Genomic DNA, 55,043 nt, shown 5'->3' with positions numbered 1-55,043 from the left:
CACCGCCGGCGAGCGCAGTCGCGCCGAGGCCACCTGGGAGGGGCGCCTGCTCGGGCATCTGCAGAAGCACCGGCGCTATCCACGCCAGGCCGAGCGGCTGCGTCAGCAGGGCGTGGTCTACGTGCGTTTTGCCGTGGCCCGCGACGGTGTGGTTTCGGCGGTGGTGCTGGGCCGCAGCAGCGGCTTCGCGTTGCTCGACCAGGAGACGCTGGACACCGTGCAGCGGGCCAGCCCGGTCCCGGCGCCGCCGGCCGAGGTGCCTGGCGGCCCGGTGCAGGTGATGGTGCCGGTGTCATTCTTCCTGCGCGGGCGCTGACCGCCATCGGGGTCGGATCCCTTTCCGCAGGACAGGGCTCTGACCCGAGCCGGAGTTCAAGGCAGCGCGCAGGCGTTATGCTCGCGCACGACCGTCAATGGACGCGCGGAGGTTGGCATGACGACACGGACGTTACGGGTGCTGGCCTGGTGCAGCGTGTTGCTGGCTGCATGCCTGGCCGTGCTTTCGCTGGCACCGTTCACGCCGGCGATCATCTTCGCCTGGCCCTTGCTGGTGTTCGCCGCCTTCTGCATCTGGCGTGGCGCGTGGCTGCCCGGCGCACTGTGTGCGTGGCTGGCTTCGCTCGCTTTCATCGGCAGCCCGCTCAGCCTCTTCGATGGCTGGGACCGGCCGATCCACGCCTGCTGGATGATCGTCGTGGTGCTGCTTGTCATCCGATGGATGAGGCGGTCGCGGCCGTAGCGTCGAGCCTGCTCGACGCTACGGGTTCATGCATGGCGTGGATCTACAACAGAGGCACCAGCAGCAGCGCCACGATGTTGATGATCTTGATCAGCGGATTGATCGCCGGGCCAGCGGTGTCCTTGTACGGGTCACCGACGGTGTCGCCGGTCACGGCCGCCTTGTGTGCCTCGCTACCCTTGCCGCCGAAGTGGCCGTCCTCGATGTACTTCTTGGCGTTGTCCCAGGCGCCGCCGCCGGTGGTCATCGAGATGGCCACGAACAGGCCGGTTACGATCGTGCCGATGAGTAGACCGCCGAGTGCGCGCGGCCCCAGCAGCAGGCCGACCACCACCGGCACCACCACCGGCAGCAGCGAGGGCACGATCATTTCGCGGATCGCCGAGCGGGTCAGCATGTCCACCGCCTTGTCGTACTGCGGCTTGCCGGTGCCCTGCATGATGCCGGGGATCTCGCGGAACTGGCGCCGCACCTCTTCCACCACTGCCCCCGCCGCACGACCGACCGCTTCCATCGCCATCGCACCGAACAGGTAGGGAATCAGGCCCCCGATCAGCAGGCCGATGATCACCGTGTGGTCGCTGAGGTCGAAGCGGAATTCCTGGCCGGGGTTGGCGGCCTGCAGGTTGTGGGTGTAGTCGGCGAACAGCACCAGTGCGGCCAGTGCAGCCGAGCCGATCGCATAGCCCTTGGTCACTGCCTTGGTGGTATTGCCCACCGCATCCAGCGGATCGGTGATGTCGCGGATCTCCGAGGGCAGCTCGGCCATTTCGGCGATGCCGCCGGCGTTGTCGGTGATCGGTCCGTAGGCATCGAGCGCGACGATCATGCCAGCCATCGACAGCATCGCGGTGGCGGCGATGGCGATGCCATACAGGCCACCCAGCGCGAACGCACCCCAGATCGCAGCACACACCGCCACCACCGGCAGTGCAGTGGACTTCATCGAGATGCCGAGGCCGGCGATGATGTTGGTGCCGTGCCCGGTGGTCGAGGCCTGCGCCACGTGTTGCACCGGCTTGTACTGAGTGCCGGTGTAGTACTCGGTGATCCACACGATCAGCCCGGTCAGGACCAGGCCGATCAACGCGCAGCCGTACAGTGGCATCGGTCCATGTACGTTGTCACTCATCAGCCCGGTGGTGATCGGGTAGAACGCGATCGCGGCCAGCACGCCGGAGACGATCACGCCCTTGTACAGCGCGCCCATGATCGAGCCGCCAGGCTTCACCTTGACGAACAGCGCACCGATGATCGAGGCGATGATCGACACACCGCCCAGCACCAGCGGATACAGCACGGCATTGGCGCCCGCCTCGGCCAGCATCAGGCTGCCCAGCAGCATCGTTGCGATGACGGTGACCGCATAGGTCTCGAACAGGTCGGCGGCCATGCCGGCGCAGTCGCCGACGTTGTCACCGACGTTGTCGGCGATCACCGCCGGGTTGCGCGGGTCATCCTCGGGAATGCCGGCTTCCACCTTGCCGACCAGATCGGCGCCGACGTCGGCGCCCTTGGTGAAGATGCCACCGCCCAGACGCGCGAAGATCGAGATCAGCGACGAACCGAACGCCAGACCGACCAGCGCGTGCAGCGCCTGTTCCATCGGCAGGCCCATCCGCAGCAGCAGTGCGTAATAGCCGGCCACACCCAGCAGGCCCAGGCCGACCACCAGCATGCCGGTGATCGCACCGCCGCGGAAGGCGACGTCCATCGCCGCACTGATGCCATGGCGCGCAGCCTCCGCGGTGCGCACGTTGGCGCGCACCGACACGTTCATGCCGATGTAGCCGGCGGCGCCGGACAGCACCGCGCCGACCGCGAATCCAATCGCGGTATACCAGCTGAGGAACACGCCGACCAGCACGAACAGCACCACGCCGGCGATGCCGATGGTCAGGTACTGGCGGTTGAGGTAGGCACGCGCACCTTCCTGGATCGCGGTGGCGATCGCGACCATGCGCTCATTGCCGGTGGGTTGGCGCAGGATCCAGCGCGCCGAGACGATTCCGAACAGGATCGCGAGAATGGCGCAGCCCAGCGCCAATGAAAGCCCGTGACGTTCCAGCATTAGACCCCTCCGCAGAATGGATGTAGGCATCCAGTGGCGATGAACGGCACCACGAGGGGGACGACGGGCTGCAGCCTGGAACCAACCCGTACCGACCTTGGCGGTCGTCCGACGTATGGCGGTGTTCAGCATTCCCTGGTGCCCGCAGTATGCGTGCCGCCACTTGTAGAGTCGAGCCATGCTCGACTGGCCTCTACGAGCCGCACCTCGTGATCCTGTGGGCGCCCTCAAGACGGAACGCATCGCCATGCGCGCGGGCCCTGCCGCCGGGCCATGGGCACGATTCGAGAGCCATCAGGCCTTTGCGCCCCGTTAAGCCAGTCTCTGCAAGCCTGCGCACAGTCCCGTAGGAGATCCCACATGCGCCTGTCCCTGTTGATGCTTGCCGCCCTGGTCCCGGCCGTGCCGGCATTCGCCGCGGAAACCCCGGAGCTGCAGCGCGCCGTGGGCGCTCCCCAGGCAGTGGGCGCAGTGCACACCCTGCGGCAGATCCCCGAGGCCTGCGCGCGCCTGGAAGGTGCCTTCACCGGCCAGGCGGCCGAGCCGTATCGCTTTGCGCCGGTGCGGACCAGCGAACAGTGCCAGCCACGCGCGCGCTTCGTCGATTACACCAAGGCGCAGCCAAGTGCGGACAAGGGCTGGAAACTCAACGATGTGATCCGCGTGCCGAGCGCGGCGTGCCCGGCCCAACAGGCAGTGGTGCGGGTGTGGCGCCTGCCGTCGAGCAACAAGGTCGAGCTGGACGGCCAGGGCCAGTCGCGCATCTATCTGGAAGAGGCGAAGAAGCAGGCGGCTACCGGCCAGATTCCGCAGGTGACGATGTTTGCCGCGCAGTTGCAGATGGAAGGCAAGGCCTGTAATTGATACAGGTGGGTGCCGACCGTTGGTCGGCACCGATGCCGCATCCACGCATGGCGTGGATCTACTGCGGCGCGCCATCATTCTCCGGCCAGCTTCGCTCCCCGCGCTACCAGCAACTCGCGCAATGCCTTGCGGTGGCAGTGCGCCTCATCCTCGCAGTAGCACCCCACGCTGAGGTCGCTGTGCTGCGACATCGCAGCCAGCAGGTCCAGCGCGTGGGCCGCATCCGGGGACTTCATCTCAGCCTTGTAGTGGCGGAAGAACGCGTTCCAGTCGGCGGCCGTTTTCGCCTCGTGCGCCTGCTTCACCAGTGCCGCGCTGGGTGACAGGGTCGGGAACCAGACGTCGTACCAGTCCTGCCGGGCGAACTCGCTGCGCGGCACGCCGCGCGGCGGGCGCCGCACGGTACCGATACGCAGCCCCTCGCCGGGTTGGCGTGGCGTTCCCAGTCGAACAACACGCAAGGCCATGATGATCTCCAGGCGGGGCGTCCATCATCCTGCGATGCTCGTGCGCCAGGCGTGAACCGCTGTGGAAAGGAAAATGCCCGGGCGCCTGCGCACCCGGGCATTTTCCCCATGCCTGCAGCAATCAGTTGCCGCGGCAGTCCTTCAACCACAACACACGTCCCACCTGGTCATAGCTGTCGACCACGCCGGTCAGCGTCACTTTCTCGCGCGGGCGCAGGGCCAGCGCATACGCGGCCTGGTTGGCTGCGAACGAGCAGGAAATGGCCACGCGCTCAAAGTCGATGCTGCCATCGCTGGGCAGGTCGAAGCTGGTGTTGTAGGTGCCGCCACTGCGCAGCACGGTGGTGATGCGACCGGTGATGGCGTAGGTCTTGCCCTTGTAGCGCGGCTCGATCGCGGCCGGGTTGTCCTTGTTCTGGTTGCGCAGCTGGAAGCCAAAGCGGTCGGCGGCGATCGTTACCACCGACGCCTGCGGAGTGGCCTTGGCCGCCTGTTCGCCAGCCTTGCCCGGCTTGACCTGGTTGAGCAGCTTGCACATTTCTTCGCGCACGCCATCGGCCGAGGCAATGGCGCCCTTGTTGACCTTCACCACCATGCCGACGGTACCCTGGCCGCCTTCGGAGGTGGCACTGATGATCATCGGGATCGGCTTGTGGGCCAACGATTCCGGCTCTTCGATCAGCATCGAGCCGCCTTCCACGTCCTCGCTGAGGACGTCCATGTTGGCGTTCTTGGCGATCACCCGCATCTGGCCGATGGCACTGGCCACGGTCAGGTCCGGATGGGTGACCGATGAAGTGAAGGTCGTGCCGACGAAGGGGTTGCCCTTCTTCTGGAAGTTGCTTTCGCAGGTCGCAGCGAAGGCGGGTGCGGCGGCACCGCACAGCAGCGCGGCGATCAGGATCGGGTGCTTCATGGTTACAGTCCTTGTGAAATGGCAGCACAGGCCCGGGCCACGTGGCCGGGCAGCGTCGAATCTGGCTTGCGGCGGCCCCTTTGCCCCGGGCCGGAGCCCGATTGTGGGGCGCTTCGGTGGTCTCCGCAATGCGCCCTGTGCTCCGCACAGGGCGCAGGTGCACCTCAGCCTTCGAAGGCCGGCAGCTTCTGCTTCACCGCCACGTTCTTCAGGGTGACGTACTTCGGCAGGCCATCGGTGCCATACGGAAGCGGCGCTTCGCCCTTGATCAGCGGCGACAGGTAGGCGCGCGCCTTGGCGGTGATGCCGAAGCCGTCGCGGCGGATGAAGCCGGCGGGCATCTTCTTTTCATGGTTGGCAATCTTCGACAGCGGCGCCGCTTCGATCTTCCAGCGGTAGGGCGCGTCGCCGCTGCGCACGATCACCGGCATCACGCCGTTCTGGCCCTTGAGCGCCAGCTGCACCGCAGCCTTGCCAACCGCCTGCGCCTGCTCCCAGTCGGTCCTGCTGGCCAGATGGCGGGCCGAGCGCTGCAGGTAATCGGGCAGGGCCCAATGCACCTTCATGCCCAGCTGGTCCTTGACCCGGCCGGCCAGGTGCGCGGCCACGCCGCCCAGCTGCGCGTGCCCGAATGAATCCTTGCCGCCGCCGGCGTCGGCAACAAAGCGGCCATCGGCGGTGGCGATGCCTTCCGACGCCACCACCACGCAGTAGCCGACGCGCTCGACCACGGCCTTGACCTTGGCCAGGAACGCCGCCTCGTCATAGGCGCGTTCGGGCAGCAGGATGATGTGCGGCGCCTCGTCATCGCCGTTGCCGGCCAAGCCGGCGGCCGCGGCCAGCCAGCCGGCGTGGCGGCCCATGGCCTCGTAGATGAAAACGCGGGTGGAGGTCTCGGCCATCGCCGCCACGTCCAGCGCCGCTTCGCGCACCGAGACGGCGGTGTACTTGGCCGCCGAGCCGAAACCGGGGCAGGTGTCGGTCACTGCCAGGTCGTTGTCGATGGTCTTGGGCACGCCGATGCAGGTCAGGTCGTAGCCGGAGGCCTTGGCCAGCTGCGAAACCTTCAGCGCGGTGTCGGCCGAGTCGTTGCCACCGTTGTAGAGGAACCAGCGCACGTCATGCGCGCGCAGCACCTCCAGCAGCCGGTCGTAGCGGGCGCGGTCGGCGTCCAGCGATTTCAGCTTGACCCGGCACGAGCCGAAGGCGCCGCCCGGGGTATGGGCCAGCGAGCGGATCGCGGCCGCGCTCTCCCTGCTGGTGTCGATCAGTTCTTCGCGCAGGGCACCGAGGATGCCGTTGCGGGCGGCCAGGACCTTGATGCCCTTGGCCCGCGCCTGCTCGATCACCGCAGCCGCCGTGGCGTTGATGACCGCAGTAACACCGCCGGACTGGGCGTAGAGGAGGGTACCGTTGCGCATGCGTCTACCTGCTCGGGGGAAAGGACATTGCAGGGACATTACCCGGATGCGGTAAAGTGGCGCTATTGCGGTGCAGCGATACCGGCCCGTCCGGGACGCGAACCTTCTTTGTTTTCAACACGTTGGAGTCAGGTCAATGCGATTGGTTCTGTTGGGACCGCCCGGTTCGGGCAAGGGGACACAGGCGACGCGCCTGAAGGAAAAGCTGGGGATCGCCCACATTTCGACCGGTGACATGCTGCGCGCGGAAATCGCCGCGGGCACGGAACTGGGCAAGCAGGCCAAGACGGTGATGGATGCCGGCAACCTGGTGTCGGACGACATCCTGCTGGGCATGCTGGAGTCGCGCCTGACCCAGGCTGATGTCGCCAAGGGCTTCATCCTCGATGGCTACCCGCGCAACGTGGCCCAGGCCAATGCGATGGACGGCCTGCTGGCCAAGATCGGCCAGCCGCTGGACGCGGTGGTGCAGCTGGACGTGCCCACCGAACTGCTGGTGGACCGCATCGCCGGCCGCGCCAAGGAGCAGGGCCGCGCCGATGACAACCCGGAAGCGGTGCGCCAGCGCCTGCAGGTCTACAACGAGCAGACCGCCCCGGTGGTGGACTTCTACGCTGGCCGCGGCACCCTGGCCCGGGTTGACGGCGTCGGTGAGCTGGACGAGATCGAAGCCCGCATCCTGGCGGCGATCAACGCCTGACCCGGCGGGGCCGGCGTGCTGCCGGCCGCACGGGCGCAGAAAAAAACACAGGCCTGGTCCGTGAGGATCAGGCCTGTGTCGTTTGATAGGCGCCAGCAGAGGGCTTGCTCAGGGCCCCGCAGCATGAGCTCCCTTGGGGATGGCCTCTTGGGGAGTAGGACCGGTTCGGGTACTGCGGCTGGCAGTTCGAATTGTGTCCGGGTTCACAGAACATCGCTATCGGGATTTCCCTGACAGATGATTGGAGTTTCCTCACATCCTGTGTAGGACTTGTCTTACCCCGGATCGGACATTGGCCCTATACAGCCGTCATCGGTCACAATCCTCGGTCATGAGCAGCGTACATATCCTTGCAATCGCCGGCACCTTCATGGGCGGCGTGGCCGCCCTGGCGCGGGAACTGGGCCATACGGTCAGTGGCAGCGACCAGGCCATCTATCCGCCGATGTCGACCCAGCTCGAGCAGCTGGGTATCACCCTGGACCAGGGCTACCGCGCCGACAGCGTGCCACCGGGCACCGACGAGGTGGTGATCGGCAACGCACTCTCGCGCGGCAATGCCGCCGTTGAGGCCGTGCTCGACGCCGGCCAGCGCTACATTTCCGGTGCCCAGTGGCTGTCCGAACAGGTGCTGCCGGGCCGCGACACGCTGGCCGTGGCCGGTACCCATGGCAAGACCACCACCACCACCATCCTCACCTGGCTGCTGGAAAGCGCCGGTCGTTCTCCCGGTTTCCTGATCGGCGGCGTCGCCGAGGATTTCGGCGTCTCCGCCCGCCTGGGCCAGGGCCGCGAGTTCGTGGTCGAGGCCGACGAGTACGACACCGCCTTCTTCGACAAGCGCAGCAAGTTCGTGCACTACCGGCCGCTGGTGGCCATCCTCAACAACCTCGAATACGACCACGCCGACATCTTCCCGGACGTGGCCGCGATCCAGCGCCAGTTCCATCACCTGGTGCGCACGGTGCCGGCGCGTGGCCGGCTGATCGTCAACGGCGAGGACCCGCATCTGGCCGAAGTGCTGGCGATGGGCTGCTGGACCCCGGTTGAGCGCTTCGGCTTCGATCCATCGCTGGAGTGGCATGCGGAACTGCTGGCTGCCGATGGCAGCGCGTTCCGCGTGCACCACCGCGGGCAGGCACTGGGTGATGTGCAGTGGTCGTTGCTGGGCCGCCACAACGTGCTCAACGGCCTGGCGGCGCTGGCAGCCGCACATGCGGTGGGTGTTGCGCCGGCCGAGGTGATCCCGGCGCTGGCGCGCTTCCGCAGCGTCAAGCGCCGCATGGAAGTGATCGGCAGCCATGAGGGCATCACCGTCTACGACGATTTCGCCCACCACCCGACCGCAATCGCCACCACGCTGGAAGGGCTGCGCGCCAAGGTGGGCGATGCGCGCATCGTGGTCGCGATGGAGCCGCGCAGCAATTCGATGCGGCTGGGCGCACACGCGCAGGCGCTGGCCCCGTCGCTGGCGTTGGCTGACGAGGTGGTGTTCCTGCATCGCCCGGAACTGGCCTGGGATGCGGCCGCGGTGATCGCCGCGGTGCGCGGCGAAGCGCACGCGGTGCCCGATACCGACGCGCTGCTGGCGCAGCTGCAGGCCAGCGCGCGTAGCGGCGACCACGTGGTGTTCATGTCCAATGGGGGCTTCGACGGCGCACCGCGCCGCTTCCTTGCCGCGCTGCAGGCCCGATGAGCGTCGACGGTTCACTGCCGCTGTTTCCGCTGCACACCACGCTGGTACCGGGTGCGACGGTGGGCCTGCGCGTGTTCGAACGCCGTTACCTGGACCTGGTCCGCGACAGCGGCCGCAGTGGTGAGGGCTTCGGTGTCTGCCTGATCCTGGATGGCCAGGAAGTGGGAGCCCCGGCAACGCCGGCCGCCTACGGCGTGCAGGTGCGCATCGAAGACTTCGATGTTGGCGCCGACGGCGTGCTGCAGTTGCGCCTGCGCGGCACCCGCCGTTTCCATGTCGAGCGCACGCGCGTGCGTGACAACGGGCTGGTGGTAGCCGACGTGCGCTGGTGCGATGAAGACCCAGACGACGAACTGCGGCCGCAGCATGCCCTGCTGGCCACGGTGCTGGGGCACATCATCGAACAGGCCGGCGAGGCCTATGCACCGGCCAACCCGGCGTTGCTGGACCAGGCCAGCTGGGTCGGCTGGCGGCTGGCCGAGCTGCTGCCGCTGAGCGAGCAGCAGCGGTTGCAGCTGCTGCAGTTGGACGACCCGCACCAGCGTTTGCAGCAGTTGCTGGGCTGGATGCCGTAACAGCCTGCCCCGGGTGGTGTGCGCCCTGGTGCACACGCTGGGGTATGCGGGGAATGCCATCCACGCATGGCGTGGATCTACTGTAGAGCCGAGCCTATGCTCGGCTTGATGGTTCCCGCGAAGGCAGCCGAGCATGGGCTCGGCTCTACAGTGGGTGGCTGCGTGCCGGTGCCGGTCAGCGCGTGGTGGTCTTCAACCGCAGCACCGGCAACCCGGTTTCGCTGTGCACATCCTCGCGCTGCGGCAGGTCCTGCACGGCGTCCTTCACCGCGTTCAATGCCGGGTCGACGCCGCGCAGTGGATGCCACATGCCGATCCATTCGAAATGGCGCTGGTAGCGCAGGGTCTGCGCACTGCCCAGCCACAGTGGCGTATTGCCCGGCTGCAACTGTGCAGGGGCTGGCCACAGGCGCAGTACGTAGCGCTCATCGCGATGTGCACCCTGGCGCACCATCAACAGCGCTTCCACGCGGGTGTCCAGCGTCGCCGGCAGCACCGGCAGGTCATCGGCGCCGGTGTTCTTGTCCAGCATCAGCAGCGCCTGCTGCCAGCCAGCCTGCTCCTGTCGCTTCCAGCCGCGCGCTTCCAGTTGCGCCTGCAGCGGTGCCAACGGACCGGCCACCTGCACGTCCAGCGGCCAGCGCTGGTCGTCGTCGAACTCGTTGCGGCGCGCCGGCAGCGTGGCCCAGTCGTGCTGCCACCAGGCCTGCGTGTCCATTGCCTGCGGGGCCGGCAGGGTCGGCTCGAAGCGTTCCAGCTTCACCGGGATGTGGCGCGGCGCGTACCACATCGCCGCCACGGCGAACACGCCATAGAACAGCCATGCCACCGGTTTCACCCAGAACGAGCGGTTGAAGCGGCGGCGGTAGGCGATGCCCAGCACCAGCAGCCAGAACGTGCCGAACAGCATGCCGCCGATCACGTCGCTCAGCCAATGCGCACCCAGGTACAGGCGCGAGAAGCCGATCAGGCTGACCACGATGCCCGACACCAGGTACGGCCAGACGCGGGTACGGCCGGGCATCTCGCGGGCGATCAGCACCGCGAAGAAGCCGAAGGTGATAGTGGCCATCGTCACCGACACCGACGGGAAGCCGAAGCCGCTGCTGGCGTCGACCGGGCGCACCACATCGACGGTAGCGCCGAGCAGCATGGTCAGCGCCAGGCCGAACGCCAGCGCGGCCAGCCAGTGCGCGGCCGCCATCCAGCGCCGGCGCCAGACCAGGTAGCCCATCGCTGCAGCGGTGGCCGGCAGCAGAACCTGCCAGGCGCCCAGCGACGCCAGCGCGGCCATCGGGTAATCGGCCAGCGGGTTACGCAGCGCCAGCATGGCCTGGTGCACCAGCAGGTCGATCGCCAGCGGCTCGCCGTGCGCGACCACCACGGTCAACAATGCGAACCAGCCCCAGCCCAGTACCAGCAGCATCAACGCCAGCATCGCCAGCGGCACCGATTCACGGCGCTTGGGATCAAGCACGCCGACGGTATAGCGGCCCAGCGTGGGGTGGCGGTTGGACCAGTTCAGCAGGCGTGCCAACCAGTTGTCCATGCGCGCGGCCGACCAGCGGTAGCCGTACAGCACGATGGCCCAGACCAGGCCGAGGATCACCGCCAGCAGGCCGACCACCACCACCAGCCGACCGGCCACCGCGGCCACCGCGTCATAGGCCTCGCCAAGAATCCAGCCGGGGGCCAGGAACAGGACCGCCCATGAAATGCTGGCGATACCACTGGCCTGTACATAGCGGCTGGCTGGCATCTTCATCATGCCTGCGATGGCGGGCACGAATGGCCGGATCGCGCCGACGTAGCGTGCCACCAGAATGCTCTTGAACGCGTTGCGGCGGAACAGGTTTTCGCCGCGGTCGAGCAGCTGCGGGTAACGGCTGAACGGCCACACGCCGCGCAGGCGGTCGCCCCAGCGGCGGCCGATCCAGTAACTGATGCCATCGCCGGCAAACGCACCCAATGCCGCAGCCGCCACCGCGTACGGCCCGGAGATCTGGCCCAGGCCAATGAACACGCCCACCGCGAACAGCAGTGGCAGCGCCGGCACGATGGCGCCAAGAATGATCACCGCATCGCAGAAGGCGATGAGGAAGATAACGGCACCCGCCAGCACGGGGTGAGCGGCAATCCACGCAAGCGTGGCGTCGATCCATGAAGAGTCCATTGCCCGATTATAGGGGCGTGAAGGTGACTGGTTCCCAGCCGCTTGGTGACCGTTTGCAACCAGTGCCATCGCCTAGAATGGGCCCATGCCGCATACGCCCGACGCTCAACCGCATGCTTTGAAGGCCGACAGCTTCGGCCGGATCCTCCTTGTGAAAGGGCCCGATGGTCCCTTTGTGCGCCGTGATCTTGGCGCCACGCCGCTGTGGTTGCGGCTGCCTGCATGGTGGCTGGCCCGCCGCGAGGCCCGCGCGCTGCAGCACATTCACGGCATGGCCGATGTGCCGCAGCTGCTGGCCTGGAATGGCCATCACCTGGATCGCAGCTTCATGGCCGGCGACGCCATGTACCAGCGCCCACCGCGCGGCGACCTGGCCTGGTTCCGTTCCGCGCGCCGGCTGCTGCAGCAGCTGCATCGCAACGGCGTGGCCCACAACGATCTGGCCAAGGAGGCCAACTGGCTGGTCACTGAAGATGGACGGCCGGCGCTGATCGACTTCCAGCTGGCGGTGATCGGCAACCCGCGCTCGCGCTGGATGCGGCTGCTGGCGCGCGAGGACCTGCGCCACCTGCTCAAGCACAAGCGCATGTACTGCCGTGAATCGCTTACGCCGGTGGAGAAGCGGTTGCTCAAGCGCACCTCGTGGGTGCGCGAACTGTGGTTTGCTACCGGCAAGCCGGTCTACCGCTTCGTCACCCGCCGCATCCTGCATTGGGAAGACAACGAAGGGCAGGGGCCAAAGCCGTGAGCCGTGTGCAGGTGTTGACCAGCCCGCCGAGTGTGGGCAGCGTCTTGCACCCACAGCTGGCTGGCGCCGACTTCGTGCACACCTGCCAGGCGACGACCCGTCGCGATGGGCGCTCGGCCCTGCAGGCCTACCGCGACATGGCCGCGACCATTCCCGGCTGGTTCGATGGGCTGATGGCGCTGCGCAACCACGGCATGCGCCTGCTGGGCATGAAGCATCTGGGTTCGTTGCGTGCAGTGCAGGTTGTTGAAGATCCTCAACCCGGCCAGCGGCTCGGCATCTTCACCCTGCAGTCGATGGATGACGATGCCATCGTGCTGGAAGACGACGACCGCCATCTTCGCGTGCAGCTGGCGCTGCAGTCGCAGGGCGACGTGCTGGAAGTGGCGACCGTGGTGCATACGCATAACGCCTTCGGGCGCGCGTACATGCTGCCGGTTGCCCCGGTGCATCGATTGATCGTGCCGCATCTGTTGAAAAAGCAGGTGCAGTTGTACCGGTAGATCCACGCCATGCGTGGATGCGGTTTGTGATCCGCGGGCTGCTTAACGGCTAAACGGCTCATTGCCAAGTGCTGCATGAATGTGGATTCCGCTGGCAGCAGAAGGCTCGCGACATCCAAGCCAGGGACAACCCGCAAGGGAATCATTGAGGTGATGCATGTGGTACTGCGCACACGCCATTTTCTATTACGAGAGCAAAGGGCAGGAATCGTTCCTGGTGCATGAGAACGTGTACCTGATCAGTGCCGACAACGATGAACACGCTCTTGAGAATGCAGAAGCACTTGCTTCCGGGTATGAGGATCTGACCGGCCGCCTGGTGGGTGAAGACGGTAGGGCGTATCTTTATCGTTTCGCCGGAATCCGCAAGCTGATATCAGTGGCGATTGATCAGGACTCTGCCGAGGGGCGCCTGCACTCTGGCGTGGAGGTCACGTACTCTGTCATGGCGGTGGACACGTTGGATCAGGTGAAGCGGCTTGCCCGTGGTGATGGCGTGGCAGTGCTGTACCAGGAATAGAAATGTAGAGCCGAGCCATGCTCGGCTGCATTCAATGAGCCGAGCATGGCTCGGCTCTACAGAGGCCGGTGGCCTTACGGCGTTGCCGGTACCACCTGCTGGCCGATGAAGTTGCGCTTGGCGTCGAAGTCGTAGGCGATCTGCAACTGCCCGACATCCGGGCAGGCGTGGCAGTCGCGCAGCGGTGTGCGGTACAGCAGGCGGATGCCACCATTCTCCAACGGCGAGGCGCCGGCCGACTGCGCCGGTGCGAACGGCGTGGCTTGCGGGTTGGCCTTCAGCAGTTCCTGCACAGTGGGGTCGGCACGCAAGGTGTCGTCCAACTGCACGGCATCCACATCGATGCGCTTGCCGCTGGCATCGACCAGGCGGGTACCTTCATTGGTGTTGGCGCGGAACGGATACTCGACCGTGGCAATGCCCAGTCCTTCGTTCTCGTGCCACGCGGTCACATAGGCCAACTCACCGCCGGTGGACAACTGCTCGGCGGCGGTGATGGCCTCGGCACTGGCGCCACCGGCGCGCATCGCGTCGCGAAGGCAATCCCGGGTGGCCGCGTTCTCGCCCTGGCGGCAGGCGTTGAGGTCGCCATCCCAGACCACCGCCTCGCTCCAGCGCATCTTGCCGTCGGCGGCGGCCTTCTCCGCGCTGGGCGCGTCACCGGCGGGTGGCTCCTTGCCGGGTTCCGGCGAACGGCCCTGGCAGGCAGTCAGCAGGGCAAGCCCCAGGGCAGGCAGCAACAGGCGGGAACGGCGCATGGCGTGTACCTCGTGCGTTGTCTGGAGGCCCGAGTATCGTCAAGGGCGGGTGAACTCCGCGTCGGCGCGGCATACTAGCGGCTCATTGCATACGCTGGAGTGCGGAACGTGGGCAGTCTGCAGGGCAAAACGCTTTTCATCACCGGTGCCTCGCGTGGCATCGGCCTGGCCATCGCACTGCGCGCCGCGCGCGACGGGGCCAACGTGGCGATCGCGGCCAAGTCGTCGGTGCCGAATCCGAAGCTGCCGGGCACCATCCACACCGCCGCCGAAGCGGTGACGGCTGCAGGCGGGCAGGGCCTGGCGCTGAAGTGCGACATCCGGGAGGAAGAGCAGGTGCAGGCGGCGGTGGCGGCCACGGTCGACACCTTCGGTGGCATCGACATCCTGATCAACAACGCCAGCGCGATCTGGTTGCGCGGCACGCTGGATACGCCGATGAAGCGTTTCGACCTGATGCAGCAGGTCAATGCGCGCGGCAGTTTCCTGTGCGCGCAGGCCTGCCTGCCGTACCTGCTGCAGGCGCCGAACCCGCACATCCTGACCCTGGCGCCGCCGCCGAGCCTGGAGCCGAAGTGGTGGGGCGCACATACCGGCTACACGCTGGCGAAGATGGGCATGAGCTTCGTCACCCTGGGCCTGGCCGCGGAATTCGGCCCGCAGGGCGTGGCGGTGAATGCGCTGTGGCCGCGCACCGTCATCGCCACCGATGCGATCAACATGATTCCGGGCGTGGATGCGGCTGGCTGCCGCACGCCACAGATCATGGCCGATGCCGCACACGCGGTGCTGGTGCGCGAAGCGGCCGGCTTCCATGGCCAGTTCCTGATCGACGATGACGTGCTGGCACAGGCGGGTATCACCGATCTGTCCGGCTATGCGGTGGACCCGTCGCGCGCGCTGTTGCCGGATCTGTTCTTGGATTGAGCTGGTTCCTGAAACGGGGAAGCCCTCGTCAGGATAACGCTGGTGCCGTACTGTCCCTCCCCTGCACAACATGGATGTCCCGTATGAGTCATTCCGCCGCTTGTCGCCGTCTGCTGGTGTTTCCCGTCCTTTGTCTGCTGCTGTCGGCCTGCAGCGATGCGGGAGTCGGGTCTGGCTCTGGCTCTGGCTTGCGCGAACGCAAAGCCAGCGCCTATGCAAAGTGCCGAGATGCGATGGAACTGAGCGTTCGGGGGGGATTTGAACGATATACAAGCTGGATGAAGGACGCTGACGCGGGTCCGACGGGAACGGAGACAGCCCCGCGTGGACCGGGCTGGAGTGCCAATGACGTCGAGTACGACTGTGGCAACGCGGTGACGGAGGCATTGGAGCGGCAGCCCCCCGTCCCCTTCGACGCGGCAGCCCGGCAGTACCATCAGGCGCTGCTGGCCTTGCAGGCCGTCGCTGAGCCTGTTGATCGTTATTATCGTCGTGAGGAGTTCCGTCGTGACGGCGGCGCGGGCATGCGCCGCCAGCACGCTGCCCTGATGCAGGCTTACGCGAGGTACTTTGCAGCGAACGAAGTGCTGGATGCTGCCCTGCATCAGCACGACCTTGCCTACCGCGCTGAGTTGCTGGCGAGGATGGAGGGATATCAGGGAAGGTCCACGGACTATTACGCACTACGTTTCGTGGGTGAAGGCCGTGATCTGGTGCGCTCGCTGCGGGGGCCGACGCCAGACCTGGTAGCTGCACGCAACCAACTGCAGCAGTATCAGACCATGCTCCAGCAAGCGCAGAGCAGTGGCATCGGCAAAGATGTGGCGGCGTGGCGCCTGTTCGAGCTTTCCGCCGATACCTTGGTCAGTGAAGCTTGGCATCGTGTCGAGCGATTGGAAAAGGGCCAGCCGATTGTCGAGCAGGATCCGGCGGTGCTGTTGCCTGGTATGCGGCCCAGGGTGTATGCGTCCCCTGGCGCCCTGTCGCGACTGAACGATGCCTATGGTGACCTGGCTGCGGCAAGCGGCCGCCTTCCCTGATCCCATTGCCGAGACCATGGTCCACGCACCTGGCAATGCTGGCCTCAGCTGTTGAACGTTTCGGGAAGGATCCCGCCGCACTTGCGGCAGTGCCGCGCATCCGGTTCATGCCCCTCCAGCCCGCAATGCGGGCAGCCGCGGGCATCACGGCGCGCGGCCAGTTCGGCCTCGCGCATGGTGCTGGCCAGTTCGGCGGTGTAGATGCCGGTGGGCACGGCGATGATGCTGTAGCCGATCAGGATCAGCACCGAGGTGACGAAGCGGCCGAGCACGGTCTGCGGCACGATATCGCCGAAGCCGACCGTGGCCATGGTCACCACCGCCCAGTACATGCTGGCCGGGATGTTGGTGAAACCGTGGTCGGGGCCCTCGATCACGTACATCAGCGCACCGGCGATGATGGTGATGGTGATCACCGTGAAGAGGAACACCAGCACCTTGCGCCGGCTGCGCCACAGCGACGTCATCAGGACGCCGCTTTCCTCGATGTAGCGGGTCAGCTTCAGGATGCGGAACACCCGCAGGATGCGCAGCGCGCGCACCACCAGCAGGCTCTGCGCGCCGGGGATGAACATCGACAGGTAGGCGGGCAGGATCGACAGCAGGTCGATGATGCCCCAGATGCTCACTGCATACCGCAGCGGGCGCTTGACCACCGCCAGCCGCAGCAGGTACTCGGCGGTGAAGATGATCGTGAATCCCCATTCCAGGATGTACAGGCCGGTGGACCATTCGGCATGCAGGTGCTGCACGCTGTCGATCATCACCACCAGGATGCTGGCGACGATCGCCACCACCAGGATCAGGTCGAAATTGCGCGAAGGGCGGGTGTCATGGCGGTAGATGATGTCGAACCACCGACGGCGCCAGCCGGTCTCGGTGGCGGGGTTGAGCTGGGGGGCGGAAAACGGTCGCATGGGCGCATTGTGCCGCAGGGGTTCCGGCGCGAGAATGGGCATTCCTGAACCCTGCCGACTGCCATGACCGCCGCGACCGATCCGCTGATTTCCCTTTCACACTACTACCTGCCGGTCTACAAGCCCCGCCAGGTGGTACTGGAGCGCGGCCAGGGCGCCCGCGTGTGGGACAGCCAGGGCCGTGAGTTCATCGATCTGGCCGCCGGCATCGCCGTGTGTGGCCTCGGCCACAACGATCCGGACCTGGTGGCCGCGCTGGTCGAGCAGGCCGGCAAGCTCTGGCACACCAGCAACGTGTTCTACAGCGCGCCGCCGCTGCACCTGGCCGAGGAGCTGGTCAAGGCCAGCCGCTTCGCCGAGCGCGTGTTCCTGTGCAATTCCGGCGCCGAAGCCAACGAAGTGGCGATCAAGATGGTCCGCAAGTGGGCCTCCAGCCAGGGGCGCCCGGCCGACAAGCGGGTGATCATCACCTTCCGCGGCAGCTTCCACGGTCGCACCCTTGGCGCGGTGACCGCTACTGCCCAGCCGAAGTACCAGGAAGGCTACGAGCCGCTGCCCGGTGGCTTCCGCTACATCGATTTCAACGATGAGGTGCAGCTGGAAACCGCGATGGCCGCCGGTGACGTGGCGGCGGTGATGCTGGAGCCGATCCAGGGCGAGGGCGGTGTGATGCCGGCCAAGTCCGGCTTCCTCAAGCGCGTGCGCGAACTGTGCGACCAGCACAACGCACTGCTGGTGCTGGACGAGATCCAGGCCGGCATGGGCCGCACCGGCACGCTGTTCGCGCACTGGCAGGACGAGGTGGTGCCGGACATGGTCACCTTGGCCAAGGCACTCGGTGGCGGCTTCCCGATCGGTGCGATGCTGGCCGGCCCGAAGGTGGCCGAAACCATGCAGTTCGGTGCGCACGGCACCACCTTCGGTGGCAACCCTCTGGCCGCTGCGGTCGCACGCGTTGCGCTGCGCAAGCTGGCCTCGGCGGAGATCGCCGCCAATGTCAGCCGCCAGTCGAAGGCGCTGCGCGATGGCTTTGCGCGCATCAACGAAGAATTCGGCGTGTTCAGCGACGTGCGTGGCCGCGGCCTGATGCTGGGCGCGGTGCTGGGCGAGGACTTCGCCGGCCAGGCCGGGGCGATCCTCGACCATGCCGCCGAGCAGGGCCTGCTGACCCTGCAGGCCGGCCCGGACGTGCTGCGCTTCGTGCCGTCGCTGAACATCACCGACGAAGAAGTGGCCGAAGGCCTCAAGCGCCTGCGCGCGGCGATTGCTGCGTTCATTGCCGCGCGCTGAAGCCCGCAGAGGCATCTGTAGAGCCGAGCCTACGCTCGGCTCATCGCGATGTCAGGCAACAGGAGCCGAGCATGGGCTCGGCTCTACAGCGCGTCATGCAATCCGATAGCGCTTCAACACCTTGCCCAATCCCCGGCCATCGCGCACGGTTTCCGCGTGCAGGCCGGCAGCGCGCGCGCCACGCACATTGGCGAACAGGTCATCGACGAACAGCGCGCGCGAAGGCGCCACGCCCAGCGCTTCCAGCGTGCGCAGAAACACCGCGGGCGCCGGTTTGCGCAGACCGAACTCCGCGCTGCAGAACACGCGGCCCTGCAGCGCAGGAAACAGTTCCGGCAGCAGGGTGGGCAATGCCTGCTGCATCAGGGCGCCGTTGTTGGTCAGCACCGCGATTGGCAGTTGCAGGGCCTGCAATCGTTGCAACACGGCCGCCTGAGGATGGCTGGCGGCCCGTCGCGCCGCGGTCCATGCAGCCACATCGACAGTCGTGCCCAGAAGCTCTCCCAGCTGCGCCAGATAGGCCGGGCCATCCAGCGTGCCATTGTCATGCGCTGCTTCCAGTCCGCTGTCATACAGCGCGGCCTGTACGGCGTGCGTCGGAACATCCAGCGCCTGCGCCAGATACAGCACGCGCTGCGCGCGCTGGTACTGCACCAGCACGCCATCCACATCCAGCAGCAACAGGTCGATCCGCATCGGCCGAGCATGCCATTGCGATGAGTGCGCGGGAAACCCTGGAGCTGCCATGCGACAGACGGTCGCAGCCGGGCGGGCATAGGCCTGCCTAGAATGGCGCTCGAATCCGCAGGAGATGCAACGATGAAGGCTTGGGTGGTGGCAGTGGGACTGGGCGCGCTGATGCTGGCGCCGTCGGCGATGGCGCGGGTGTGTGCGGTGAGCATCGACAGCACCGACCAGATGAGCTTCAGCAGCCGCGAGATCAAGGTCGCCGCCGACTGCACCGCCGTAGACCTGACCCTGCGCCACACCGGCAAGCTGGCCGCTACCGCGATGGGCCACAACTGGGTGCTGACCCGCACTGCCGATTACCAGCCGGTGGCGATGGCGGGCATGCGCATGACGCTGGCTGACAGCTACCTGCCGAAGGCCGACAAGCGCGTGCTGGCGCACACCAAGGTGATCGGCGGTGGTGAGACCACGAGTGTGCGTTTCTCTACCCAGGGCCTGCAGAAGGGCGGTGACTACACCTTCTTCTGCTCGTTCCCCGGCCACTTCGCGATGATGAAGGGCAAATTCGTCTTCGGTTGAAAAAAGGGGACGGAGGGGATTAAGTCGTTTGTGCACAAACGACTTAATCCCCTCCGTCCCCTTTTTTGCGATCAGCCCTTGGCGGCCTTGAACGCCACGCGTGCTGCGGCCAGCGTCGCCTCGATCACGGCATCGTCGTGGGCGCTGGACAGGAAGCCGGCCTCGTACGCCGACGGGGCCAGGAACACGCCCTGCTCCAGCATCGCGTGGAAGAAGCGGTTGAACGCCGGGATGTCACAGGCGGTGGCCTGCGCATAGGTCTCCACCTTCTCGCTGGTGAAGAACAGCCCGAACATCGCACCCACGCAGGTGGTGGTCACGGCCACACCGGCGTCGGCGGCGGCCGCTTCCAGACCCGCACACAGGCGTGCGGTGCGCTCGGCCAGGTCGGCGTGGAAACCCGGCTGCTGGATCAGCTCCAGCATCGCCAGGCCAGCGGCCATTGCCACCGGATTGCCGCTCAGCGTACCGGCCTGGTAGATCGGGCCGGCCGGGGCGATCTGCTGCATCAGCTCGCGACGACCGCCGTAGGCGCCCACCGGCATGCCGCCGCCGATGATCTTGCCGAAGGTGGTCAGGTCCGGGGTGATGCCGTAGTGCGCCTGCGCACCGCCGAGGGCGACGCGGAAGCCCGTCATCACTTCGTCGAAGATCAGCAGCGCGCCATGCTTCGTGCACAGCGCACGCAGGTGTTGCAGGTAGCCCTCGCGCGGCGGGATGCAGTTGGCGTTGCCGACCACCGGTTCGATGATCAGGCCGGCGATGTCGCCACCCTGCTGTTCGAACAGGGCGGTGGCCGCTTCGAAGTCGTTGTAGGGCAGGGTCAGGGTCAGTTCGCTCAGCCCGGCCGGGACGCCCGGCGAGGTCGGCACGCCCAAGGTCAGCATGCCGCTGCCGGCCTTGACCAGGAACGAGTCGCCGTGGCCGTGGTAGCAGCCTTCGAACTTGACGATGCGGTTGCGGCCGGTGGCGCCACGCGCCAGGCGGATCGCCGACAGCGTGGCCTCGGTGCCGGAGTTGACCATGCGCACCATCTCGCACGATGGCACCAGGCGGGTGATGGTTTCGGCCATGGTCACTTCGGCCGCGCACGGCGCACCGAAGGACAGGCCGTTGTCGATCGCCTTCTTCACCGCCTGGCGCACGGCCGGGTGGTTGTGGCCGACGATCATCGGGCCCCAGGAACCGACGTAGTCGATGTAGCGGTTGCCGTCGACGTCGTACAGGTAGGCGCCATCGGCGCGTTCGACGAAGAAGGGCTCGCCGCCGACCGACTTGAACGCGCGCACCGGCGAATTGACGCCGCCCGGCAGCAGCTGCTGGGCGCGGGAGAACAGGGCGTGGGACTGGTCGTGGTTCATGGGGCTTTCCTGGGCGTTACGCGAACTGGGCGAGGAAGGCGCGCTGGGTCGCGACCGGGTCCTGCGCGGCGTAAATGCCGCTGACCACGGCCACCAGGTCGGCGCCGGCGTCGATGATGGGACCGACATTGTCCGGCGTCAGCCCGCCGATCGCCACCCGTGGCACGCCCAGTGCGGCGCTCTGCCGCAGCAGGTCGGTATCCGCGCGGCTGGTGGTGACCTTGGTAGTGGTAGGGAAGAACGCGCCGAAGGCCACGTAGCTGGCACCGGCGGCCACGGCCTTCTCGGCATTGGCCAGCTGGTCGTAGCAGGAAGCGCCGATGATGGCCTCGGCGCCGAGCAGCGCACGCGCGCTTGGGATGTCACCGTCGGTGCCGCCCAGGTGCACGCCAGCCGCGCCCACCGCCTTCGCCAGCGCCGGGTCGTCGTTGATGATCAGCGGTACGCCGTAGTGTGCGCACAGCGCCTGCAGGGCGGTGGCCTGTTCCTGCCGCAGCGCGTCGTTGGCGGTCTTGTTGCGGTACTGCAGCCAGGTGGCGCCAGCGGCCAGCAGCGGCGCGGTACGGGCCAGCAGGCGCGCGGTATCGGGCTCGTCCGGGGTGATCAGGTAGACGCCGCGGGGCGCCGGGGAAGCAGAAGTCATCGATGGCTACCGGTGAGTGGACCGCGATGGGACAATGGCGGCCCGTGAATCCAGCCCTGATTATCCGATGAGCGATGCCACCCCCACCACCTTGCGCACCTGGATGTGCGTGGTCTGCGGCTTCCTGTACAGCGAAGCGGAGGGTCTGCCGGAAGAGGGCATTGCGCCGGGCACGCGCTGGGAGGACATTCCCGAGACCTGGACCTGCCCCGATTGCGGGGTCACCAAGGCCGATTTCGAGATGGTCGAAGTCGATTGACCGGTAGGGCCTGCAGGCCCTTCTGTGGGTGCGGACCGTTGGGGTGGGTGTGGACCGTTGGTCCACACACCGACGCCCTCAATGCAGCCGCGGCATCGGCCCGCCGAGGTCGATCAGCTTCTCGCGCAGCCACTGCGCATCGCTGGCCTCGGGATTGCGCTTCAGGTACTGCCCCAGGTCATGGCGGGCACCGGCCAGATATTCCAGCTGCAGATAGGCCAGGCCGCGGTCACGCAGCGCATCGTCCTGCTCCGGGGCGAGCTTCAGCAGGCGGTCGGCACTGCGCGCGGCGCGATCCCATTCGCCGGCCTCGGCATACACGCCGTGCAGGTTGCGCAGCATGCGCATCAGGATCGCGCGCGCCGGCGCCGGGTCAAGGATCTGCGCCAGCACCTGGTCGTCGGGCATCTGCCCGCCCAGGTGTGACTTGGCGCGTTCGCGCAGTTCGTCCACGTCCAGCGGGCGACCACCATTGAACGGGTCCATCACCAGCACGCCGTCGTCCACCGGCAGGCGCACCAGGAAGTGGCCGGGGAAGGACACGCCGTCGAGCGGGATCCCCAGCCGTCGCGACACTTCCATCTGCACCAGCGCCAGCGAGATCGGGTTGCCCAGGCGTCGCTCGAACACCTGGTTGAGATAGCTGTTGCGCGGATCGTAGTACTTGTCGTGGTCGCCGCTGTAGCCCAGCTCGTCGAACAGGTGGCGGTTGATCGCCGCCATCTTCAATGGACTGTTGTCGATGCTCTCCACTTCCGAGCGGAGGTGGTCGACGTGGCTCTGGATCAACGCGTCGTAGGTCGACGGCTGCAGATCGGGGTATTCATCGCGCGCGATCAGCAGCGCGGTCGGCAACAGTGGCAGCGCCTCGTCTTCGAGGTCGGCCAGTGCATCCCAGTCGGGGAGTGTGATCCGGTCCTGCATGGCCACAGACTGGCGTCATTCGCAGGCGGTTTCAAGCGGTGTCGCGTGAAAAATCCGGGGTCAGATCCCTTTCGCGAGCGAATGGGATCTGGCCCCGGCAGGGTTGCCGGCCAGCGGCCGGCACTACTGCGCGTGCCGGGCGCAGCCCGGCCGCACCTTACTTTTCGATGCCCGGGCCGAATTTCAGCTCCGTACCGTCCTTCAACTGCAGCTTCTCGGCCTGGCCGGCGTTGAGCTCCAGCACGTAGCGCGCCGGGCCACCGCTGGGGTAGGGCGGGCACATGTCGCCGGCCGAGCACGGCGGCACATCACGCTGCTGGCTGACCAGCCTGCGCTGGCTGTCGAAGTACAGGATGTCCAGCGCGATCCTGGTGTTCTTCATCCAGTACGCCTGCATTTCCTCGCGGTCGTGGATGAACAGCATGCCGTGGTCGGCCGCCATCTGGTCGCGGAACATCAACCCGCGCGCGCGGGTTTCATCGTTGGTGGCCAGCTCCACCTGGTAGCGGGCGCCATCCAGTTCGACCCAGTGGCGGGCCGCGTCGGTGGCGCAGCCAGCCAGGGCCAGCAGCGGGAGCATCAGCAGCGAACGCAACAGCGACATCGTCAGGATCCTTCAAAAGGGTCAGAGCACGACCGGCGGCTCGCCGCCGACGATCACCACATCGGCGCGGCGGCGCGCGAACAGGCCCACGCAGACCACGCCCGGCAGTTGGTTGAGCTCGCGCTCCAGCTTTTCCGGATCGGTGATCTGCAGGTTGTGGATGTCCAGGATCTGGTTGCCATTGTCGGTCACCACGCCTTCGCGCCAGGTCGGCTGGCCGCCGGTCATGTCGCGGATCTGGCGGGCGACCAGGCTGCGTGCCATCGGGATCACTTCCACCGGCAGCGGGAATTTGCCGAGCACCGGCACCTGCTTGCTCGGGTCGACGATGCAGATGAAGCGCTCGCTGGCCTCGGCGATGATCTTCTCGCGGGTCAGTGCGGCGCCGCCGCCCTTGATCAGGCACTTGTTCGGATCGCACTCATCGGCGCCGTCCACGTACAGCGACAGGTTGCCGCTATGGTTCAGCTCGATCACCTCGATGCCGTGCTGCTTCAGGCGCGCGGTGCTCTGCTCGGAGCTGGATACGGCGCCCTTGATGCGGTGCTGGATGCGGGCCAGGGCATCGATGAAATAGGCCACGGTGGAACCGGTGCCGACACCGACGATCATGCCGTCTTCTACGTACTCGATGGCTTTCTCGGCGGCCAGGCGCTTGGCTTCGGACATGGGAGAACTCTCAGGCAGGGAATCAGGATTTCTTTTCCAGCGACAGCAGCAGCTTCCACTGCGCGGCCGTCACCGGGAACACCGACAGGCGGTTGCCCTTGGCAACCAGCGGGAAGCCTTCGCCGAGCTCATCAGCGTGCAGCTTGATCTCGTCCAGCGCGATCACCTGCTTGAGCTTGCGGTCGAAGGCCACGTCCACCAGCATCCAGCGCGGGTTCTCGCGCGTGCTCTTGGGGTCGTGGTAGTCGGATTTCGGATCGAACTGGGTGTCGTCCGGGTAGGCCGTGCTGGCCACCGTGGCCAGGCCGACGATGCCCGGCACCTTGGTATTGGAGTGGTAGAACAGGATGCCGTCGCCCACCTGCATGCCATCGCGCATGAAGTTGCGCGCCTGGTAGTTGCGCACCCCGTTCCAGGGTTCGACCTTGACCTTGGCCAGGTCATCGATGGAGAAGGCGTCCGGTTCGGACTTCATCAGCCAGTAGCGCTTGCGGGCGGTCATGCGTTCACGGGGGCAGCGGAGGGGAACAGGGTGCCGTCTTCGGTGCAGATCGCATCCACCGGCACGTCCCACGACGCCACCGGCAAGGACTCGACCTGCTGCACCGCGAATGCAGCACCGACCAGCCAGGGCGGCGCCGGCCGATCGTGGCGGAAGGCGAAGCTGCGATCATACCAGCCGCCCCCCATGCCCAGCCGCCGGCACTGCGCGTCGAAACCCACCAGCGGGGTCACTACCAGCGCCATCTGCGCTGGTTCCAGGGTGTCTTCCACCGCCACGTCCGGTTCGGGAATGCCGTAGCGGTTGCTGGTCAGCGGCTGCCCCGGCCGCCACGGTGCGAAGCGCAGCACCTCACCGGCCAGCACCGGCAGGCAGTAGGTGAGGCCTTCGGGCAGTTGCAGCTGCCAGCGGTGCAGGGCGATTTCGCCATCCAGCGCCCAGTAGCCGGCCACGGCGCCTTCGCGCGGGGCAAACGGCAGGGCGAGTAGGGCATCGGCCAGCGATTCGGCGGCGGCGATGCGCGCAGCTGCGGAGAGTTCACGGCGGCGTTGCCGCAGGTCGTGGCGCAGGGCCTGGCGCGGGTCGGTCATGGCAGCGTGCGGCAAGGATCAGCCGTCATTGTGCCGGAAAGAACAAGGGCGACGCCCGAAGACGCCGCCCTTGCTGGAATATTGCATTCTCCGCAATGTCGATGCATGCGAAACGACCTTGAACCCGGGGGCTCAAGTGGGAACGCTGGAGAACCATCGGGCTTCCCGCTACAAGGCGGACCTGCACTCCCGGCGCTGTCGCGCTCCCGGTGTCGTTCTTAAGGGACAAGGCGAATGTTTGCACATGCCGTCGAGTACCGCAGAGAACGCGTGGCCATTATAGCCAGCGCGCCGGATCTGGATAGGCCGTTCGTCGGCAACAGTACGTGCCAATTCAGATATGAGAAGACGCGTTGTGCACGGTCTTCAGGTGCCGCCGTCGATGGCGCGGTCCAGCCGCCGGTTCAGGTCCGCCAGCGTCTGCTGCAGGGCCACGGCCTGGCGGGCGTTCTCGTCGCGCAGCAGCTGCAGTTCGTGGGCCAGGTTCAGCGCGGCCAGCACGGCGACACGGTCCACGGCGGCCATGCGGTTGCTGCCGCGGATCTCGCGCATGCGCGCATCGAGCAGGCGCGCAGCCGCCATCAGGCTGTCGCGTTCGTCGGCGCCGACGCCCACGGTGTATTCACGATCGAGGATGCGGACGCTGACCGGTTCGGCGCTCATGTGTGCTGCTCCAGGGATTTGAGCCGGCTGATCATCGCTTCCACCCGCGAGCGCGCCTGCTCGTTCTTGGCCAGCAGCGTCGAGCGCTCGGCCACCAGCTGTTCCTGCTGGTGGCGCAGGCTGCGGTTCTCCTCGGCCAGGCGCTGGTTGCGTTCAAGCAACGCTTCCACGCGGGCGGCGAAGTCCTGCAGCTGGGCAAGGGGGTCGGCGGGTTCCATACGGGCACGATAGGCAAGCCGGGCAAGGGCGGTCAAGCGCTGTCGCAGCAAGGCCGGAGGGCTACCGGGAGGATGCCGCCGGGTTGCTACACTACAGGGTCTCACGGGCGCGCGCGTGCGCGCTCCGGGTTTCCTTTCCGAACGAGCCGCACGATGACCGAACTTCCCTCCGTCGACGACGTTACCCGCGCCAGCCAGGAGCTGGGCCTGGGCGCCACCGCTGCCGAGCTGCATGGTGCGCTGTGTGGCTGGCTGGCCGCCGGCGGTGCCCCCGGCAACGACTGGCCGGCGCGCGTGCTGGCCGACGACAACCTGCCGCCGGTGGCCGCCGACAGCGTGCTGGGGCAGCTGCTGCAGGCCACCATCAAGCAGCTGGAAGACCGTGACTTCGCCTTCGAGCTGTTGCTGGCTGACACCGACGAGGTGTCCGCACAGGCCGATGCCATGTTCAGCTGGACCCGTTCCTTCCTGGGTGGTTTCGGCCTGGGCAGCGGCGGCCGTCGCCCGGCCCTGTCCGAAGAGGGTGAAGAAGCGCTGACCGACATGGCCAGCCTGGCACGCGCCTCCAGCGAGGATTTCGAGGCCGGCGGCGATGATGACGACGAAGCGCTGTCGGAGATCGAGGAATTCATCCGCGTGGCGGTGCTGCTGCTGCACGGCGACGTGGTGCTGGCCTCGCGCCACCGCCAGCGCCTGAACTGATGGACATCAAGCAGCGCACCGGCATTGCGGCCGGCGAATACAAGCGTCGTCGCCGCCAGCTGATGGACATGGCCGGCGAGGACGCGATCCTGGTGCTGCCAGCCGCGGCCGAAAAGGTGCGCAGCCTCGATACCCATTACCCGTTCCGGCAGGATTCGGATTTCCAGTACCTGAGCGGCTTCCCGGAGCCGGAAGCGGTGCTGGTGCTGATTCCGGGCCGACGCCACGGCGAGGCCATCCTGTTCTGCCGCGAGCGCGATGCCGAGCGCGAAGCCTGGGATGGCAGCCGCGCCGGCCAGGAAGGCGCGGTGGCCCAGTACGGCATGGACGATGCCTACCCGATCGACGATCTGGACGACATCCTGCCGGGCCTGCTGGAAGGGCGCTCGCGCGTGTATTACCACTTCGGCCGCGACGCCGACTTCGACCTGAAGCTGATCGGCTGGGTCAACCGCGTGCGTTCGCAGGTACGCCACGGTGCGCAGCCGCCACATGAGTTCCTGGAGCTGGGCCACCTGCTGCACGAGCAGCGTCTGTTCAAGTCCGGCGCCGAAGTGGCACTGATGCACCACGCCGCACAGATCAGCGTGCGTGCGCATCTGGCGGCGATGAAGGCCGCCAGGGCCGGCATCCACGAGTACGAACTGCAGGCCGAGCTGGAACGCGTGTTCCGCGCCAACGATGCGGTGCCCGCGTACTGCAGCATCGTCGGCGCCGGCCGCAATGCTTGCATCCTGCATTACCGCGACAACAACGCGCGGTCGCGCGATGGCGAGTTGGTACTGATCGATGCCGGTGCCGAGTACCGCGGCTACGCCAGCGACATCACCCGCACCTTCCCGGTGAACGGCCGCTTCAGTGCCGAGCAGCGCGCGCTGCACGACCTGGTCGGCGATGCGCAGGCCGCTGCGTTGGCCCAGGCCAAGCCGGGCGTGCCGTATGAGGCTGGCCACCTGGCGGCGGTACAGACCCTGACCGAAGGCCTGCTGCGGCTGGGCCTGTTGAAGGGCACGCTGGAAAAGAGCCTGTCCGAGGGCCTGTACCAGCGTTTCTACCGGCACAAGACCGGGCACTGGATCGGATTGGACGTGCACGATGTAGGCGATTACCGCCTCGCAGGTGATTCACGCCTGCTGGAGCCGGGCATGGCGTTCACCATCGAGCCGGGGCTGTACATCGGCGCGGACGACACGACGGTGGAGCCGCGCTGGCGCGGCATCGGCATCCGTACCGAGGACGACGTGCTGATTACCGATGACGGACATCGTGTGCTGACCGAAGGCCTGGCGCGCAGCGCCGACGAGATCGAAGCGGTGATGGCGGGGTAAGGGGGGGCGGCAGGGCTTGCAGCCCTGCACCCGCAGAGGCAACAGCAACAGCAACAGCGGGCTATCCGTGGGATGGCGGGGCACTGTGGGTTTGCGGGGACGCCGTGAATCCATCCCTGGAGGCTTGGTCGCCGCATCCATGCGGCTCACACCCCGCAAACCCACAGTACCCCGCCTTCGACAGGTTCACGGGGCTGTTGGTGGGTGCCGACCGTTGGTCGGCACATCTGTCAGACATCGAATGAATCATCCACGCATGGCGTGGATCTACTGGCAATTGCGGCTGTTGGCACGCGCGGCTGTTGGTAGGTGTCGACCTTGGTCGACACGGAGCGAGCGCAGCAAGCGACCCGCTTCTGCTTTTCTTTTTCTTTTCCGTGGTTGGACGCGCGCAGGAAACTGTCAAAGGTGGGGCGGGTAGGCCATGCAGGGGCGTTGGCGCCATGGATGGCGCCATCGAGCTTACAGGGACGTACTTGCAGCGTCCCCTGCATGGCCTACCCGCCCCGCCAAGCGCGGCTTTTGCTCTGAGCGCCCAACCACGAGGGGCTCAGCCGTTGGCCGCCGCAAACTCCGGCCGCGTCAGGTTGTCCGCCTCGCCATCAGTGCACAGCACCTCGTCTTCGATGCGGATGCCGCCATACGGGCGGAAGAAGTCCACGCGCTCCCAGTTGATCGCGTCGCCATGGCCGGCGTCCTTCACTTCGTTCAACAGCATGTCGATGAAGTACACGCCCGGTTCGATGGTCACCACCATGCCCGGTTCCAGCACGCGGGTCAGGCGCAGGTAAGGGTGGCCGGCCGGGCGCTCGATGCGGCCGCCTTCGTCGCTGGCCGCGAAACCCGCCACGTCGTGCACCTGCAGGCCGATCAAGTGGCCGATGCCGTGCGGGAAGAACGCGGCGCTGACGCCGGTCTCCAGCGCGGTCTGCGGCGATACCTTGATCACGCCGAAGTCCTTCAGCACGCCCATCAGCGAAAGATGCGCGTCCACGTGCAGCTGCTTGTAGTCGAAGCCCGGGCGCACCGCCGCGCACATCTGCTGCTGGGCGGCGTCGACGGCGGCGATCATCGCAGCAAACTCGTCGTGGCCCTGCGCGGCGTAGGTGCGGGTGATGTCGCTGGCGTAGCCGTAGGCGCTGGCACCGGCATCGATCAGGAAGCTGCGCAGCGGCTGCGGCGCCTTGCGGCCCAGCTCGGTGTAGTGCAGCACCGCAGCGTGCTCGTTCAGGGCCACGATGTTGCCGTACGGCAGCTCGTTGGCGTCCTGGCCGACGGCCTGGCAATAGGCCATGTGGATGCTGAACTCGTCGGCGTCGTTGCGGAACGCGGCTTCGGCGGCGCGGTGGCCACGCACGCCCAGCACCTGCGCCTGACGCATCAGTGCGATCTCATACGGCGTCTTGCTGCCGCGGTGCCATTCCAGGTAATTCACCACCGGCGCCGGGTTGTTCGGCACGTAGTTGCCCAGCGTGCTCTGCGGTTCGCCGAGGATCGCGCAGCGCGCCGGGTCGGCCGGCAGCAGGGCCAGCGCCTCTTCGGGCTTGCGGATGATGTGGATGTCGAAGTGCTCCACCCACCAGCCGCTGGGGGCGTCCGGCACCACGTGCCAGTAGTCGAAGGGCTGGTGGAAGATCACGGCCGGGCGCTTGCCCGGGGTGAACACGATCCAGCTGTTGGGCACGCGGGTCAGCGGCAGCCAAGCCTTGAACTGCGGATTGACCGCATATGGGTAGTCGCGGTCGTCGAACACCTGGTAGTGCAGGGTGCCGCTGGGCACCACCAGGTGATCGAAGCCACCGCGGGCCAGCGCCTGTTCGGCACGTCGGCACAGCACGGCCAGGTGGTCGGAATACAGGGCGCCGGGGTCTTGCTGGATCATTGCGGTGGCTCGACACGGAAAACGGCCCTAGATTCTGCCGCATACCGCGAAAAACCGCTGTGCCGGAACCGGCACTCAGGCCGTCGAAACCGGTCCCTCGTCGCTGTCCTCGCCCACCCACTGCCGCAGCAGCTGCCGATGCTCGCGTGACAGGGTGAGGAAGCGGAAGCCGGTCCAGCTCTGCCCGGGTACGTGCGCGGGCTCGCTCCATAGCAGATGCACGCCCACGTCGATGGCCTGCTGGCGGCCATCACCCAGTGGCAACGGGAAGCGCAGCTGGTACAGCGCATCCTCGCGCAGCGGCACGCTGGCCAGCATCAGCATGCCGGTTTCGGAGACATTGCCGAGGCGCCCGACCACGCACTCGCGCATCTGGTCGGTGACCGGCACCAGGTCCGAGACCTGGCGGCGCGGCGCGCGGCGGGTGTCCTGCGGCGGTACGGCTTTCATGCGGGGGTCTCCTGTGCGCGGCCCGTGGCGAGTGCACGCAGCGCACCGAGGCTGGCTTCCCAGGCACGGTCGACCAGCCGGCCCTTGTCTTCGGTGACCAGCTGCGCGCGCCCGGCACTGATCTGCCGTGCCAGCGTATCCAGGTCGGTATCGGTGATCTTCTGCCCGCGCGCATTGACGAACAACGCGTGGCCGGTCAGCAGGCTGTACCAGGACAGGCGCTGGCGGCGCAGCGTGCCATCGCCCGTATCGATGTCGAACCAGCTGCCGAACGGCAGCGTGGACAGCTGCTGGTAGGCCGCTTCTTCAGCACTGCTGCGCGGTGTGGCAGGTGCGGTGCCACTGTTCGTGCCGGCGTGCTCGCCCAGGCGCGCACGTGCCTTCAGGCGTGCGCTGAGCTCGGTACGCGAGGTGCTTTCATCCTCGCCGCCGGGCGTGGCCAGCCTGCGCGCGACGGCGGCGGCTTCCTCGGCGTGGTAGCCGACCTGCAGCAGTGCGGCCTCCACGTCCGCTGCCAGCGCGGTATCGGTGCCGCCAGGGGCGTCGATGGCCTGTGCGGTGATGGCAGCGATGCGCTCGGTCTGTTGCAGGCGCTCCTGCCACTGTGGCGAATCGTCGCCATGGCGCAGGCGGGTGAGGGTCAGTGCATCGGCCCAGGCCTGGCGCAGCAGGGTCTGCACGAAGCGCGGCGGCGACTGCGCGTCGCAGCACTGGTCGATCTGCGCGGTGGCTTGGCGGCGGGCAAGTTCCAGCCGCTCCTTGCCGCGGGCGGCTTCCACATGGCGGCGCTCGGCCAGCTCGGCGCGATGCGCTGCGGCGCGCTGATGCTGCTGCACTTCCTCGTTCGCGCTGGCGAAGGCCTCCGGCGCCCGCGCATCCTGGCCCAGCAGGCCCTGCACGCTCTGCGCCATGCGCTGCAGCAACTGCGGGTCGACATCATCGTCGCCCAGCCAGTGGGCGCCGACTTCGGCAATCTGGTTGAGCAGTTCGCGCGCGGGGTGTTCGTCGCGCACGAAGAAGCCCGGATCGGCCATGGCGGCGCGTGCCAGGGGTACCTGCAGGCGCGCCAGCAGCGCGGCCGGCACTGGATCGGGACGCTGCTGCTGTTGCACCTGCTGCATCAGCATGCGCAGCAGGTCGAGGCTGTCGCGGTCGTGGCTGCCCAGCTGGGCCTGCGTGCCATGCTCGCTGCGCAGTTGCGCCACCACGGCCGCCTGCAGGTCGGCTACGCCGGTGGCGGCGCTGGACTGCGCCTGCAGGCGTGCGAGAACCGCATCCACGGCCGCGCTCGGCACTGCATCGCGATCCGCAGGTGCTGCGCTGGCATGGCGTGCCTGCTGCAGCAGCGCATGCAGCGCGCTGCCCGTGGAGGTGGTCAGGCCCGGCGAGGCCGCGTCGGCTGTGCTGTCATCCTGGAAAGCGTCCTGCACCAGGCTGGACCAGGAGCCGGCCGGTGCCGATCCGTTCCAGCCGGTCAGTGGCGCGGCGGCACGCTTTGCCGGCTGCGTGGCGCGACCACCGCCCACCGACTGGGTGATGATCCGCCGGGTGCTCGATGAACGCGCCAGATAGGGGGTGTAGACCAGGCCGGGCAGCACGCCGTGCTGGGCCAACAGGGCATTGGCACGGTCGAGGATGTCGCCCAGGCGTTCCAGCACCTGGCGTTCGAAGCTGCGGTACAGCGCCAGCTGAACGTCGACAGTGAGCGAATCCTGTTCGGCAATCCGGCGCAGCATGGCGCACAGTGCCTGCGGTGCCAGCGGCAGGGTGTCGGCCTCGAAGGCCGGTGCTGCCGCCAGTACGCCCAGGCGTTGGCCCAGCAAGTTGAGCGTGTTGGTCGAACGCAGCGTCTCCCGCCGCACCATCTCGGTCAGCAGCAGGTCGCGGTCCACTTCATGTTCATCGACCAGCGACAGCCCGAGCATGCCGGGCAGCGGCGGTGGCGTGGAACCGGGGCTGAAGTGGGCCGTGGGTTCGCGCAGCCGTATCAGCGCATCGGCCACGGCATCAAGCATGCGGTCAGCGAAATGACCGGAAAAGGCGTGCAACTGGCCACGCTGGGCCATCAGCTCGGCCTGCTGCTGCGGATTGCGTGCGCGATCGGCATCGTGCAGCAGGGTCTGCTCCAACGCTTCGACGGTCAGGATCAGCGGCGCGGCCAGCGTCTGTCGGCAGAGGCCGATCAACGCACCCAACAACTCGCGCACCCGCGGTGGCAGGTTGCTGGCGGCGAGCCGGGCTTTGTCGGCGGAGGTGAGGGAAAAGACAGCTGACATCGGCAGGCGGTATCCGGATTCCCGCGGATCGATCTTGTGAATCTACCGTGTCGGCCGCAGTCGGCGCTACTTTAGGCTGAACGGGAATCGCATCCGCCCGGTATGGCCCTGATGTGCGGTACTGCCGGCCGCTGGCCGGCAGCTCTGTCTTTACCGGAGTGCCAGTGGCCGGCACTACCCTCTGCCAAGCGAAGATCACTCCTCCAGGAACAGGCTCACCACATCGTTGGTGAATCGGCGGCCCAGCTCGGTCGGCTGCACATGGCCATCGGTCATGTCCAGCCAGCCGCGCTGCACGGCCTCGGCCAAGGGAGCGTCCAGCACGCTGCGCGGCAGCCCCGTGCGCGACTCGAAATCGCGCAGGCCAAAACCTTCGTGCAGGCGCAGCAGGTTGAGCATGTATTCGAACGGCAGGCGCTCCGGCGCGATCACGTCGTCGCCGCCGAACGAGGCGGGCGTGCCGGCGCTGTCCAGGTAGGCCTGCGGGTGCTTCAGCTTCCAACGCCGCAGCACATGCTCCTCGGCGCCGGAACTGATCTTGCCGTGCGCGCCGGCACCGATGCCCAGGTAGTCGCCGAAGCGCCAGTAGTTCAGGTTGTGCGCGCTCTGCCGGCCGGGGCGCGCATAGGCGCTGACCTCGTACTGGCCGAAACCGGCCTGTGCCAGCAATGCCTGGCAGTGTTCCTGCATGTCCCAGGCGTTGTCTTCGTCGGGAATGCCCTGCGGCGGCCGCGCGAAGAACACCGTGTTCGGTTCCAGGGTCAGCTGGTAGTGGGAGATGTGTGCCGGCTGCAGCGCGAACGCGCGTTCCAGGTCGGCCTCGGCACCGGCCAGGGTCTGTTCCGGCAGCGCATACATCAGGTCGATGTTGAAGTTGTCGTAGCCCGCGTCCTGCGCCATCTTTACCGCGCGCTCGGCTTCGCCACTGTCGTGGATGCGGCCCAGGCGCTTGAGCATCGCATCGTCGAAACTCTGGATGCCGAAGCTGAGGCGGTTGACGCCGGCCGCGCGGTAGCGGTCGAAGCGGCCATGCTCGGCGGTGCCCGGGTTGGTTTCCAGGGTGATTTCGGCGTTGGGGGCAAAGCGCAGGCGCGCGCTGGCCTGCTGCAGGAAGCGGTCGATCGCCTCCGGCGGGAACAGGCTGGGCGTGCCGCCACCGAAGAACACGCTGTGCACCACCCGGCCCCAGACCAGCGGCAGGTCCTGGTCGAGGTCGCGCAGCAGCGCATCGATATAAGCGTCGAACGGCAGCTCGCCCTTGGCCTGGTGCGAATTGAAATCGCAGTACGGGCATTTGCGCACGCACCACGGCAGGTGCACGTACAACGACAGCGGTGGCGGCACCAGCCGCGGCGGGTTGTCGTGGTCGGCGGAGCAGGCTTCGCCGGGCAGGTGGTTGCAGTGGTCGTGGGCGTGCGGCATGGGCTTCTTCGGTAGTGCCGGCCGCTGGCCGGCTTCCCAGGGTCGATCGGGTGGCGTCAGTACAGCGTCGCCAGTTGCTGCTTGAGCTGCTGCAGGGCAATGGCGCGGTGGCTGATGGCGTTCTTCAGTGCCGGCTCCATTTCCGCAGCGGTCAGGCCGTGGGTGGTGTCCAGGAATACCGGGTTGTAGCCGAAACCATTGGTGCCGCGCAGTTCGCGGATGATCTGGCCTTCCCAGCGGCCTTCGCAGATCAGCGGCTGCGGGTCGGTGGCGTGGCGCAGCAGCACGATCACCGCATAGAAGCGGGCGCTGCGCTGGCCATCGGGAATGTCGGCCATCGCGTCCAGCAGCTTGGCATTGTTGGCCGCAGCATTGGTCGGGTGGCCGGCATAGCGTGCGCTGTACAGGCCCGGGGCACCGCCGAGGGCATCGACGATCAGGCCCGAATCATCGGCCAGCGCCGGCAGGCCGGTCGCTTCGCAGGCGGCGCGTGCCTTCAGCAGCGCGTTCTCGACGAAGGTCAGGCCGGTCTCTTCCACGTCACCCAGGCCCAGTTCGGCGGCCGAGGTGATCTGCAGCGGCAGATCGGCAAGGATCTCCTGCATCTCCACCAGCTTGCCGGCGTTGTGGCTGGCCAGTACCAGTTTCTTCATTGACGGGGCTCCAGCAGGTCCCAGGTGTTGCCATACAGATCGCGGAACACCGCAACCGTTGCATAGGGTTCTTCGCGCGGCGCTTCCAGGAACTCGACGCCGGCGGCCAGCATCGCGGCGTGGTCGCGGTGGAAGTCATCGGTGTTGAGGAAGAAGGCGACCCGGCCACCGGTCTGATTGCCGATGCGGCTGCGCTGCTCCTCATTGCTGGCACGGGCCAGCAGCAGCGCGGCGGCGCTGCCGTCGGTCGGGCCGACCACCACCCAGCGCTTGTGGCCCTGGTCGATGTCCTCCAACAGTGCGAAGCCGAGCTTGCCGGTGTACCAGGCGATGGCTTCGTCGTAATCGGCCACCACCAGGGTGGTCAGGGCAAGGCGCCGGTTCATGCCGACAGCGCTGCCTGCTGCGCGGCCAGCAGCTCGCGCACGCCCTTTTCGGCCAGGCCCAGCAGCGCGTCCAGCTCGTCGCGACGGAAGGCATGGCCTTCGGCGGTGCCCTGCAGCTCGATGAAGCCGCCACCGTCGTTCATCACCACGTTCATGTCGGTATCGCAGTCGCTGTCTTCGGCGTAGTCCAGGTCCAGCACCGGGGTGCCGCGGTATACGCCCACCGACACGGCGGCCACTGCGCCCAGGATCGGGTTGCGCTTGATGTCGCCGCGCTTCATCAGCACGTTCACTGCATCGACCAGGGCCACGTAGGCGCCGGTGATGGCGGCGGTGCGGGTACCGCCGTCGGCCTGCAGCACGTCGCAGTCCAGGGTGATGGTGCGCTCGCCCAGCGCGTTGCGGTCCACGCAGGCGCGCAGGCTGCGGCCGATCAGGCGCTGGATCTCCAGGGTGCGGCCGCCCTGCTTGCCACGCGCTGCTTCGCGGTCGCTGCGGGTGTGGGTGGCGCGCGGCAGCATGCCGTACTCGGCGGTGACCCAGCCTTCGCCCTTGCCGCGCAGGAAGCCCGGCACGCGGTTCTCGACGCTGGCGGTGCACAGCACACGGGTTTCACCGAAGCACACCAGCACCGAACCTTCGGCGTGGCGGGTGAAGCCGCGTTGGATGACGACCGGGCGGAGCTGGTCGGGCTGGCGGCCGCTGGGGCGGGAATCGGACATGGTGCGGGTTCCGTAATGGCGAGGGAGTACGCCGCCACGCCCGCGGCCTTCACGGGGCGGGCAAGGGGCTCTGGTGAGGGCGCTAGGGTACCATTCCCCCTTTGCACGCACCGGACACAATCCATGATTCGAAGCATGACCGCCTATGCCGGCGGCGAGCGGGTCACCCCGTGGGGCACGCTGGGCTGCGAGTTGCGCTCGGTCAACCACCGCTTCCTGGAGGTCGGCACCCGCCTGCCCGAGGAACTGCGGGCGCTGGAACCGCAGCTGCGCGAGCGCATCGCCGCGCGCCTGAGCCGCGGCAAGCTGGATCTGGTGATGCGCCTGCGCGCGCCGGAAGCAGCGGCCAACCTGCAGGTGGACGAGGCGCTGCTGGGCCAGCTGGGCCGCCTGGCCCACCGCCTGACCTCCGATTTCCCCAACCTGCAGGTCAGCTTCACCGACCTGCTGCAACTGCCGGGCGTGACCCGTGGCGAGGCCACCGATGCCGCCGCCCTGCAGGTCGAGGCGCTGGCGTTGCTGGATCAGGTGCTGGATGGCTTCGTCGAGGCCCGTGAGCGCGAAGGCGGCAAGTTGTCTGCGGCCATCAGCGAGCGTGTGGACGGCATCGAGCGCATCGCCACCGAAGTGCGCACGCTGATTCCGGCCATTCGCGACGGCCAGCGCGCCAAGCTGGCCGCACGCCTGGCCGACCTGCCGCACCCGGTCGACCCTGGTCGTGCCGAACAGGAGCTGGTGCTGTGGCTGCAGAAGCTGGACGTGGATGAAGAGTTGGACCGCCTCGGCAGCCACATCGTCGAGATCCGCCGCGTGCTCAAGCAGCGCGAGCCGGTCGGCCGCCGCCTGGACTTCCTGCTGCAGGAGTTCAACCGCGAAGCCAACACGCTGGGCTCGAAGTCGGTGGACAGCCGCACGTCCAATGCCGCGGTGGAGCTGAAGGTGCTGATCGACCAGATCCGCGAGCAGGTGCAGAACATCGAATGATGTTCTGCGCGATCGCCTGGGAGGATCAAAGTCCTACCAGGTAGTCCCCGGCAATCGCGACGCAGTGGTCGAAGCCTGGCGTGTAGTCCAGCGTGTCGATGGCCTTGAACGCAATCTTCAATGTCGGATGGGGATTGCGGATCTGATCAAGAAACGTTGATCGATGGCGGACCAGTGCGTCTGCGGCGGCCGCCAGCGCGTCCGGCTCGCGTTCGATGACCAGCGCAAGATCGAACAGGTCTCGGGCCGTTGTTCGATGCCCACGATGGAACATTTTCTTGGCGATGATTTCCGCCGACGTTTCCACCCGTATGCGCTGACCATCGATCGTCCATTCCTCCCAGGCATCATCGAGAAGATTGGGAGCCGCGACGAAATCCACCTCGCCTTCCTCGAACTGAAGCTTGACCCAGGCGCTGGGATCTTCGCTGTAGTCGCCGGTCAGGTTTGCGGCCACATCGCTCAAGCGGCCGCCCAACGTCCAGAACGGGTCGGTGATGCCGCCGTGGCGCCGGATCTCCCCGATGAGAACAAGTGCCCGGGGCAGCAGCGCCTGCCAGGCGCCGGCAGGCAATTCGCGGTTCACATCCACAGGTCCTTGCGATGGGCGGAAAGCGTGTTGGCCATCTTCGCCACGTTGCGCCAGATGCGCCGTGGCGGCGTCTGCGCGCCGATTGCAGCTTCCTCGACCGCCATCACCATCATGGCGGGAGGGGCTTCGTCCAGCAGGTGCACCATCTGCGCTGCGTAGGTGGCAGGAACTTCCCCACTGACCAGCACGCGCGCCAGCTCGCCAGCCGTCAGTTCGCTTGCGTAGCTCACGTTGGCGGTGCGTGCGGCCATTTTCAGGCCTTGCTTGCGCAGCCGGCTTTCGGTGGTGGGTGCCGGTACATCCAGACCGAGCACGGCCATCAACTGTCCCACGCGATTGACACCCAGGTCGCTCAGGGTGCCCCCCTCCAGGCCGACCACGGTCTGCCGGGAAAGGCTGCTGAGATGAGCCAGTTGGCCTTGCGACAGGCCAAGCTGCTCACGGCGGGCACGAACCGCCTTGCCGATGTCGATCAGGTTCATGGTGCCAGTGTCCAATATTTGGACATAATTCAAGTGTCTGGGAGCGGCGTGTTGGCAAACCTTCACGCCTCAAACCACGCTGACGCCCGGCGCTCCTTCGCCCAAGTGCCCCACCACGGCCGCCTGGACGAACCCTGCGTCGTGGAAACAGGCCAGCACCGCGTCCACCGCTTCCGGGGCACAGGACACCAGCAGGCCGCCGCTGGTCTGCGGGTCGGTCAGCAGCGGCTGCCAGTGTGCCGGCAACCCATCGGCGAAACGCACCTCGGCACCATACGAGGCCCAGTTGCGGTTGGATGCGCCGGTCACGCAGCCACGCTGCAGCAGCTCCAGCGCCTGCGGCAGCAGCGGCACCTGTGCACTGTCCACCTCGGCAGCGACACCACTGGCGCGGCACACTTCCAGCAGGTGGCCGAGCAGGCCGAAGCCGGTGACGTCGGTCATGGCATGCACGCCGTCCAGCGCAGCCAGCGGCACGCCCACGGTGTTCAGGCGGGTGGTCGACGCGATCATCTGCCGGTAGCCGTCGGCATCCAGCACTTCCTTCTTCAGCGCCGACGAATACACGCCCACGCCCAACGGCTTGCCCAGCACCAGCACGTCGCCGGCGCGGGCATCGGCATTGCGCTTGAGTCGTTGCGGGTCGAGCACGCCGATCGCGGCCAGGCCGTAGATGGGTTCCACCGAATCGATGCTGTGGCCACCAGCGACCACGATGCCCGCATCGGCGCAGGCGCGTTCGCCACCCTGCAGGATGCCGCGGATCGTGTCCTGCGGCAGCGTGTTGATCGGCATGCCGACGATGGCCAGTGCGAACAATGGCCGGGCGCCCATCGCGTACAGGTCCGACAACGCGTTGGTGGCGGCGATGCGGCCGAAATCGAACGGATCGTCGACGATCGGCATGAAGAAATCGGTGGTGGCGACAATCGCCTGGCGATCATCGAGGCGGTACACCGCGGCGTCGTCGCTGGTCTCGCGGCCAACCAGCAGTTCGGCCGGTGCCGGAAGTGCTGGAACGCCGCGCAGCAGTTCGCTCAGCACGCCCGGCGCGATCTTGCAGCCGCAGCCGCCGCCATGCGCGAGAGACGTCAGTCGTTGCGGGGCATCGGCCGTTGACGGGGCGGGGGACTGCACGTGCGTGGCCATGCCGACATCTCCAGCGGAAACACGAATGGCGGAAGGCAGCAGGAGTCGAACCTACCAGGGAACGATCGACGCCCCCTACTGGGTTTGAAGCCCAGCCGCATGCCCGGATGCGCATGCCTTCCGAAAGTACGGCGGTAGCGGTGGGCTCAGTCGCGGGCTGCGTTCCACTGCAGGTCGCCACGCGGCCGATGCTGGTCACCGACGCGTCGAGTGTAGCCAACGCGATTGAAGAACTCCAAGATCTGGATGCTGCGCTTGCGGCCCAGGCCGATGGCATCGCGGAAAGCGGCCGCATCCACCGCGCCGCTGGCCTGCGACAGCTGCGCGACGATCGCGGCCAGCTCGGCAATGCGGGCCGGTGCATAGAACAGGTCCGGTACCACCTGGAACAATTCGCCACGTGTGGCGGCGCGGCGCAGAATGGCGCGGACTTCGTCTTCGGCCAGGCCGATGTCGGCGGCCAGGGTGCGCACCCACGGCGGATCGAAGCCACCGGCGTGCAGTCGCGGCAGCACGCGTTCCAGCAGCAGACGCTCGCGTTCCGGTGGCGCATGGTCATGGCCGGGCAGGCGCCACCAGGCGCCCACGCGCTGCACGCTGCCGTCGTCCAGCAGGTCCTGGAGAAGCGCGTTCCAGAGGCTCGCTGCAAGCGAGGGCAGGGTGCTGCGCTGCAGGCGTCCGCTGTCGACACCGGGTTCGTCGGGGCGTCGCTCATGCCAACTGCGCAGTGAGGTGACTACCTGCTCGCGCAGCAGCTGCCAGTGCGAGGCGAGGATGACCACCGTGTCTTCGCGGGTGATGACGCGCTGTGCGCCTGCGGGAAGAACGATCCGGTCGGCGGCGCGCCGGCAGTAGCGCTGCAGCGCGGCCATGGCAACACCGAAGGGCGCCTGCTGCAACAGTGGGCCGATTCCCGCACCCGCGGCCAGTTGCTCCAGTGCTCCCAGCCATGCGAGCCGTGCAGGACTGCGCCGGTGCCGCTGTGGTGGGTCCGGATCGAGCACGAGGCCGCCGCCCAGCGTGTGGGTGGCCGCTGAATCGCGGGCAATGAAGCGGTCGCCACACATCGCACAGACCGGAGCATCGAACACCAGCTGCACCAACTGCCCATCACCGTGGTCATGGTCCTCCAGCAGCACCACATGGGCCTGCCGGTGAATCGTGCCCCAGTGGATATGCAGCGGTGCCCAGTCGCGCAACGGTGCGGCCAACGCGGACAGCCGCAACCGCACATCAACGCGGGTGGTGGCCAGCAGTGCGCGTGCGTCGGCGATCCAGTCACCGCGGCGGATGTCATCACGGGCGATGGCCGCCAGGTTCAGCGCGCAGCGCTGCCCGGCCATCGCGTGGTCACTGGCCTGGTTCTGCGCGTGGATGCTGCGTATGCGCACTTCAGTGGCGGCCGGCATCAGCTGCAGATGCTCACCCACCGCGGCGATGCCGCCGTGCACTGCGCCGGTCACCAGCGTGCCGTGGCCGGCCAGCGAGAACACGCGGTCCACCGGCATGCGGAACAGCTCGCTGCGCAGTTCGGCCTGGCGCGTGCTGGCGTCGTCCGCCGCCCACGCGTGCAGCTGGGTACGCAGCGCGTTGATGCCAGCATCGTCGGGTGCGGTGCTGTTGCAGGTGAACACAGGGGAATCCTGCAGCGGAGTGCCGGCCAGCAGGGCAGCGACCTCGATCTCGACCCGGGCCAGGCGCGCCGTATCCACACGGTCGATCTTGGTGAGCGCCACCGCACCGCGGTTCACGCCCAGCAGTTGCAGGATGGCCAGATGCTCGCGGGTCTGTGGCATCACGCCGTCGTCGGCAGCGATGACCAGCAGGGCGACGTCGATACCCGTGGCGCCGGCCACCATCGTATGCACGAAGCGTTCATGGCCCGGCACATCGACGAAGCCCAGCGTCGCGGCCGGACCTTCGACGTCCCCGCTTTCCACCGGGACATAGGCGTAGCCCAGTTCGATCGATATGCCGCGCGTACGCTCTTCCCGCAGGCGATCGGTTTCGATGCCGGTCAGAGCCCGCACCAGGCTGGTCTTGCCATGGTCGATATGCCCGGCGGTGCCGACGATCATGCCTGCAGCATGCTCCATTGGGCCAGGAAGGCCGCTTCGTCGGCGGGTTCCAGGCAGCGCAGGTCCAGCCACAGCGCGTCATCGGCAATGCGGCCCAGCACGGGTCGCGGCAGCTGACGCAGGCGCTTGGCCAGGCGATCCAGTCCGCCACGGCGCGCGCTGGTAATGCGCAGTCCGGCGCTGGCCAGCTGCGCCTGTGGCTGGGCGCCGCTGCCGATCTGGCTGTGCATTGAGGCCTCTTCAAGGGTGTAGTCGTCTGCCAGCATGGACTTCATCGGCTCCAGCAGGCGCTGGGCCTGCGCATCGATGTCGTCCTGCGTGCGCGACAGCGTGCGCAGGGTCGGCAGGCGCTGTGCCAGCAGCTCCGGTTCGCGGTACAGGGCCACCACCGCTTCCAGCGCAGCCAGGCCCATCTTGTCCATGCGCAGCGCGCGCTTGAGCGGGTTGCGGTTGATCCGCGCGATCAGGTCGGCGCGGCCGGCGATGATGCCGGCCTGCGGGCCACCCAATAGCTTGTCGCCGCTGAAAGAAACCAGATCGGCGCCGGCCGCCAGTGTTTCCTGCACGGTGGGCTCGTGCGGCAGGCCGAACATGCGCAGATCGCACAGGCTGCCACTGCCCAGGTCCACCACCAGCGGCAGGCCATGTTCGTGCGCGATCGCGGCCGTCGCCGCGGTGTCGACCTTGGCAGTGAATCCGGTGATCGCGTAGTTGCTGGCATGCACCTCCATCAGCAGCGCTGTGCGCGCGCCGATGGCGTTGGTGAAGTCGGCCGGATGGGTACGGTTGGTGGTACCCACTTCCAGCAGCCGCGCGCCCGCGCTGCGCATCACATCGGGGATGCGGAAGGCACCGCCGATCTCCACCAGTTCGCCGCGCGACACCACCACCTCGCGGCGGTTGGCCAGGCTGTTGAGCAGCAGCAGGACCGCCGCCGCATTGTTGTTGACCACGGTGGCGGCTTCGGCGCCGGTCAGTTCGCAGATCAATGCCTGCACCCGCGCATCGCGGTCACCGCGACGGCCACGGATGACGTCGAACTCCAGATCCACCGGCGCGGTCATCGCGCGGGTGACGGCCTGCACCGCAGCCTCGGGCAGCAATGCGCGACCCAGGTTGGTATGCAGTACGGTGCCGGTCAGGTTGAACATCGGTTGCAGGTCCAGCCGTGCATCGGCTGCCAGTGCGGCCTCGACTGCCGTCGCCAGCGCCGGGCCGTCGACCGCTTCCTGCAGCTGCGCGGTCGACAACTGGCTGGCGCTTACACGCTCACGCAGCACCTGCAGGTGCGAACGCAGCAGCTGGGTGATGCGGCTTCGACCGTGGCCTTCGATCAGTGGCGCCAGTGCAGGCAGGCGCAGCACCCGGTCCAGCGAGGGCAGGGCGGCGGCCGATGCCGGGGCGGGGGGCATGGCTGTCATCGCCTCAATCGCCGTCGGATTGCCACAGCAGAGGATTCTGGCTGGCACGCGCATAGCCTTCCTCGGCCAGCAGCAGATCCAGCGCCAGCGTGCCGAGGTCATCGGCCACCGGCTCCAGTGACGGGTCCTTTTCCAGATACAGGATCTTGCGATAGCTGTGGCAGTGGTCGCAGGTCTCGGCGCGTACCGCGCTCTCGCGCACCGCCTCGCCGCTGTCGCCATCCACGTCGGCCAGGGCGCGATAGGCGATGTCCTTGCCGGCGGCACCACACTGGCTGCATTGCACGCGCACGTAGTGCCACTGGCAGGCGCACAGCGAGCACGACAGGTAACGATAAGATGCATAGGGTGGGCGTGCCTGCACCACGCTGGTCACCGGCAACGTGCCGCACAGCGGGCACAGCCCTGGCGCATCAGCCAGCGGCTTCAGGTCGGTAGGGCGGAAGCTGGCTGCGAGCACCGCCCAGTAAACCTGCAGTGCGGTCATCACCAGCAGTGCAGCGACCGCATCCACCGATGGCGCGTCATCACGCTCCAGCACCGCGTGCGCCTGCGCATCCAGCCAGGCGTCGTCGGCCGCGGCGACGCGTTGCAGCTCCTGTCGGGTTTCCAGCGGCAGCCCCATTTCGTCGGCACAGTGCTGGCACAGCGTGCGCAGCCAGTCGCGCCAGCATCCATCCAGCTGAAGCGTGTTGGCCGGCCGCAACGGCATGCCGGCACCGGCCGCCGCACTCGACTGCTGCGCACGTGCCTGCCATTGCAGTGCCTCGCGCTGCTGCGGTGTCAGCCCGTCCAGCAGCGCCTGCTGTGCATCGGCCAACGCCGCCAGCAGCTGCAGGTAACCGCCGATGGCACTGTGCGCGGCCAGGCTGCGCAGGCGTGTCGCGCGCTCGGCGAACAGGGAAGCGACATCGGGCAGGATGATGCGCGGAACATCGCGCGAGGCCAGTGTCTCGATCTCACCGGGTTCAAGGATGCGTTGCGCCATGCAGGGCCAGCCAGAAGAACCAGGCTCCATCCTCGCCGTTGTCAGCGCTGGCGTCCAGCGTGTTGCCGGCCATTTGAAAGGTTGGGGTCAGATCCGTTTTCCACAGGAAAACGGATCTGACCCCATCGGTTGGTTGAAAGTGGATCCCGAGCGTTGGTCGGGATTCGATCAGTGCCGACCAACGGTCGGCACCCACCGACAGATCGCGGCCAACTGTCGAGGGCGGGGTGGGGCCGGTTGCGGGGGCGTGAGCCGCATGGATGCGGCGACCGAGCTTACATGGACGTAGTTGCAGCGTCCCCCGCAACCGGATCCACCCCGCCATCCCACGGATAGCCGCTGTTGCTGTTGCCTTGGCTTGAAGCGGGTGCAGGGCCGCTGGCCCTGCCGCTACCCCTCTTCCCGGCGCCCGCGCAGGATGTCCCGGAACCACTGCCGGTGATGCTTGTACGCCCACCCGTAGGTCACCTTGCCCTGGGTCATCGCCCGCACCGACCCCTTGATCCAGATTGCCGCATAGATGTGCACCACGATGGCGCAGATCAGCACCCAGCCGAACAGCGCATGGGCCAGCACCGAGAAGCGGATCATCCCGATCGGGAAGAAGTGGCTGAAATACTGCCGCCAGATCACGAAGCCGGTCAGCAGCAGCGCCGACAGGCAGCCGATGATGGCCCAGAACAGCAGCTTCTGGCCCGCATTGAAACGGCCCACCGGCGGCAGCTTCTCATCTTCGTTGCGCAGCACATCGCGCATGCCGCGCATCCATGCGCGATCGTCGGCGGTCGGCAGATTGTCGCGCCACATGCGGAACGCCAGCAGCGCAAAGCCCACCACCATGGCCAGCCCGATGAACGGATGCAGGATGCGCGTCCAGGGGCCGCCACCGAACAGCTGGGTCAACGGGAACAGGGCAGGGTGGAACAGCGCCAGCCCGGACAGCGCGGTCAGCACGAAGCAGATCGCCACGATCCAGTGGTTGATGCGGGTCGGTGCGCGGTAGCGGATGATCTGGCGCGGGTGCGGGGCGTACTTCATGGCCGCTGCTCCTCTTCGATCTTCTTCGCCTCGTGCTCGGCTTCCTCTTCTTCCTCGTCATTGACCGTGTTGCGGCCGATGCCGATGTAATGCAGGAAGCCGGCGAAGGCGGTGGCGGCGATCGCCAGCAGGCCCAGCGGCTTGGCCACGCCCTTCCAGACCTCCACCATCGGGCTGATGCGTGGGTCCTTGGGCAGATCGGCGTACAGCTCGGGCTTGTCCACATGCTGCAGCACGTACATCACGTGGGTGCCACCCACGCCCTGCGGGTCGTACAGGCCGGCGTTCTCGTAGCCGCGCGATTTCAGGTCTTCCACACGGCCGGCCGCGTGCTCGGTCATCGCCTGCTTGCTGCCGAAGGTGATCGCGCCGGTCGGGCAGGTCTTCACGCAGGCCGGTTCCTGGCCCACCGCCACCCGGTCCGAACACAGCGTGCACTTGTAGGCCTTGTGGTCCTTCTTGGAGATGCGCGGCACGTCGAACGGACAACCGGTCACGCAGTAGCCGCAGCCGATGCAGTTTTCTTCCTGGAAGTCGACGATGCCATTGGCGTACTGGATGATCGCGCCGGGCGACGGACAGGCCTTCAGGCAGCCCGGATCGCTGCAGTGCATGCAGCCTTCCTTGCGGATCAGCCACTCCAGCTTGCCCTTCTCGTCCTCGTACTCGCGGAATTTCATCACCGTCCACGACTGTTCGCTCAGGTCGGGCGGGTTGTCGTAGCTGCCAACGCAGCTGCCCACTTCGTCGCGCAGATCGTTCCACTCCATGCAGGCGACCTGGCAGGCCTTGCAGCCGATGCACTTGCTCACATCGATCAGCTTGGCGACCTGGCCGGTGTGCGCACCACGCGCCTCCGGCGAGGGCGTGGTGGTGGCCGAGCGGCGGATGATGTCCAGCGATTGCAGTGACATGGCGTGTCTCCTACACCTTCTCGACCTTGACCAGGATGCACTTCGATTCGGGCGTCTGCGAGTTGCCGTCACCGATGGCGTTGGTCAGCGTATTGGCGATGTATCCGGGCTTGGCCGCACCGAGGAAGCCCCAGTGGATCGGCACGCCCACCTGGTGCACGGTCCGGCCATCGATCTGCAGGGCCTTGATGCGCTTGGTCACCATGGCGACCGCTTCGATGTGGCCGCGCTTGGAACTGACCCGCACGCGGCTGCCGTTGTTGATGCCCAGCTCGTCGGCCAACGCCGCGCCGATCTCGACGAACTGCTCGGGCTGGATGATGGCGTTCAACTTGCCGTGCTTGGTCCAGAAGTGGAAATGCTCGGTCAGGCGGTAGGTGGTGGCCACATGCGGGAACTCGTCCGGCGAACCGATCTGTGCGCGATCGCTGGCGAATACGCGGGCGGCCGGGTTGTTCAGCGTCAGTGCCTGGCCGGGGCTGAGCGGGTTGCTGCGCAGCGGTGTATCGAACGGTTCGTAGTGCTCCGGGAACGGGCCTTCGGCCATGCCGGCCTTGGCGAAGAAGCGCGCGATGCCCTCCGGGTTCATGATGAACGGGCCCATTCCGCCGGCGGGATCTTCGTCGGCCTTGAAGTCGGGCACGTCCACGCTGCCCCAGTTTTTCCCGTTCCAGGCCAGCAGCGTGCGCCGTGGATCAAATGGCTTTCCGGCGACGTCGCACGAGGCGCGGTTGTACATCACGCGACGATTGGCCGGCCACGCCCAGGCCCAGCCCAGCGTGTTGCCGATGCCGGTGGGGTCGCTGTTGTCACGCCGCGCCATCATGTTGCCGGTCGGGCCCCAGGCACCGATGTAGATCCAGCAGCCGCAGGCGGTGCTGCCGTCGTCGCGCAGGTCGCCGAATGCGGCCAGCTGCTCGCCGGCCTTGCGCACCAACCTGGTTGGGTCCTTCGGATCGAACACGTCGGCCAGCGCCTTGCCGTTGTATTCCATCGCCAGTTCTTCGGGCGTGGGTACCTCAGGGTTGGCGTAGTTCCAGGCCAGGTCGCGCACCGGCTCCCACCACGCGCCGCCGTCCTTCTCGTACATCGCTTTGATGCGATGGAACAGCTCGGACATGATCTCGATGTCGCTGCGCGCTTCGCCTGGCGGATTGGCCCCCTTCCAGTGCCACTGCAGCCAGCGCGAGGAATTCACCACCGCGCCGTTCTCCTCGGCAAAGGAGGTGGTCGGCAGGCGGAACACCTCGGTCTGGATCGTGCTCGGGTCGACGTCGTTCAGTGCGCCGTGGTTCTGCCAGAAGGCGATGGTCTCGGTTTCCAGCGGGTCCATGCTGACCATGAACTTCAGCTTGGAGAACGCGCTGATCAGCTTGCCCTTGTTAGGCGCCGAAGCCAGGGGGTTGAAGCCCTGGCAGATGTAGCCATGGATCTTGCCCTCGTTCATCAGCTCGTACGCCTGCAGCATGTCGTACGGCTTGTCCAGCTTGGGCAGGTAATCAAAGCACCAGTTGTTGTCGGCGGTGGCGGCGTCGCCCCACCACGATTTCATCAGGCTGACGTGGAACTTCGGGTAGTTCTGCCAGAACGACATCTGGTTGGCGCGCAGCGGCTTCTGCGTGCGCTTGGCGATGTAGGCGTCGTAGTCCTGCTCGTCCTGCTTCGGCAGCGTCAGGTAGCCAGGCAGCAGATCGGACATCAGGCCGATGTCGGTCAGGCCCTGGATGTTGGAATGCCCGCGCAGCGCGTTCATGCCACCACCGGCCACGCCGATGTTGCCCAGCAGCAACTGCACCATGGTGCCGGCGCGCACGTTCTGCGCACCCACCGAGTGCTGCGTCCAGCCCAGCGCGTACAGGATGGTCATCGCCTTGTCCTTGCCGGCGGTGGACGCGATCATCTCCCAGACCTGCCGGATGCTGTCGGCCGGCGTGCCGCAGATGCGTTCGACCATCTCCACGGTATAGCGCGCGTAGTGCTGCTTGAGCAGGGTGTAGACGCAGCGCGGGTCCTTCAGCGTCGGGTCGCTGCGCACGAAGCCATCGTCACCGTAGGCGTAGTCCCAGCTGGAACGGTCGTAGCTGCGCTTTTCTTCGTTGTAGCCCGAATACAGGCCGTCCTTGAAGGCGAACTCGTCCTTCACCAGGAACGACATGTCGGTGTAGTTCAGCACGTACTCGTGCTGGATGCGGTCCTCGGTCAACAGGTAGTTGATCAGGCCGCCCAGGAACACGATGTCGGTACCGGTGCGGATCGGCGCGTACACGTCGGCCACCGCGGCCGAGCGGTTGAAGCGCGGATCGACCACGATCAGCCGGGCCTTGTTGTGTGCCTTGGCCTCGGTCACCCATTTGAACCCGCACGGGTGCGCCTCGGCGGCATTGCCACCCATGATCAGGATCAGGTCGGCATTCTTGATGTCGACCCAGTGATTCGTCATCGCACCACGGCCTAGCGTCGGGGCAAGACCTGCCACCGTCGGGCCGTGTCAGACACGTGCCTGGTTGTCGAATGCCAGCATGCCGAGGGAGCGGACGACCTTGTGGGTCAGCACCGCGGTTTCATTGCTGGTGGCCGAGGCCGCCAGCATGCCGGTGGTCAGCCAGCGGTTGACCGTCTGCCCGGCCTCGTTCTTCTGCACGAAGTTGGCGTCGCGGTCTTCCTTCATCAGCCGCGCGATGCGATCCAGCGCATCGTCCCAGCTCAGCCGCTTCCACTCGTTCGAGCCCGGTGCCCGGTACTCGGGGTAGAGCAGGCGCGACTTGCTGTGGATGATGTCGGCCAGGCCGGCACCCTTCGGGCACAGCGTGCCGCGGTTGACCGGATGGTCCGGGTCGCCCTCGATATGGAAGATGCTCGGCTCGGCGTTCTTGGCGCCATCGCCGAGGCTGTACATCAGGATGCCGCAGGCCACCGAACAGTAGGTACAGGTGTTGCGGGTCTCGGTCGCGCGGGTCAGCTTGTATTGCCTGACCTCCGCGAGCGCGATGCCGGGCGCGAAGCCCATCAATGCCAGGCTGGAGCCGACCAGGGTTGTCCCGGTCACTTTCAGGAACTGGCGGCGGCTCATCGATGGCATGCCGTTCTCCTGGGATGGCGGGGAGGCGCAGGCCTCCGGGCTGTCGTTGGGTACGGCCCGGTTATAGCACAGGCACCCGCATACCCATGTGGCGCAAGGCCGGGCGCCTGCCGGACGGGCGCGCAACAGGGCCGCTCTGGTAAAGTTGCGTGCCCGCACCCCGGGGAAGCGTCTGCCGGGCCTGGTTCCAGGATGTTCCGCGCAGCCCCCGCCGTCCTGGCGCGATCCGCCGCGCCGGACCTGGAACATCGAGGAAAAATTTTGCGAAATCAACCCGTTGGATCCCGCGCATGAGCGCCCCGTCGAAGCCGTCGGACACCGTTGCGCGCGGCACGCTGTACATCGTGGCCGCCCCCTCCGGTGCGGGCAAGAGCAGCATCGTCAATGCCACCCTGGCGCGTGACCCGCAAATCGCCCTGTCGATTTCCTTCACCTCGCGCGCAATGCGCCCCGGTGAGGTGAATGGCCAGCACTACCACTTCGTCAGTGCCGAGAAGTTCGAGCAGATGATCGCCGCCGGCGACTTCTTCGAACACGCCTGGGTGCACGGCGACTGGAAGGGCACGGCCCGGCAGTCGGTGGAGCCGCAGCTGGCCGCCGGCCAGGACGTGCTGCTGGAGATCGACTGGCAGGGCGCGCAGCAGGTGCGCCAGCTGGTGCCGGGCACGGTCACCGTGTTCATCCTGCCGCCGTCCAAGCAGGCCCTGCAGGACCGCATGCGCAAGCGCGGCCAGGACAGCGAAGCCGTCATCGCCCAGCGCCTGGGCGCGGCCCGGGACGAGATGCTGCACTTCAACGAGTTCGACTACGTCATCGTCAACGAGGTGTTCGACACTGCCGTGGACGAGCTGTGCGCCATCTTCACCGCCAGCCGCCTGCGACGGGAGGCCCAGAAGGTCCGCCACGCCAGCCTGATCCAGGCGTTGCTGACCCCCGATCCGGGTGCAACTGACTGATTCCAAAAGAATCGGGTGGGGGTTGGCTTGATTTTGTCCAGCTCCTGCCAGTACACTCCGTCCCCTTTCCCTCATTCGACTGAGCGGCCGACCGGTCGCCGGGAGCCCGTATGGCCCGCATCACCGTAGAAGATTGCCTGGAAGTCGTTAACAACCGTTTCGAACTGGTCATGATGGCATCCAAGCGTGCCCGCCAGCTCGCCAACGGCGTGCAGGCCACGCTGGACAACAGCGAGACCGAAGACAAGCCGACCGTGCTGGCGCTGCGCGAAATCGCCGCCCGCAAGATCGACAACGCGCTGATCGACGAAGTCGAGAAGGCCGAGCGCGAGCGCGCCGAGCGCGAAGCGCTGGAGTGGGCTGCCGCCGAAGTGGTCGCCGACGAAGACATGTCCAAGAACGACGATTGATCGCATCGATCAACGTCGTTGCTGGATCGCCGAACAGCCCGCCCCGTGCGGGCTGTTTCGCATTCAGGATTTGCCGTAAACGTCGCGCTGGAATAGGCTTCGGGCATGAACCCAGGCCCCACTGCCAAGGTCGCCGCAGCCCCCGCTGCCGCCGTACCCGACTACGTCCTCCAGCTTGAACGCGCCGCCCATTACCTGCCGCCGGAACAGCTGCCGCTGCTGCGCCGCGCCTGGGAAGTCGGAGCCGCCGCGCACGCCGGGCAGACGCGCAAGTCGGGCGAGCCCTATATCACCCATCCGGTGGCCGTGGCCCAGGTGCTGGCCGAGCTTGGCCTGGACGTGGAAGCGTTGATCGCGGCGATCCTGCACGACACCATCGAAGACACGCCGCTGACCCGTGAGGCGCTGGCCGCCGAGTTCGGCGAAGCCGTGGCCGAGCTGGTCGACGGCGTGACCAAGCTGGACAAGCTGAAGTTCCGCGACCGCCAGGAAGCGGCCGCCGAAAGCTTCCGCAAGATGCTGCTGGCGATGTCGCGCGACCTGCGCGTGATCATGATCAAGCTGGCCGACCGCCTGCACAACATGCGCACGCTGGGCGCACAGAGCCGCGAAGCGCGTGGCCGCATCGCCCGCGAGACGCTGGAGATCTACGCGCCCATCGCCCAGCGCCTGGGCATGAGTCTGGTCAAGAGCGAGCTGCAGAATCTTGGCTTCAAGGCGCTGTACCCGTGGCGCCACGCGATCCTGGAAAAGCACATCCGCAGCCAGCCGGTGGTACGCCGTGAAGCGCTGGCACAGGTGGAAGTGCAGCTGTCGCAGCGGCTGGCGAAGGAAGGTATCGAGCACCGCCTGGTCAGCCGCATCAAGACCCCGTGGAGCATCTACAACAAGATGCGCGACGAGAACAAAACCTTCGACCAGGTGATGGACGTGTTCGGCTTCCGCCTGGTGGTGCGCAGCGTGCCCAGCTGCTACCACGCGCTGGGTTCGGTGCACGCCACCTTCAAGCCGCTGGATGGCCGCTTCCGCGACTTCATCGCCATCCCCAAGGCCAACGGTTACCAGTCGCTGCACACGGTGTTGTTCGGGCCGTATGGCTCGCCGATCGAAGTGCAGATCCGCACCGAGGAAATGGACCTGATCGCCGAACGCGGCGTGGCCGCGCACTGGACCTACAAGTTCGGCGGCGATTCACCCAACAGTGCGCAGAGCCGTGCGCACGCCTGGATCGTCGAACTGATCGATTCGCAGCGTGCTGCCGGTTCCTCGCTGGAGTTCCTCGACAACGTCAAGGTCGACCTGTTCCCGGACGAGGTCTACCTGTTCACCCCGAAGGGCAAGATCCTGGCGCTGCCGCGCAACTCCACCGCGCTCGATTTCGCCTACGCCGTGCATACCGACGTCGGCAACATGGCCGTGGCCTCGCGCGTGGACAAGAAACTGGTGCCGCTGCGTACCAAGCTGGTGTCGGGCCAGTCGGTGGAGATCATCACCGCACGCTCGGCCACGCCGAAACCGCAGTGGCTGGAATTCGTGGTCACCAGCAAGGCGCGCACCGCCATCCGCCACCAGCTCAAGCAGCTGGAACACGAAGATGCCGTGCAGCTCGGCCACCGCATGCTCGACCGTGCGCTGGAAGCGATGGATTCGTCGCTGGAACGGCTGCCGAAGGGGCGCCTGGATGCGTTCCTGGCCGAACACCGCTTCCCGCGCCTGGAAGCCCTGCTGGCCGAGGTCGCACTGGGCAACTGGATGCCGACCCAGGCCGCGCAGGCGCTGATGGCCTACGCCGAACTGCGTGGCGGCCCGCATTCGCGCCACCACTCGCAGGAAAAGATCCTGATCAACGGCAGCGAGCGCGGCGTGGTCACCTTCGCCGGCTGCTGCCAGCCGATCCCCGGCGACGAGATCATGGGCTACCACACCGCCGGCAAGGGCATCGTGGTTCACCGCATGGACTGCCCGAACCTGGCCGAGCTGCGCAAGTCGCCCGAGCGCTGGGTGCCGATCGGCTGGGACACCACCGTTTCCGGCGACTACGACACTTCGCTGGTGGTGGAAGTAGAGAACGGCACCGGTGTGCTGGCGCAGCTGGCTGCTGCCATCGCCCAGAGCCACTCCAACATCGAACGGGTGGACTACCTGGACCGCGACTTCAACGCCGCCGTGCTGGCGTTCAACATCCAGGTGCGCGACCGCAACCACCTGGCCGAAGTGATGCGCCGCCTGCGCCGTCTGTCGGTCGTGCAGTCGGTACGCCGCCAGTAGAGCCACGCCATGGGTGGATGCTTTCTGTAGAGCCGAGCCCATGCTCGGCTGCTCCAGCCCGAGGCAGCCGAGCATGGGCTCGGCTCTACAGACGGCGCGTCACATGACCGGATTGCCGTAGATCCACGCCATGCGTGGATGCACCCCCACCCGGTACAATCACCGCTCTGTTTTCCCCCAAGCACCGGAGCGACCCATGTCCCGCCAGATCATCAACACCGAAAAGGCCCCCGCCGCCATCGGCCCGTACTCGCAGGCCGTGCGCGCCGGCAACACCGTGTACTTCTCCGGCCAGATCCCGCTCGACCCGGCCACCGGCGACATCGTCGGCGCCGGTGACGTCGAAGCACAGGCCCGCCGCGCCTTCGACAACCTCAAGGCCGTGGCCGAAGCCGCCGGCGGCTCGCTGGACAAGGTCGTGCGCCTGGGCCTGTACCTGACCGACCTGGGCGAGTTCGCCAAGGTCAACGCGGTCATGCAGGACTACTTCCAGGCCCCGTACCCGGCCCGTTCCACCATCGAAGTCTCCGGCCTGCCGAAGGGCGCCAACTTCGAGGTCGACGCGGTGATGGTCATCGACTGACCGCCACGTGGCACGCAAGGCGGCGGTCACCCCGGTCCTGTCACCGTCCGGCGAAGCATCCCTGGCGATGCTCGCGGGCGTCGGTCCGGCCGTGGCCGCCAAACTGCAGGCGCGTGGCCTGGCCACCCTGCAGGATCTCTGGCTTCATCTGCCGCTGCGCTATGAAGACCGGACCCGGCTGACCCGCATCGAAGACCTGCGCAACGGCGTGCCGGCGCAGGTGGAAGGGCGGGTGGTCGCGGTCGAGCGCGGCATGCGCTACCGGCCGATGCTGAAAGTAGCGGTGGAAGACGAAGGGCAGGGCACCCTGGTGCTGCGCTTCTTCCATTTCCGCCAGCAGCAGGTCGGCCAGTTCGCGGTCGGCAACCGGCTGCGCTGCTTCGGCACGCCCAAGCCGGGCCACCTCGGCCTGGAAATCGTCCATCCCAGCTACCAGGTGCTGGGCCGCAACGACGATCCCGAACTCGGCGACTGCCTCGACCCGGTGTATCCCACCGTCGAAGGCGTCGGCCCGATGACCATGCGCAAGCTGATCGGCCAGGCGCTGGACCGCCTGCCGGAGGAAAGCACGCTGGAACTGCTGCCCAGCGGCTGGCTCGATGGCCTCGGGCTGCCGTCACTGCGCAGCGCGCTGCTGACCGTGCACCGGCCGCCGCCCGATGCCGACCTGGCCGCGCTGGCGGCCGGCACTCATCCAGCGCAGCGTCGCCTGGCAATGGAAGAGCTGCTGGCCCACCACCTCAGCCTGCGTCGCCAGCGTATCGCGCTGCAGGCGCACCATGCACCGCCGCTGGCCGGCCCCGGCAAGCTGGCCAAGGCGCTGCTGAAGCAATTGCCGTTCGCGCTGACCGGCGCGCAGGCGCGGGTGTTCAAGCAGATCCGCGAGGACCTCGCGCGCCCCAGCCCGATGCTGCGGCTGGTGCAGGGCGATGTGGGTTCCGGCAAGACCGTGGTCGCCGCGCTGGCGGCGATGCTGGCGGTGGAGCAGGGCAAGCAGGTCGCGCTGGCAGCACCGACTGAGCTGCTGGCCGAACAGCATCTCAACAACCTGCGCGGCTGGCTGGAACCGCTCGGTGTGCGCATCGCCTGGCTGGCCGGCAAAGTCACCGGCAAGGCGCGCGCCAAGGTGATGGAGCAGGTCGCCAGCGGCGAAGCGCAGGTGGTGGTTGGTACCCACGCGCTGATGCAGGAGGCGGTGGTGTTCCAGGATCTGGCGCTCGCCATCGTCGACGAGCAGCACCGCTTCGGCGTGCATCAGCGACTGGCGCTGCGTGACAAGGGCGCAGGCGGCAACAGCGTGCCGCACCAGCTGGTGATGACCGCAACACCGATTCCGCGCACGCTGGCGATGTCCGAATACGCCGACCTGGATGTGTCGGCCATCGACGAACTGCCGCCGGGGCGTACACCGGTGCAGACGGTCGCACTCAACAATGACCGGCGCCCGGAACTGATCGAGCGCATCGCGCTGGCCTGCCAGGAAGGGCGGCAGGTGTACTGGGTGTGCACGCTCATCGAGGAAAGCGAAGAGCTGGACGCCACGCCCGCGCAGGCCACCTACGAATCGCTGCAGGCGCTGCTGCCCGGCGTACGCGTGGGGCTGGTGCATGGCCGCCTGAAAGCTGCGGAAAAGCTGGCCACGATGGTGGCGTTCAAGGCCGGGCAGATCGACCTGCTGGTGGCGACCACCGTCATCGAAGTGGGCGTGGACGTACCGAACGCCTCGTTGATGGTGATCGAGAACGCCGAACGCCTCGGCCTGGCCCAGCTGCACCAGCTGCGCGGCCGTGTTGGCCGCGGTTCGGCGGTGTCGCGCTGCGTGCTGCTGTACCAGGCCCCGCTCTCGCAGATGGCACGCGAACGCCTGCAGACCATGCGCGAAACCAACGATGGTTTCGTCATTGCCGAAAAGGATCTGGAACTGCGCGGCCCCGGCGAACTGCTAGGCACGCGCCAGACCGGCCTGGCCGGTTTCCGCATCGCCGACCTGGCCCGCGATGCCGGCCTGCTGCCCGGCGTGCACGATCTGGCCGAGCGCCTGCTGGCCCAGCAACCCACGCTGGCCGACCGCGTGGTGCAGCGCTGGATCGGCACCGCCGTGCGTTACGCCTCGGCGTAAGGCACGGGCTCTGACCCCATTCCCGGCATGCCCATCCACGCATGGCGTGGATCTACTGTAGAGCCGAGCCCATGCTCGGCTGCCGTTCGCGCTGCGCGCGTGAGTCGAGCATGGCTCGACTCTACAGAGAGCCT

The 55,043-nt window shown here is 67.1% G+C and carries 55 protein-coding genes, 1 tRNA gene and 1 other RNA gene (1 of these 57 running past the window's edge); 22 read left to right on the top strand and 35 right to left on the bottom strand.

From position 1 onward, the window contains the following. Together G370_RS0119115 and G370_RS0119110 are read left to right on the top strand one after the other, a co-directional pair. Positions 1-316, top strand: partial view of an energy transducer TonB gene (locus G370_RS0119115; RefSeq protein WP_019662023.1) — the 3' portion only. Its footprint begins 404 nt before the window's first position; 316 of the gene's 720 nt are visible here — the last part of the coding sequence; the start codon falls outside the window, past its left edge; its stop codon occupies positions 314-316. Positions 317-433: 117 nt separating this feature from the next. Further along, complete coding sequence (locus tag G370_RS0119110; RefSeq protein ID WP_032955541.1) at positions 434-739, top strand: hypothetical protein; 306 nt, start codon at positions 434-436, stop codon at positions 737-739. Positions 740-782: 43 nt separating this feature from the next. Here G370_RS0119110 and G370_RS0119105 read toward each other — a convergent pair whose 3' ends face one another. Beyond that, positions 783-2,810, bottom strand: a complete 2,028-nt coding sequence (locus G370_RS0119105; RefSeq protein WP_019662021.1) for a sodium-translocating pyrophosphatase — start codon at positions 2,808-2,810, stop codon at positions 783-785. A gap of 360 nt (positions 2,811-3,170) precedes the next feature. On the opposite strand from G370_RS0119105, the gene G370_RS0119100 reads away from it, so the two are divergent. Further along, positions 3,171-3,674 carry a hypothetical protein gene (locus tag G370_RS0119100; RefSeq protein WP_019662020.1) on the top strand — a complete coding sequence of 168 codons (504 nt, stop codon included), beginning with the start codon at positions 3,171-3,173 and terminating at the stop codon, positions 3,672-3,674. 74 nt (positions 3,675-3,748) lie between these two features. Here G370_RS0119100 and G370_RS0119095 read toward each other — a convergent pair whose 3' ends face one another. The 3 genes from G370_RS0119095 to G370_RS0119085 form a co-directional block, all read right to left on the bottom strand. Beyond that, complete coding sequence (locus tag G370_RS0119095; RefSeq protein WP_019662019.1) at positions 3,749-4,141, bottom strand: DUF488 domain-containing protein; 393 nt, start codon at positions 4,139-4,141, stop codon at positions 3,749-3,751. A gap of 121 nt (positions 4,142-4,262) precedes the next feature. Continuing rightward, entirely contained in the window at positions 4,263-5,057 is a 795-nt protein-coding gene (locus tag G370_RS0119090; protein ID WP_019662018.1) for a hypothetical protein, read from the bottom strand. A gap of 164 nt (positions 5,058-5,221) precedes the next feature. Beyond that, positions 5,222-6,478: a 6-phosphofructokinase gene (locus tag G370_RS0119085; RefSeq protein ID WP_019662017.1), complete on the bottom strand. Its 1,257-nt coding sequence runs from the start codon at positions 6,476-6,478 to the stop codon at positions 5,222-5,224. Between the two features lie 136 nt (positions 6,479-6,614). Between G370_RS0119085 and G370_RS0119080 the strand changes: the two genes are divergently transcribed. The 3 genes from G370_RS0119080 to G370_RS0119070 all read left to right on the top strand — a co-directional run bounded on the left by G370_RS0119080 (position 6,615) and on the right by G370_RS0119070 (position 9,449). Then, positions 6,615-7,178 (top strand): adenylate kinase, encoded by a 564-nt coding sequence (locus G370_RS0119080; protein ID WP_019662016.1) that lies wholly within the window; start codon positions 6,615-6,617, stop codon positions 7,176-7,178. Positions 7,179-7,509: 331 nt separating this feature from the next. Further along, positions 7,510-8,874 (top strand): UDP-N-acetylmuramate:L-alanyl-gamma-D-glutamyl-meso-diaminopimelate ligase, encoded by a 1,365-nt coding sequence (gene mpl / locus G370_RS0119075; RefSeq protein WP_019662015.1) that lies wholly within the window; start codon positions 7,510-7,512, stop codon positions 8,872-8,874. Then, entirely contained in the window at positions 8,871-9,449 is a 579-nt protein-coding gene (locus tag G370_RS0119070) for an LON peptidase substrate-binding domain-containing protein (protein WP_019662014.1), read from the top strand. Before mpl ends, G370_RS0119070 begins: the two co-directional genes overlap by 4 nt. Positions 9,450-9,624: 175 nt before the next feature. On the opposite strand, the gene G370_RS0119065 is transcribed toward G370_RS0119070, so the two are convergent. Beyond that, positions 9,625-11,622 carry a bifunctional DedA family/phosphatase PAP2 family protein gene (locus tag G370_RS0119065; protein ID WP_019662013.1) on the bottom strand — a complete coding sequence of 666 codons (1,998 nt, stop codon included), beginning with the start codon at positions 11,620-11,622 and terminating at the stop codon, positions 9,625-9,627. 85 nt (positions 11,623-11,707) lie between these two features. On the opposite strand from G370_RS0119065, the gene G370_RS0119060 reads away from it, so the two are divergent. The 3 genes from G370_RS0119060 to G370_RS0119050 all read left to right on the top strand — a co-directional run bounded on the left by G370_RS0119060 (position 11,708) and on the right by G370_RS0119050 (position 13,393). Next, entirely contained in the window at positions 11,708-12,370 is a 663-nt protein-coding gene (locus G370_RS0119060) for a serine/threonine-protein kinase (RefSeq protein ID WP_019662012.1), read from the top strand. After that, on the top strand, positions 12,367-12,873 hold the full coding sequence (locus G370_RS0119055) for a DUF2867 domain-containing protein (RefSeq protein WP_019662011.1): 507 nt from the start codon (positions 12,367-12,369) through the stop codon (positions 12,871-12,873). The genes G370_RS0119060 and G370_RS0119055 overlap by 4 nt, the downstream gene beginning before the upstream one ends. Before the next feature lie 157 nt (positions 12,874-13,030). Further along, the gene (locus G370_RS0119050) at positions 13,031-13,393 is read left to right on the top strand and encodes a DUF4288 domain-containing protein (RefSeq protein WP_019662010.1); all 363 of its coding nucleotides are present in this window, start codon (positions 13,031-13,033) and stop codon (positions 13,391-13,393) included. A gap of 74 nt (positions 13,394-13,467) precedes the next feature. Here G370_RS0119050 and G370_RS0119045 read toward each other — a convergent pair whose 3' ends face one another. Further along, entirely contained in the window at positions 13,468-14,151 is a 684-nt protein-coding gene (locus G370_RS0119045) for a hypothetical protein (RefSeq protein WP_019338777.1), read from the bottom strand. A gap of 108 nt (positions 14,152-14,259) precedes the next feature. On the opposite strand from G370_RS0119045, the gene G370_RS0119040 reads away from it, so the two are divergent. Together G370_RS0119040 and G370_RS0119035 are read left to right on the top strand one after the other, a co-directional pair. Next, on the top strand, positions 14,260-15,078 hold the full coding sequence (locus G370_RS0119040) for an SDR family oxidoreductase (RefSeq protein ID WP_019662009.1): 819 nt from the start codon (positions 14,260-14,262) through the stop codon (positions 15,076-15,078). 83 nt (positions 15,079-15,161) lie between these two features. Next, positions 15,162-16,118, top strand: a complete 957-nt coding sequence (locus G370_RS0119035; protein ID WP_026347267.1) for a DUF3829 domain-containing protein — start codon at positions 15,162-15,164, stop codon at positions 16,116-16,118. A 44-nt stretch (positions 16,119-16,162) separates the two neighbouring features. Here the strand turns inward: G370_RS0119035 and G370_RS0119030 are convergent, their stop codons facing one another. Continuing rightward, positions 16,163-17,035 (bottom strand): ion transporter, encoded by an 873-nt coding sequence (locus G370_RS0119030; protein ID WP_019662007.1) that lies wholly within the window; start codon positions 17,033-17,035, stop codon positions 16,163-16,165. Between the two features lie 63 nt (positions 17,036-17,098). On the opposite strand from G370_RS0119030, the gene G370_RS0119025 reads away from it, so the two are divergent. After that, on the top strand, positions 17,099-18,325 hold the full coding sequence (locus G370_RS0119025) for an acetylornithine transaminase (RefSeq protein WP_019662006.1): 1,227 nt from the start codon (positions 17,099-17,101) through the stop codon (positions 18,323-18,325). Positions 18,326-18,418: 93 nt separating this feature from the next. On the opposite strand, the gene G370_RS0119020 is transcribed toward G370_RS0119025, so the two are convergent. After that, positions 18,419-19,021 (bottom strand): HAD-IA family hydrolase, encoded by a 603-nt coding sequence (locus tag G370_RS0119020; RefSeq protein ID WP_019662005.1) that lies wholly within the window; start codon positions 19,019-19,021, stop codon positions 18,419-18,421. A 123-nt stretch (positions 19,022-19,144) separates the two neighbouring features. On the opposite strand from G370_RS0119020, the gene azu reads away from it, so the two are divergent. Continuing rightward, entirely contained in the window at positions 19,145-19,594 is a 450-nt protein-coding gene (azu, locus tag G370_RS0119015) for an azurin (RefSeq protein WP_019662004.1), read from the top strand. Between the two features lie 71 nt (positions 19,595-19,665). Here azu and hemL read toward each other — a convergent pair whose 3' ends face one another. Both hemL and thiE read right to left on the bottom strand, forming a co-directional pair. Continuing rightward, entirely contained in the window at positions 19,666-20,955 is a 1,290-nt protein-coding gene (gene hemL / locus G370_RS0119010) for a glutamate-1-semialdehyde 2,1-aminomutase (RefSeq protein WP_019662003.1), read from the bottom strand. Between the two features lie 16 nt (positions 20,956-20,971). After that, positions 20,972-21,598 (bottom strand): thiamine phosphate synthase, encoded by a 627-nt coding sequence (thiE, locus tag G370_RS0119005; protein ID WP_019662002.1) that lies wholly within the window; start codon positions 21,596-21,598, stop codon positions 20,972-20,974. A gap of 34 nt (positions 21,599-21,632) precedes the next feature. Between thiE and G370_RS0119000 the strand changes: the two genes are divergently transcribed. Further along, positions 21,633-21,857, top strand: a complete 225-nt coding sequence (locus G370_RS0119000; protein ID WP_014038358.1) for a rubredoxin — start codon at positions 21,633-21,635, stop codon at positions 21,855-21,857. 78 nt (positions 21,858-21,935) lie between these two features. Here the strand turns inward: G370_RS0119000 and G370_RS0118995 are convergent, their stop codons facing one another. From G370_RS0118995 to G370_RS0118965, 8 genes are all read right to left on the bottom strand, one after another. Further along, the gene (locus G370_RS0118995) at positions 21,936-22,781 is read right to left on the bottom strand and encodes a SirB1 family protein (RefSeq protein WP_019662001.1); all 846 of its coding nucleotides are present in this window, start codon (positions 22,779-22,781) and stop codon (positions 21,936-21,938) included. A 157-nt stretch (positions 22,782-22,938) separates the two neighbouring features. Next, positions 22,939-23,385: a DUF192 domain-containing protein gene (locus G370_RS0118990; protein ID WP_014648292.1), complete on the bottom strand. Its 447-nt coding sequence runs from the start codon at positions 23,383-23,385 to the stop codon at positions 22,939-22,941. A gap of 21 nt (positions 23,386-23,406) precedes the next feature. Continuing rightward, positions 23,407-24,054 carry a ribose-5-phosphate isomerase RpiA gene (gene rpiA / locus G370_RS0118985; RefSeq protein ID WP_005419003.1) on the bottom strand — a complete coding sequence of 216 codons (648 nt, stop codon included), beginning with the start codon at positions 24,052-24,054 and terminating at the stop codon, positions 23,407-23,409. A 22-nt stretch (positions 24,055-24,076) separates the two neighbouring features. After that, entirely contained in the window at positions 24,077-24,556 is a 480-nt protein-coding gene (locus tag G370_RS0118980; RefSeq protein WP_019338636.1) for an EVE domain-containing protein, read from the bottom strand. Next, positions 24,553-25,146: a 5-formyltetrahydrofolate cyclo-ligase gene (locus G370_RS0118975; protein WP_019662000.1), complete on the bottom strand. Its 594-nt coding sequence runs from the start codon at positions 25,144-25,146 to the stop codon at positions 24,553-24,555. The genes G370_RS0118980 and G370_RS0118975 overlap by 4 nt, the downstream gene beginning before the upstream one ends. Before the next feature lie 83 nt (positions 25,147-25,229). Next, positions 25,230-25,415: non-coding RNA, 6S RNA (ssrS, locus tag G370_RS1000000121470), on the bottom strand. A 97-nt stretch (positions 25,416-25,512) separates the two neighbouring features. After that, positions 25,513-25,809, bottom strand: coding sequence for a cell division protein ZapA (locus G370_RS0118970; protein WP_019661999.1), 297 nt, complete (start codon positions 25,807-25,809; stop codon positions 25,513-25,515). Beyond that, positions 25,806-26,027: a TIGR02449 family protein gene (locus tag G370_RS0118965; protein WP_005410898.1), complete on the bottom strand. Its 222-nt coding sequence runs from the start codon at positions 26,025-26,027 to the stop codon at positions 25,806-25,808. The genes G370_RS0118970 and G370_RS0118965 overlap by 4 nt, the downstream gene beginning before the upstream one ends. Before the next feature lie 153 nt (positions 26,028-26,180). Between G370_RS0118965 and G370_RS0118960 the strand changes: the two genes are divergently transcribed. Together G370_RS0118960 and G370_RS0118955 are read left to right on the top strand one after the other, a co-directional pair. After that, on the top strand, positions 26,181-26,729 hold the full coding sequence (locus G370_RS0118960) for a UPF0149 family protein (protein ID WP_019661998.1): 549 nt from the start codon (positions 26,181-26,183) through the stop codon (positions 26,727-26,729). A gap of 5 nt (positions 26,730-26,734) precedes the next feature. Continuing rightward, a complete protein-coding gene (locus tag G370_RS0118955; protein WP_026347264.1) occupies positions 26,735-28,057 on the top strand; it encodes an aminopeptidase P N-terminal domain-containing protein in 1,323 nt (440 codons plus the stop codon). 550 nt (positions 28,058-28,607) lie between these two features. On the opposite strand, the gene pepQ is transcribed toward G370_RS0118955, so the two are convergent. The 7 genes from pepQ to rph form a co-directional block, all read right to left on the bottom strand. After that, the gene (gene pepQ, locus G370_RS0118950) at positions 28,608-29,939 is read right to left on the bottom strand and encodes a Xaa-Pro dipeptidase (RefSeq protein ID WP_019661996.1); all 1,332 of its coding nucleotides are present in this window, start codon (positions 29,937-29,939) and stop codon (positions 28,608-28,610) included. A gap of 75 nt (positions 29,940-30,014) precedes the next feature. Further along, a complete protein-coding gene (locus tag G370_RS0118945) occupies positions 30,015-30,389 on the bottom strand; it encodes a PilZ domain-containing protein (RefSeq protein WP_010484030.1) in 375 nt (124 codons plus the stop codon). After that, positions 30,386-32,665 (bottom strand): DUF1631 family protein, encoded by a 2,280-nt coding sequence (locus G370_RS0118940; protein ID WP_019661995.1) that lies wholly within the window; start codon positions 32,663-32,665, stop codon positions 30,386-30,388. Before G370_RS0118940 ends, G370_RS0118945 begins: the two co-directional genes overlap by 4 nt. Positions 32,666-32,860: 195 nt before the next feature. Beyond that, positions 32,861-34,087, bottom strand: a complete 1,227-nt coding sequence (gene hemW / locus G370_RS0118935) for a radical SAM family heme chaperone HemW (protein WP_019661994.1) — start codon at positions 34,085-34,087, stop codon at positions 32,861-32,863. Positions 34,088-34,143: 56 nt separating this feature from the next. After that, positions 34,144-34,740 (bottom strand): RdgB/HAM1 family non-canonical purine NTP pyrophosphatase, encoded by a 597-nt coding sequence (gene rdgB / locus G370_RS0118930; protein ID WP_005410891.1) that lies wholly within the window; start codon positions 34,738-34,740, stop codon positions 34,144-34,146. Continuing rightward, positions 34,737-35,126, bottom strand: a complete 390-nt coding sequence (locus G370_RS0118925; protein ID WP_019661993.1) for a VOC family protein — start codon at positions 35,124-35,126, stop codon at positions 34,737-34,739. The genes rdgB and G370_RS0118925 overlap by 4 nt, the downstream gene beginning before the upstream one ends. Continuing rightward, the gene (rph, locus tag G370_RS0118920; RefSeq protein WP_008267511.1) at positions 35,123-35,848 is read right to left on the bottom strand and encodes a ribonuclease PH; all 726 of its coding nucleotides are present in this window, start codon (positions 35,846-35,848) and stop codon (positions 35,123-35,125) included. The genes G370_RS0118925 and rph overlap by 4 nt, the downstream gene beginning before the upstream one ends. Before the next feature lie 123 nt (positions 35,849-35,971). Here rph and G370_RS0118915 point away from each other — a divergent pair, with 123 nt between their 5' ends. Beyond that, positions 35,972-36,832 carry a YicC/YloC family endoribonuclease gene (locus tag G370_RS0118915; protein ID WP_019661992.1) on the top strand — a complete coding sequence of 287 codons (861 nt, stop codon included), beginning with the start codon at positions 35,972-35,974 and terminating at the stop codon, positions 36,830-36,832. Positions 36,833-36,857: 25 nt separating this feature from the next. On the opposite strand, the gene G370_RS0118910 is transcribed toward G370_RS0118915, so the two are convergent. The 10 genes from G370_RS0118910 to fdnG form a co-directional block, all read right to left on the bottom strand. Continuing rightward, on the bottom strand, positions 36,858-37,418 hold the full coding sequence (locus tag G370_RS0118910) for a nucleotidyl transferase AbiEii/AbiGii toxin family protein (RefSeq protein ID WP_019661991.1): 561 nt from the start codon (positions 37,416-37,418) through the stop codon (positions 36,858-36,860). Next, positions 37,415-37,906 carry a helix-turn-helix domain-containing protein gene (locus tag G370_RS0118905; RefSeq protein WP_019661990.1) on the bottom strand — a complete coding sequence of 164 codons (492 nt, stop codon included), beginning with the start codon at positions 37,904-37,906 and terminating at the stop codon, positions 37,415-37,417. The genes G370_RS0118910 and G370_RS0118905 overlap by 4 nt, the downstream gene beginning before the upstream one ends. Before the next feature lie 69 nt (positions 37,907-37,975). Beyond that, the gene (gene selD, locus G370_RS0118900; protein ID WP_019661989.1) at positions 37,976-39,055 is read right to left on the bottom strand and encodes a selenide, water dikinase SelD; all 1,080 of its coding nucleotides are present in this window, start codon (positions 39,053-39,055) and stop codon (positions 37,976-37,978) included. A gap of 26 nt (positions 39,056-39,081) precedes the next feature. After that, positions 39,082-39,177: transfer RNA gene (locus G370_RS0118895), tRNA-Sec, on the bottom strand. A 24-nt stretch (positions 39,178-39,201) separates the two neighbouring features. Further along, a complete protein-coding gene (gene selB / locus G370_RS0118890) occupies positions 39,202-41,133 on the bottom strand; it encodes a selenocysteine-specific translation elongation factor (protein WP_026347261.1) in 1,932 nt (643 codons plus the stop codon). Next, positions 41,130-42,554 carry an L-seryl-tRNA(Sec) selenium transferase gene (selA, locus tag G370_RS0118885; RefSeq protein ID WP_019661987.1) on the bottom strand — a complete coding sequence of 475 codons (1,425 nt, stop codon included), beginning with the start codon at positions 42,552-42,554 and terminating at the stop codon, positions 41,130-41,132. Before selA ends, selB begins: the two co-directional genes overlap by 4 nt. 4 nt (positions 42,555-42,558) lie before the next feature. Further along, a complete protein-coding gene (gene fdhE / locus G370_RS0118880; protein ID WP_019661986.1) occupies positions 42,559-43,542 on the bottom strand; it encodes a formate dehydrogenase accessory protein FdhE in 984 nt (327 codons plus the stop codon). Positions 43,543-43,932: 390 nt separating this feature from the next. Further along, positions 43,933-44,580, bottom strand: a complete 648-nt coding sequence (locus G370_RS0118870; protein WP_019661984.1) for a formate dehydrogenase subunit gamma — start codon at positions 44,578-44,580, stop codon at positions 43,933-43,935. Then, complete coding sequence (gene fdxH / locus G370_RS0118865) at positions 44,577-45,494, bottom strand: formate dehydrogenase subunit beta (RefSeq protein ID WP_019661983.1); 918 nt, start codon at positions 45,492-45,494, stop codon at positions 44,577-44,579. The genes G370_RS0118870 and fdxH overlap by 4 nt, the downstream gene beginning before the upstream one ends. Before the next feature lie 10 nt (positions 45,495-45,504). Continuing rightward, complete coding sequence (gene fdnG, locus G370_RS0118860; RefSeq protein ID WP_154081367.1) at positions 45,505-48,573, bottom strand: formate dehydrogenase-N subunit alpha; 3,069 nt, start codon at positions 48,571-48,573, stop codon at positions 45,505-45,507. A 290-nt stretch (positions 48,574-48,863) separates the two neighbouring features. On the opposite strand from fdnG, the gene gmk reads away from it, so the two are divergent. From gmk to recG, 5 genes are all read left to right on the top strand, one after another. Further along, positions 48,864-49,529 carry a guanylate kinase gene (gmk, locus tag G370_RS0118850; protein WP_019661981.1) on the top strand — a complete coding sequence of 222 codons (666 nt, stop codon included), beginning with the start codon at positions 48,864-48,866 and terminating at the stop codon, positions 49,527-49,529. Positions 49,530-49,639: 110 nt separating this feature from the next. Then, on the top strand, positions 49,640-49,939 hold the full coding sequence (gene rpoZ, locus G370_RS0118845; protein ID WP_005410877.1) for a DNA-directed RNA polymerase subunit omega: 300 nt from the start codon (positions 49,640-49,642) through the stop codon (positions 49,937-49,939). A gap of 105 nt (positions 49,940-50,044) precedes the next feature. After that, entirely contained in the window at positions 50,045-52,207 is a 2,163-nt protein-coding gene (locus G370_RS0118840) for a RelA/SpoT family protein (RefSeq protein WP_019661980.1), read from the top strand. A gap of 196 nt (positions 52,208-52,403) precedes the next feature. Beyond that, the gene (locus G370_RS0118835; RefSeq protein WP_005410875.1) at positions 52,404-52,790 is read left to right on the top strand and encodes a RidA family protein; all 387 of its coding nucleotides are present in this window, start codon (positions 52,404-52,406) and stop codon (positions 52,788-52,790) included. A gap of 7 nt (positions 52,791-52,797) precedes the next feature. Then, positions 52,798-54,909 carry an ATP-dependent DNA helicase RecG gene (gene recG, locus G370_RS0118830; RefSeq protein WP_019661979.1) on the top strand — a complete coding sequence of 704 codons (2,112 nt, stop codon included), beginning with the start codon at positions 52,798-52,800 and terminating at the stop codon, positions 54,907-54,909. Positions 54,910-55,043 lie beyond the last annotated feature (134 nt).

It is taken from the genome of Stenotrophomonas hibiscicola ATCC 19867, from assembly GCF_000382065.1.
Lineage (GTDB): Bacteria > Pseudomonadota > Gammaproteobacteria > Xanthomonadales > Xanthomonadaceae > Stenotrophomonas > Stenotrophomonas hibiscicola.
Note: the sequence above shows the minus strand (reverse complement) of the source record. Positions and strands in the feature narration are given on the sequence as shown.

Coding starts and splice junctions, on each gene's coding strand:
- G370_RS0119110 (WP_032955541.1), top strand. CDS start 434: ATGACGACACGGACGTTACGGGTGCTGGCCTGGTGCAGCGTGTTGCTG.
- G370_RS0119105 (WP_019662021.1), bottom strand. CDS start 2,810: ATGCTGGAACGTCACGGGCTTTCATTGGCGCTGGGCTGCGCCATTCTC.
- G370_RS0119100 (WP_019662020.1), top strand. CDS start 3,171: ATGCGCCTGTCCCTGTTGATGCTTGCCGCCCTGGTCCCGGCCGTGCCG.
- G370_RS0119095 (WP_019662019.1), bottom strand. CDS start 4,141: ATGGCCTTGCGTGTTGTTCGACTGGGAACGCCACGCCAACCCGGCGAG.
- G370_RS0119090 (WP_019662018.1), bottom strand. CDS start 5,057: ATGAAGCACCCGATCCTGATCGCCGCGCTGCTGTGCGGTGCCGCCGCA.
- G370_RS0119085 (WP_019662017.1), bottom strand. CDS start 6,478: ATGCGCAACGGTACCCTCCTCTACGCCCAGTCCGGCGGTGTTACTGCG.
- G370_RS0119080 (WP_019662016.1), top strand. CDS start 6,615: ATGCGATTGGTTCTGTTGGGACCGCCCGGTTCGGGCAAGGGGACACAG.
- mpl (WP_019662015.1), top strand. CDS start 7,510: ATGAGCAGCGTACATATCCTTGCAATCGCCGGCACCTTCATGGGCGGC.
- G370_RS0119070 (WP_019662014.1), top strand. CDS start 8,871: ATGAGCGTCGACGGTTCACTGCCGCTGTTTCCGCTGCACACCACGCTG.
- G370_RS0119065 (WP_019662013.1), bottom strand. CDS start 11,622: ATGGACTCTTCATGGATCGACGCCACGCTTGCGTGGATTGCCGCTCAC.
- G370_RS0119060 (WP_019662012.1), top strand. CDS start 11,708: ATGCCGCATACGCCCGACGCTCAACCGCATGCTTTGAAGGCCGACAGC.
- G370_RS0119050 (WP_019662010.1), top strand. CDS start 13,031: ATGTGGTACTGCGCACACGCCATTTTCTATTACGAGAGCAAAGGGCAG.
- G370_RS0119045 (WP_019338777.1), bottom strand. CDS start 14,151: ATGCGCCGTTCCCGCCTGTTGCTGCCTGCCCTGGGGCTTGCCCTGCTG.
- G370_RS0119035 (WP_026347267.1), top strand. CDS start 15,162: ATGAGTCATTCCGCCGCTTGTCGCCGTCTGCTGGTGTTTCCCGTCCTT.
- G370_RS0119030 (WP_019662007.1), bottom strand. CDS start 17,035: ATGCGACCGTTTTCCGCCCCCCAGCTCAACCCCGCCACCGAGACCGGC.
- G370_RS0119025 (WP_019662006.1), top strand. CDS start 17,099: ATGACCGCCGCGACCGATCCGCTGATTTCCCTTTCACACTACTACCTG.
- G370_RS0119020 (WP_019662005.1), bottom strand. CDS start 19,021: ATGCGGATCGACCTGTTGCTGCTGGATGTGGATGGCGTGCTGGTGCAG.
- azu (WP_019662004.1), top strand. CDS start 19,145: ATGAAGGCTTGGGTGGTGGCAGTGGGACTGGGCGCGCTGATGCTGGCG.
- hemL (WP_019662003.1), bottom strand. CDS start 20,955: ATGAACCACGACCAGTCCCACGCCCTGTTCTCCCGCGCCCAGCAGCTG.
- thiE (WP_019662002.1), bottom strand. CDS start 21,598: ATGACTTCTGCTTCCCCGGCGCCCCGCGGCGTCTACCTGATCACCCCG.
- G370_RS0119000 (WP_014038358.1), top strand. CDS start 21,633: ATGGCGGCCCGTGAATCCAGCCCTGATTATCCGATGAGCGATGCCACC.
- G370_RS0118995 (WP_019662001.1), bottom strand. CDS start 22,781: ATGCAGGACCGGATCACACTCCCCGACTGGGATGCACTGGCCGACCTC.
- G370_RS0118990 (WP_014648292.1), bottom strand. CDS start 23,385: ATGTCGCTGTTGCGTTCGCTGCTGATGCTCCCGCTGCTGGCCCTGGCT.
- rpiA (WP_005419003.1), bottom strand. CDS start 24,054: ATGTCCGAAGCCAAGCGCCTGGCCGCCGAGAAAGCCATCGAGTACGTA.
- G370_RS0118980 (WP_019338636.1), bottom strand. CDS start 24,556: ATGACCGCCCGCAAGCGCTACTGGCTGATGAAGTCCGAACCGGACGCC.
- G370_RS0118975 (WP_019662000.1), bottom strand. CDS start 25,146: ATGACCGACCCGCGCCAGGCCCTGCGCCACGACCTGCGGCAACGCCGC.
- G370_RS0118970 (WP_019661999.1), bottom strand. CDS start 25,809: ATGAGCGCCGAACCGGTCAGCGTCCGCATCCTCGATCGTGAATACACC.
- G370_RS0118965 (WP_005410898.1), bottom strand. CDS start 26,027: ATGGAACCCGCCGACCCCCTTGCCCAGCTGCAGGACTTCGCCGCCCGC.
- G370_RS0118960 (WP_019661998.1), top strand. CDS start 26,181: ATGACCGAACTTCCCTCCGTCGACGACGTTACCCGCGCCAGCCAGGAG.
- pepQ (WP_019661996.1), bottom strand. CDS start 29,939: ATGATCCAGCAAGACCCCGGCGCCCTGTATTCCGACCACCTGGCCGTG.
- G370_RS0118945 (WP_010484030.1), bottom strand. CDS start 30,389: ATGAAAGCCGTACCGCCGCAGGACACCCGCCGCGCGCCGCGCCGCCAG.
- G370_RS0118940 (WP_019661995.1), bottom strand. CDS start 32,665: ATGTCAGCTGTCTTTTCCCTCACCTCCGCCGACAAAGCCCGGCTCGCC.
- hemW (WP_019661994.1), bottom strand. CDS start 34,087: ATGCCGCACGCCCACGACCACTGCAACCACCTGCCCGGCGAAGCCTGC.
- rdgB (WP_005410891.1), bottom strand. CDS start 34,740: ATGAAGAAACTGGTACTGGCCAGCCACAACGCCGGCAAGCTGGTGGAG.
- G370_RS0118925 (WP_019661993.1), bottom strand. CDS start 35,126: ATGAACCGGCGCCTTGCCCTGACCACCCTGGTGGTGGCCGATTACGAC.
- rph (WP_008267511.1), bottom strand. CDS start 35,848: ATGTCCGATTCCCGCCCCAGCGGCCGCCAGCCCGACCAGCTCCGCCCG.
- G370_RS0118915 (WP_019661992.1), top strand. CDS start 35,972: ATGATTCGAAGCATGACCGCCTATGCCGGCGGCGAGCGGGTCACCCCG.
- G370_RS0118905 (WP_019661990.1), bottom strand. CDS start 37,906: ATGAACCTGATCGACATCGGCAAGGCGGTTCGTGCCCGCCGTGAGCAG.
- selD (WP_019661989.1), bottom strand. CDS start 39,055: ATGGCCACGCACGTGCAGTCCCCCGCCCCGTCAACGGCCGATGCCCCG.
- selB (WP_026347261.1), bottom strand. CDS start 41,133: ATGATCGTCGGCACCGCCGGGCATATCGACCATGGCAAGACCAGCCTG.
- selA (WP_019661987.1), bottom strand. CDS start 42,554: ATGACAGCCATGCCCCCCGCCCCGGCATCGGCCGCCGCCCTGCCCTCG.
- fdhE (WP_019661986.1), bottom strand. CDS start 43,542: ATGGCGCAACGCATCCTTGAACCCGGTGAGATCGAGACACTGGCCTCG.
- G370_RS0118870 (WP_019661984.1), bottom strand. CDS start 44,580: ATGAAGTACGCCCCGCACCCGCGCCAGATCATCCGCTACCGCGCACCG.
- fdxH (WP_019661983.1), bottom strand. CDS start 45,494: ATGTCACTGCAATCGCTGGACATCATCCGCCGCTCGGCCACCACCACG.
- gmk (WP_019661981.1), top strand. CDS start 48,864: ATGAGCGCCCCGTCGAAGCCGTCGGACACCGTTGCGCGCGGCACGCTG.
- rpoZ (WP_005410877.1), top strand. CDS start 49,640: ATGGCCCGCATCACCGTAGAAGATTGCCTGGAAGTCGTTAACAACCGT.
- G370_RS0118840 (WP_019661980.1), top strand. CDS start 50,045: ATGAACCCAGGCCCCACTGCCAAGGTCGCCGCAGCCCCCGCTGCCGCC.
- G370_RS0118835 (WP_005410875.1), top strand. CDS start 52,404: ATGTCCCGCCAGATCATCAACACCGAAAAGGCCCCCGCCGCCATCGGC.